The sequence below is a fragment of the Sinimarinibacterium thermocellulolyticum genome (genome assembly GCF_040327995.1).
Taxonomy (GTDB): Bacteria; Pseudomonadota; Gammaproteobacteria; order Nevskiales; family Nevskiaceae; genus Solimonas; species Solimonas thermocellulolyticum.
Genome location: NZ_JBEPIJ010000005.1, coordinates 115344 through 171816, shown reverse-complemented (window position 1 = coordinate 171816; position 56473 = coordinate 115344). Strand labels below are relative to the sequence as shown.

Here is a 56473-nt window from a genome sequence, read left to right as displayed (position 1 = left end):
TTCACGCCTGAAGCGTTGTGCCGTTTCCAGTTCCACTCCTGTGTCTTCATCCAGATCCAGCGACACCGACGGGTTGAACCAGTACTCGGCGGCTTCGTCGGCCGCCGAGGCGGTGTGCGGAGTCAATGCAAGAGTGCTCAGAAGTGTGATTGCAGCGCAGATTCTCATGGTCATCCTCGTAGGGCAGTGTGGTGCTGTCGGCTGAGTGGGGAGCCTTGCGCGCGCTGGCGGCCGAGGGCGAAGAAGTCGAGCGCCGGCGCCACCCGCGCAAACAGTCCGAACCGCATCCACGTCGGCGGGGTGCCGATCGTCATCACTCTCTGTTCTCCCGGCAAAGCTCGGGCATCGGTCCCGTTACCTGAAGCGCTGCAATCCGCTCTTCCAGCGGCGGATGGCTCATGAACAGCCGTCGGATGCCGGCACCGGCTCCGCCGGCAATGCCGAATGCCGCCAGACCCCTGGGAAGGGGCTGCTGGGAGACGGCGGCCAGGCGCCGCAACGCCGCAATCATGTTCTGCCGGCCGGCGAGTTCGGCACCTCCCCTATCGGCGCGGAACTCCCGTTGGCGCGAGAACCATAGCACGATCAGCGAGGCGAGCGCGCCCAGCACCAGCTCGGCGGCAATCATCGTCAGCCAGAACGCCGGACCCTGACCGCTCTCGGTTCGGAAGATCACCCGATCCACAAATTGCCCGACCACGCGCGCCAGCACGATCACGAAGGTGTTGATCACGCCCTGGATCAGGGCCAGCGTCACCATGTCGCCGTTGGCGACGTGCGCGACTTCGTGGCCCAGAACCGCCTCGGCCTCCTCGGCGGTCATCTGCTGCAACAGTCCCGTCGAGACCGCCACCAGTGCCTGGTTGCGGTTCATGCCGGTGGCGAAGGCGTTGACCTGTGGCGAGTCATAGACCGCGACCTCCGGTGCATCGATCCCGGCAGCGCGCGCCTGGCGCTGCACGGTCTGCACCAACCACCGCTCGCTGCGGGTCTGCGGATGGGTGATGACGACGGCGCCCACCGCGCGCTTGGCCATCCATTTCGACAGCGCCAGCGACAACAGGGAGCCACCCATGCCGATCACGGCGGCGAAGATCAGCAGCGACTCCAGATTCAGGCCGCTTGCCGTGAGATGTCCAGGCACGCCCAGCGCATTGAGTGCGATGGACAGCACCAGCACGATGGCCAGGTTGGTGCCGAGAAACAGCAGGGTGCGTTTCATCCCGACGCGCCCTCGCGGCGGTAACGGCGCTGCTTCGCCAGCCGCCGCGTCACGGACTGAGCGGCCCGCTCGCTGGCCTGATCGACGGCCGCATACAGATCGTCGCGGGTATCCTCGATGACCACTTCGGGCTGCCGCTCAAGCTGCACGCGGAGCTGGCAGCGCTTGTCGGGGCCGCCGCGTGGGCCGTTCACGTCGGACAGGTGGACGACGACCCGCTTGACCCGCGCGGCGATACGGTTGAAGGCGAAGCGCAGGCGTTGCCTGATGTGCTGACGCAGTCCCTCTGTCAGCGGGAATCCCTTCGATCGGGTTTCGATTTGCATAGTCATGCCCTTCCCGCGTAAGTAAAGCTGCGGACGTCCTCCCGCCGGTCGCTGCGGCGCACCTGGGTATCGGCAGGCAGGCTCAAGGGTTCCGAGACCGGTACCTTGACCGGCCAGGAAGCCCGGCCGGTCCGGATGTCCTCGACGCCGGCCTGAATCGGCCCGCGAAAAGCGGCGGCCCAGACGGCCGCCGCCTGCGCGATCGCGCGGACCATCAGCTCGCGCTCGCGTGGTCGAGCGAAGGCTTGAAGTGCAGCTCGAAATGCTCGATATGGCTGATATAGAAGCCGTCATCCATCGGCACCTTGATGTAGCGATGCATCAGCTCACAGTTGCCGGTGGGCTTGATGTGGTGATGCCGGAATACCCAGCGGCCGCGATCCTGCACGGTGGCGCAGACCACGCGCCTGCCGTCGGCGTCGAACACCACTTCGGAACGCTCGCGGTCGTAGCGGAGTCCTGGCACGGCTACGCGGTGGTGGTCCGAGGTCTCGCTCACCGCGTAGTGAAAATCCACTTCCACCCATGCGCGGCCGAGTTCGGGGTTGATGACGAACTTCTTCGATTTCGACGCCTCTGCGGCCCCCACTGGCGTCTTGAAGATGCGCGTTCCGTCATCCGCCGCCTGGACGGCCGGCAGGACCAGGCCCAGGCCAAGCGCCAGAACGGCGGCTGTCGATAGTCTCGAGATCATCGTAGTGACTCCTTCAAACGGGCGTGGCTTAGAAGCGATAGCCGAGGTTCAGGCTATAGACGATCGGATCGATGTTGACCGTGCCGATGCTCTGCCCATCCACCGTCGCGTCGGAATCGATGTCGATGAAGCGGGCATCGAGACCCACGCGCCACTGCGGGTTGAGCGGCACGTCCACGCCGAGCTGCGCAGCCAGACCGAAGGAGTCGTCCATCTCCAGCTTGTTGCCGCTGCTGAGGCGCTCTTCCATGAAGAAGGTGTAGTTGAGGCCAAGGCCGACGAAGGGCTGAACCTTTGCCTGCGGCAGGAAGTGGTACTGCAGCGTGACCGTCGGTGGCAGATGCTTGGTGCTGCCGGCCTCGGCGCCGTTGATCGAGAAGTCGTGCTTGAAAGGCAGCGCGCCGAGCACGTCCACCGCCCAGTTCGGGCTGAAGTAATAGGCGACGTTGAGGCTGGGGCCGAACTGGCTGTCCACTGCGATGTTGCCGGCACTGAGCTGGCCGTTGTCGGATTTGGGCTCGATCTGACTCAGACCGCCGCGCACCAGCCAGGGGCTGTCGCCGGCGGCTTGCGCCATCGGGGTCTGCAGGGTGGCGGCGGCGCCGAGGACGGCGATGGACAGCGCGAGCGGGGTATGGCGCGTTCGGAGCGCGGGCGCGCAGGTTTTCGGCGTGGTGATGCGAGTGTTCATGATCAGTTTCCGGTAGTTCCCGGCTCGCGGCGCTGCGAGTGCAGCGCCGCGCCGGGCGATTGCTGGGGATGGTTGGGTTCGGGCCTTACTTGGTGACCGGCAGCGAGGAGTGGTGCAGGACGATGCGCAGGGCGCCCTTGTCGTCACGCACATAGCCCCAGGTCTTGTCCACCGTCGTGACCTTGCCGCTCTTGTCGGTGATGCTGACGTTGCCCATCGACAGCGCGGTGTCGCCGTGCAGCTGGATGGCAACGTTGCGGATCTCCACCGAGCGCCAGCCCTTGAGGGCAAAGCCGGTATCGGCGGGATAGCTCTTGTTGTCACCGACGAAGTAGGCCAGCGCGCCTTCCTTGGTGGTGCGGAAGGTCTGCGGCGCCGTGGTCAGGGTCGGCTTGAACAGCACCGGGCCGAACTGGTAGCCGTAGGCCGCGTCGAGCACGGCGTTCGCGGTGGCCTTGGCCTTGGCGATGCCGCCGGTCTCGAAGTCCTTCGAGATTTGCACCAGGGCTTCGCCCCAGGCGCGCTGGGCGGCGAGCACCTCGGCTTCGGTGATGTTGCTGGTCACCACGGGCGCGGGGCTGCCCGTGTGCTTGGCCACGGTGGACTGCGCCAGCGCGGCGCCGGAAAGGCCGAGGCCACCGGCAAGGGCGAGGCCGAGAACCAGATTACGGCGGGTGAGAGTCTGCATCATGAGAGGTCTCCGGAAAGTCGAAGTCCGTTAGTGGACAGCGGCAGTGTTCCCGGACGGCCCTCTCGGTCCATCGGCGATCTGGCATAGCACGTGATATGCCATTTGCCATATCATCGGCGCATGGGAACGATGAATCGCGTGCTCTGGCGCGCAAGCGGGCCTGCGCAACGCTCGGCCGGCCGAGCCGGCTTTCTGCCAGAGCGCGCGGCATGAGGAACAAGTTTCTGGGCACCGGCGAGCCCGGCTACCGTCCACTCCGAAAACTGGCGGTGATTCTCTCGGGCCTGCGTTACGCCGTGCTGCACGACTTCAGCGTGCTGTACAAGGTCGTGCTGTCGGCCGCGATGCTGATCGTCGCGCTGGGGTTGCGCGACTGGGTGGATGCGGCCCTGATCATGCTGGCCACCGGCCTGGTGGTGTCAGCGGAGCTGTTCAACACCGCCATCGAGGCGCTGTGCGACTTCGTCGAGGCCCGTCATAACGACAAGATCGGAATCATCAAGGACATCGCGGCGGCCGCGACGGGCATGGTGATCTTGGCCTGGTGGATCGTGCTTGCGGTCGAGGTGGTCCGACTCTGGCCGCGGTTGGCCGCCCTCCTGTCCGGGGCTTCGCCTTGAGCGCCTCGGCGCGTCCCAAGCCGTCCGTCGATTCGGCGGCCACCTCCGCCCGCGTCCTGCGCGAGCGTTTTCGTAACGCCGAGGGCGATGCCGGACGGCTGCGCTTGCTTGAGGCCACGGCCTTGGCTTTCGCCGAGGAAAGCAGCCTCAAGAGCGCCCTGGCGGCGGCGCTGGCGCAGGGCCTGCGCTTCCTGACCGCGGACTGCGGCCTGGTGCTGGGCCAGGACGGCGGCGCGCTCACCGTGCTGGCTGCGCACGGTGAGGTACTGCCGGTGGGTGCGCGTATCCCGGTCGGCGGCGTGCTCGCCGCGGTTCTGCGCCCATCCGCGCAACCGAGCTTGCGCGAGCACATCGAGAGCCGCCTGCGCGTGGGCCGCAGTCCGGAGGTGGCGTTCGAGTTGCTGTTGCCGCTGCGCCAGGGCGGCAGGGCGCACGGCGTGCTGGCGCTGATGAGCGAGCGGCGGCGACTGGCGCCCACCGCTGAAGACCTGCGCGCGCTTCAGGCGCTGGCGGCGCTGATCGCCACGGCGATCCAGCATCCGGCCGGCCCGCGCCCGCGGCTCGGCAAGCGTGAGGCCAGCGCCACTCTGGCCCAGCTCTCGCCGCGCGAGCAGCAGGTTCTGGCGCTCTTGCCGCGCGGCCTCAGCAATGCCGAGATCGCACAGCAGCTCGGCATCGCCACCGGCACCGCCAAGATCCACGTCGAGCGCATCCTGCACAAGCTGGGCGTCAGCGATCGCACGCAGGCGGCCGTCCGCGCCACCGTGTGGGGGTTCCGGGCATGAGATTCTCGATCCGGCGTTGGCAGGACTGGCCGCTCGCAGCCAAGAGCGCAGCGGCGGTCTCCGTTCCGCTGGCCTTGCTGCTGCTCGCCCTGGTGTTCAGCTACCGCATGCAGCAGCACATCAATGCCGCCGACGCCGAGGTGCGGCGCGCGCTGGCCATCCAGGCTGACATCCAGACGCTGCACAGCCTGATCGCCGAGGCCGCCATGGCGGTACGCGGCTATCTGCTGACGGGACGCGACGATTTCCTGAATCCCTACCGCCACGCGCAGCAGGCCTTGCCCGCCACGCTGGACTCGCTGCGCCGCCACGTCCGCGATCCGGTGGTGATGGCCTCACTCCGGCACATCGATGAACTCTGGCAGCGCAAGCAGGAGAGCCTGGAAGAACTGCGCATTGAGGGCCGCAGCCTGCCACCGGCCGACCTGCAGGCCCATCTCATCGGCAGCAAGGGCGTGCTCGACGAGCTGCGCACCGAGATCCAGATCACCTATGCGCGCGAGACCGAGCTGGTGCGCGAGTATTCCGCCGCGGCGCGACGGGCCTTCCTGCGCAATCTCTGGGTGGACTTCGTCACCAGCGCGCTGGTGCTGGCGAGCGGACTGGGGGCCTTCCTGCTACTGTTCAGCGGCGTCGTCCAGCGCGTGAAGCTGCTGGTGGTCAACGCCGAACGCCTGTCGCGCGGCGAGGCGCTGGAAACCCTGCCCAATGGCCGCGACGAACTGGGCCTGCTCGCAGAGCGCCTGCAGAACGCCAGCGTCCTGCTGGCCCGGCGCGCGGACGAGGCCCGGGCCGCCAGCCTGGCCAAGACCCAGTTCCTGTCCCGCACCAGCCACGAGCTGCGCACACCGCTCAACGCCATTCTTGGCTTCGCGCAACTGCTGGAGACCGACTTGCGCGGCAGCCCTCATTCACCGCAGCTGGAACATATTCTGGTGGCGGGACGACATCTGCTGACGCTGATCGACGAGGTGCTCGACATCGCCCGCATCGAGTCCGGCGATCTCAAGCTGAGCCTGGCCCCCCAGAGTCTGCACGAACTGGCGCAGGAAGCCACGGATCTGGTCACGCCGTTCGCACAGCGTCAGGGCATCGTCCTGCATCTGGTCCCGCCGTTCGCGGACGTGGCCGCGCTGGCCGACCGCCAGCGCCTGCGCCAGGTGCTGATCAACCTGCTGTCCAACGCCATCAAATATAACCGGCCGGGGGGCGAGGTGTTCCTCGGCGTGCGGCTGGAATCCGATCAGGTCTGGATCAGCATCCGCGACACCGGCATCGGCATTCGGCCGGAACTGCTGCCCCGGCTGTTTGCGCCCTTCGAGCGCCTCGACGCCGAACACGCCGGCGTGGAGGGCACCGGGCTGGGCCTGGCGGTGTCGCGGCAACTCATGCGGTGCATGGGTGGTGACATTGAAGTGCAGAGCACGCCCGGTGTCGGCAGCGTGTTCTCGCTGCGGCTGGCTCGCGCCCGGCGCGCCGCCGACGCGCCTCCCGCAGCGACGTCCGCCGCCCCCGCTACGAATACCTCGCAGCCCAACGACATGCGGCCAGTGCTGGTGATCGAGGACAACGCTTCCAACCTGGCCCTGATGCAGGCGCTGATCGCGCGCCGACCGCAGTGGCGCATGGTCGCCGCCCGCGACGGCGAGGCCGGGCTGCGTGAGGCGCGTGCCGAGCCGCCCGCACTGATCCTGCTCGACCTCAACCTGTCCGGACGCAGCGGCGAATCGGTACTGGCCGAACTGCGCGCCGACCCGGCATTCCGGGAAACGCCAGTCGTCGTCGTCAGCGCCGACGCCCTGCCGGAGACCATCGAGCGCCTGCGCGCTGCAGGTGCCAACGACTATCTGACCAAGCCGCTGGAAGTGGCCCGCTTCCTCGCCTTGCTGGACCGGATCGCCGCATGAACGACGACGAACTGCTCGCCTCACGCATCCTGATCGTGGACGATCAGCCCGCCAACCTGCGCCTGCTCGAAGACCTGCTGGGCCGTGAGGGCTTCACCAACGTGGTCAGCACGACCGAGCCGGAGCAGGTGCTTGATCTCTTCACGGCCTTCGATCCGGATCTGGTGCTGCTGGACCTGATGATGCCGGGCCTGTCCGGCTACGCCGTGCTGGAGCAGCTGGAACGGCAGCGACCAGCGGATGACTATCGTCCGGTGCTGGTGCTCACCGCCGACGCCACCAGTCAGGCCAGGCAACGCGCGCTGTCGCTGGGGGCCAAGGACTTCCTCACCAAGCCCTTCGACCCTATTGAAGCAATGCTGCGGGTCTGGAACCTGCTGGAGACCCGGCTTTTGTACAAGCGACTACGACGGCTCGTGCCGCAGTCGTCCCTGCTTCCACAGCGGGCACGGGCGCTCGGACAGGTGCAGGAGGGCGAGGTCGCGAATCAGCATGCGACTTCGCCGCTTCCGGGCGCGACCGGCGCGGCCAGGAAAAAATAACAAAACCCGCCTGTCTGTCGATCAAGCCTATTCATGCTCGCCGGGAGCGCAACAAATTCCGCCTGGTTATCGATCAGCCCCCCTCGTGCGCCTCGGCGATCAGCGACTCGAAACGCGCCATACCGTCGTCGAGTTCGACACCGGTGGTCAGGCGCTGCACCATCCCGGCATCGACCTCACCGTGTACGCGCACGGCGTACTCGCGCGCGATCCCGAAACTCGGGTGCATCAGGCGGCGCGCCAGCTCGCCGTTGTTGGTCAGCAGCAGCAAGCCGGAGGTGTTAACGTCGAGCCGGCCGACGGCGATCCAGCGGCTGGCGTTGAGCTGCGGCAGCTTGCGGAACACCGTGCGCCGACCTTCGGGATCATCGCGTGTGACCACTTCGCCGACCTGCTTTTTGTAGATCAGCACGCGCGTCGGGTCGGGCTTGCGCTGCAAGCCGATTGGCCGACCATCGACGCGGATCTTGTCGTCGTGGTCGACGCGTTGACCGATCTCGGCGGGGCGGCCGTTGACGAGTACGCGCCCCTCGCCGATCAGCCGCTCGATCTCTCGACGCGACGCCACCCCGGCCGCGGCCAGCAGCTTATGGATGCGTTCGGCCATGGGCTTTGCGCTCAATGCACCGTGGGCGGCGACGGCGGCGCGTCGTCCGCGGCGGCTTGTACGCCGACATCGGCTGCAGGCGCCTCGCCCGCCGTCGATGATGCTTCGGACGGCGCATCGGCGACGTGCGAGACCTCGTGCAACTGCTCGCCGAGCTTCTGCAGCGCCGCTTCGAGCTGCTGCGGATCCTTGATCTCCGGCAGGCTCGGTAGCTCGTCGAGCGATTTGAGCGACAGATCGTCGAGCAACTGTTGCGTCGTGCCGAACAGCGACGGCCGCCCCGGTACTTCCTTGACGCCGACCTCGCGAATCCAGTTGCGTTCGAGCAGGGTGCGGATGATGTTCGGCGACAGCGCCACACCGCGCACCTCCTCGATCTCGCCGCGCGTGATCGGCTGGCGGTAGCAGATCAGCGCCAGCGTCTCCAGCAACGCACGCGACAGCCGCGGCGGCTTCTCCTGCCACAGCTTGCTGACCCATTCGGCGTAGTCGGACCGCACCTGGATGCGAAAGCCGCTGGCGACTTCGCGCAGCTCGGCGGCGCGACCGGCGAGCGCCGCAGCGAGGCGCCCGAGACCGGCGCGCAGATCCTTCTTGGTCACCCCCAGCTCGTTGCCGAGCAGGCGGTGCAACTGCTCGATCGACAAGGGCTGGTCCGAGGCGAGCAGCAGCGCCTCTAGCACGCGTTCGAGCAAGCGAGCGCGCTCCTCATCGAGCTGCGCTGGCGACTCCTCGGGGGTCATGTCTTCACTCATTCACGGCTTCCTCCGGCGCCGGCGGCGCTTGAGGCGGCGCCAGCAGCAGGGGTTCGAACGGCGCATCCTGCCGTACGGCGATCAGCGACGACTTGGCCAGTTCGAGCACGGCGAGAAAGCAGACCACGACGCCGATGCGTCCCTCCTCGGGATCGATCAGATCGACGAAGCGCGCCGGCCCTTTGGCAACACGCGAGAGGATGCGCGACATGCGTTCGCGCACCGACAGCGGCTCGCGCGCGATCTGGTGGTGGGCGAACAGGGCGCTGCGCGCCATCACGTCGCGGAACGCCAGCACCAGCTCGCGCAGCGTCGGGATCGGCAGGCTCGCGGCCTGCGGAACGACCTCCGGCCGCGCCTGCGCGACGAACACATCACGACCGACGCGCGGCAGCCTCTCGATCGCCTCGCCGGCGGTCTTGAAGCGCTCGTACTCCTGCAGGCGGCGCACCAGATCCATGCGCGGATCGCCCTGCTCCGCCGCTTCTTCCGGCGGCGGCCGCGGCAGCAGGATGCTCGACTTGATCTCGGCGAGCAGCGCCGCCATCACCAGATACTCGGCCGCGAGCTCGAGCTTGAGCTCGCGCATCAGCTCGATGTACTGGATGTACTGTTGCGTGATCTTGTGGACCGGGATGTCGAGGATGTTGAGGTTCTGCCGGCGAATCAAGTACAGCAACAGATCAAGCGGCCCTTCGAAGGCTTCGAGGAAGACCTCCAGCGCATCCGGCGGGATGTACAGATCCTCCGGCAGCTTGTCGATGGGCTGGCCGTGGACCTTGGGCGCACGCGGCTGTGCCGTCGTGCCCGGTTCGAGGCCCGGCACAGCGGCGGCGGCTTGCGCGTTCATGCGGGAATGAAGCCGAGCGCCTCGTGTACGCGCGCGAGCGTCGCATCGGCGCGCGCCGACGCGCGTTCGGCGCCGTCGCGCAGCACACGGCGCAGGCCTTGGATGTCGTCGCGCACGTCGCGATAGCGCGCCTGCACCGGTTCGAGCGTCGCGACCACGGCATCGGCGACCGCCTGTTTGAACTTGCCGTAGCCCTGGCCGTCGTACTCCGCGGCGATCGACTCCAGCGAGCGCCCGCTCGCCGCCGCGAGGATGGACATCAGGTTCGACACCCCGGGTTTTTCGGCGACATCGAAGCGTACCTCGTTGCCGGGGTCGGTCACGGCGCGCTTGATCTTGCGCACGATCGTGTCCGGCGGATCGAGCAGATATAAAACGTTGGTCGGGGCGTCATCCGACTTCGACATCTTCTTGGTTGGCTCTTGCAGGCCCATGATGCGCGCACCCACCGGGGGGATCATCGGCTCGGGCACGGTGAAAATCGGCTTGTCGGGCTCGGCGTGGGCGTTGTTGAAGCGGATCGCGACGTCACGCGTGAGTTCCAGATGCTGCTTCTGGTCGTCACCGACCGGCACCGCATCGGCTTGGTACAGCAGGATGTCGGCCGCCATCAACACCGGGTAGCTGAACAGACCGGCGTTGATGTTGTCGACGTGCTTGCTGCTCTTGTCCTTGAACTGCGTCATGCGCGACAGCTCGCCGAACTGGGTATAGCAGTTGAGCACCCAGGCCAGGCGCGCGTGCGCCGGCACGTGCGACTGCACGAACAGCACGTTGTGGCGCGGATCGAGCCCGCAGGCGATGTACAAGGCCAGAAACTCGTAGCAGCGCTCGCGCAACAGTACAGGATCCTGGCGCACGGTGATCGCGTGCATGTCGACGAGCATGTAGTAGCAGTCGTAACGCTCGTGCAGCGGCAGCCAGTTCTTGATCGCGCCGAGATAGTTGCCGAGAGTCAGATGACCCGAGGGCTGGATGCCGGACAGGACGACGGGTTTGATGGATGCGCTCACGTTGGCGGGTAGGATGTGATGACGGCCCGAGGGCCACGGCGGGTCCGATCGAAGGCCGCAGGACCGTCGCGTCGCAGCCTCGTGAACGGGCCATTATAGCGGCCGACCCCGTACCTACAGACCGATCCGCGCCAGATCGCCCTTGCCGCGACGCAGGACCTCGACCCCCTCGTCACTCAGATCGAGCACGGTGGTCGGATCGACGCCGCAGGGACCGCCATCGACGACGATATCGACGGCGGAATCGAGCTGCTCGCGCCACTCCTCGGGCTCGCCGACGGGCAGCGCCTCCTGCGGAAATTTCAAGGTGCACGACATCAGGGGCTCGCCGAAGGTTTCGAGCAGGGCTTGCGCGATGACGTGCCGCGGCACGCGGATGCCCACGGTCTTGCGCTTGTCGTGGACGATGCGTCGCGGCAACTCCTTGGTGGCGGTCAACACGAAGGTGTAAGGGCCCGGCGTCAGTGACTTGATCAGACGGAACTGGCGGTTGTCGACCTTGGCGTAGGTCGCGATCTCCGACAGATCGCGGCACACCAGTGTGAATCGATGGTGTCGGTCGAAGCCGCGGATGCGTCGCAAGCGCTCGGCCGCCTCGCGATCGTCGAGCTGGCAGCCGAGTGCGTAACAGGAGTCCGTCGGGTACGCGATCACCGCACCCCGGCGCAGCCGCACGGCCACCTGCGCGAGCAGGCGCTGCTGCGGATTCACCGGGTGGATCTGGAACCAGTCGGCCATGGCCGCTGCATTCTACCGGCCGAAGCCGCTTAGAATGTGCCAAGACGCGGATGCAAGGGCATCCTGCCCGATCAGGACAACGGCGCAGACCGCTGCAGCCGGTGATGACGCAAACCCCATGAATGCCATACTCGATTTCGCTCCGGCGCTGCTGTTTTTCGGCGTCTACTACCTCGCCGGCATCTACGTCGCCACCGGCGTGCTGATCGTCTCGCTGTTTTTGCTGGTCGGCGTCTACTGGCTGCGCGAGCGGCGCATCCACAAGACCCACCTGATCACCGCCATCGTCGCCGGCCTGCTCGGCGGCCTGACGCTGTGGATTCGCGATCCGGCCTTCATCCAGTACAAGCCGACCGCGGTCTACGCCGTGTTCGCGCTGGCACTGCTCATCAGCCATGTCGTCGGCGACAAGGTGCTGCTCGCACGCATCCCGCAGAAGACCTTCGTGCTGCCGGATGCGGTCTGGCGCAAGGTCAATCTCGCCTGGGCCGGCTTTTTTGCGTTCTGTGCGGTGCTCAACATCTACGTCGCGCAACGGTTCTCCGAAGAAACCTGGGTGCAGTTCAAGACCTTCGGCTTCACGATCCTGATGTTCGTGTTCTTCATCGCCCACGTGCCGTTTCTGCGTCAGTACCTGCCGGAGGAGTGATGCGGTACACGAGGCTCGATGAGGACGCACCGGGCTCGCTGCCAATCCACAGTGCGATAGCGCAGGGGTATCCCGAGGTGCTGCCATGAACCGCGTCGAGCGCATTCGCGCCACACTGCAACAGGCGTTCACACCCGACCATCTCGCCGTGCACGACGACAGCCATCGACACGCCGGCCACGCCGGCGCGGCCAGCGGCAAAGGGCATTTTCGTGTCGAGATCGTCAGTGCGGCATTCGCCGGTCTGCGCCCGCTACAAAGACACCGCGCGGTCTACGCCGCGCTCGACGCCCTGATGCAGACGGACATCCACGCACTGTCGATCAGCGCGCACACGCCCGAGGAACGCGCCGCGCAACGCACTTGAGCGCGACGCCTTCAGGGCCTTGCCGCAAGCAAGGCCTTGAGGCCGTCGAGATCGATCACCGGTATGCCGAGCTGCTCGGCCTTGGCGAGCTTGGCTCCGGCCGATTCGCCCGCGACGACGTAGTCCGTCTTCTTCGACACCGAGCCGGCCAGCTTGCCGCCGGCCGCCTCGATCAGCGCGCGCGCCTCGTCACGGGTCATTCCCGGCAGCGAGCCGGTGAGCACCAAGGTCTTGCCGGACAGCGGCCCCTCGCGCGCCGCCTGCGCCTCGGGCCAATGCACGCCGGCATCGCGCAGCGCGGCGATCACCTCGAGGTTGCGCGGCTCGACGAAGAAGTGGCTGATGTGCGCGGCGACCACCGGCCCGACATCCGGCACCGCGCGAAGGCGTGGGCAACGCGCCTTGTCCCTGTCGGCGTGGGCGGTCGGCGCATCCGCCTGCGCCGCCGCGATCAGCGCCTCGAGCGTGCCGAAGTGGCGTACCAGATCGCGCGCCGTGGCCTCGCCGACGTCGCGTATGCCGAGTGCATACAAAAAACGTTCGAGCGTGGTCTGCTTGCTGCGCTCGATCGCATCGACCAGGTTCTGCGCCGACTTCTCGCCCATGCGTTCCAGCTCGGCGAGACGCTCGACGTTCAAACGATAGATGTCCGCCGGTGTGTGCACCCACTCTCGCTCGATCAGCTGGGCGAGCAGCTTCTCGCCCAGGCCCTCGATGTCCATCGCCCGCCGCGAGACGAAGTGCAGCAAAGCCGCGTGCAACTGCGCTCGGCACGACAGACCGTTGGTGCAGCGCGCGATGACCTCGCCTTGATCCTTCTCCACGCGACCGCCGCAAACCGGGCAACAGGGCGGCAGCTCGACCGCACGCGCACCCGGCGGACGCCGGGCGAGCACCACCGCCTTGACCTCGGGAATCACGTCGCCGGCGCGGCGCACGATCACGGTATCGCCGATGCGCACGTCCTTGCGCAGGATCTCGTCCATGTTGTGCAGCGTCGCGTTCGATACCGTCGCACCGCCGACGAACACCGGCTGCAGCCGCGCGACCGGCGTCAGCGCGCCGGTGCGGCCGACCTGGAACTCGACGTTCTCCAGCACCGTCTGCGCTTCCTCGGCCGGGAACTTGTGCGCGATCGCCCAGCGCGGCGCGCGCGCAACGAAACCCAGTTCTTCGCGGCCGGCGAGATCGTCGAGCTTGTAGACCACGCCGTCGATGTCGAAGGCGAGCTCGGCGCGCCGCTGCTGCATCCGCGCGTAGTAGGCCAGGCAGCCATCCACACCGCTCACGACCTCGATCAGCGGCGACACCGGGAAGCCCCAGTCACGCAGTTGCGCCAGCACCTCGTGGTGATGGCGCGGCATGGTCCACTGCTCGACGTGACCCAGGCCGTAGGCGTACAGCGACAGCGGCCGCGTCGCCGTCACGGCCGGATCGAGCTGGCGCAGCGAGCCGGCCGCCGCATTGCGCGGATTGACGTAGAGCTTGTCGCCGCGCGCCGTCGCCTCCTCGTTCATACGGCGAAAGCCGGCGTGCGGTAGAAAGACCTCGCCGCGCACCTCGAGCAGCGGCGGTGGCGCGCCGCGCAGCCGCAGCGGCAGCGCGCGGATGGTGCGCAGATTGGCGGTAACGTCCTCGCCGGTCTCGCCGTCGCCGCGCGTCGCGCCCTGGACGAAGCGACCGTCGCGGTACAGCAGCGACACGGCAAGGCCGTCGAGCTTGGGTTCGGCGACATAGTCGACGCGCGCACATCCGAGGGTTTCGCGCACACGTCGGTCGAACTCCGCGAGTTCGGCCTCGCTGAAGCAGTTGTTCAGCGACAGCATCGGTACGCGATGCCGCACCGTCGCGAACGCGGCGGACGGCGCGCCGCCGACGCGCTGCGTCGGCGAATCCGGCGTCAGCAGCTCCGGATGTGCGGCCTCCAGCGCCTGCAACTCGCGCAGCAGCGCGTCGTACTCCGCATCCGAGATGCTCGGGTCGTCGAGCACGTAGTAGCGGTGATCGTGCTCGCGCAGCTCGCGGCGAAGCTGCTCGGCCCGCCGTACGGCCGCGTCCGGCGCCCCCAAGGCCCTGCGCCCCTAGAGCCCGTGCCGCTGCGCCCAGGCCTTGACGTCGGCGACGATCGCGCTTTCCGCCGCGGCGGTCAGCAGCTCGCGGTTGCTGTCGTAGACGTCGGCATTGAGCTCCCGCGCGAGCGCGCGCGCGGTCAGGAACATGTCGGCGATGGCTTCTTCGGGCGCCGTCGGCCCCGGCAACACCATGAACACCGACAGCCCCGGCGTCGAAAACTCGCGACGCTGCGCCGGGTCGAGATACCCGGGCTTGATCAGGCTGGCGACCGAAAACACGGGCACGCCACGGGCGAAGCGGTGATAGATCTTGCGCTCGCCGAACTGCAGACCCTGCGCCTGCAACGCGGCGTGGATACGCTCGCCGAAGATTGCCGTGCCCTCGCGTTCGGCGATCAGCAGGGCGACGATCTTCTCCTGCGGCTGCGCCGCTGCGGCCACCGCGCTCTGCCCGCCAGCCGCCGGCGCACCGCTGCCCAGGTCCGGGGATACGCGCTTGCGCGGCTTGCCGACACCGAATTCGTCGAACTCGCCGAAGCGCGAGAACATGTCCATCTGGTCGCTGCCGCCGCCGGACGCCGAGCCCGGCAGCTTGAGCGCCTTCACCGGCGCCTCGCTGCGGCGGCGCGAAGCGGGCCGTTCGCGACGACTGAACCAATAGATCGCGACGACGGCGACCGCGCCCACGATCAGAAGCGCCCACTGCGTCGGACTCATTCCTTCGTTCCCTGCTCGGTCGCCAGCTCGACGGCCTGCTCGATGTCCACGCTGACCAGGCGCGAGACGCCCGGCTCCTGCATGGTCACTCCGTGCAACTGACGCGCCAGCTCCATGGTGATCTTGTTGTGCGTGATGATAATGAACTGCACGTTCTGCGACATTTCGCGGACCACCTCGCAGAAGCGGCCGACATTGGCGTCGTCGAGCGGCGCGTCGACCTCGTCCATCAGGCAGAACGGCGCTGGATTGAGCTGGAACAGGGCCAGCAGCAGCGCCACCGCGGTCATCGCCTTCTCGCCGCCGGACAGCAGGTGGATGGTGGAATTGCGCTTGCCCGGCGGACGCGCCATCACGCGCACGCCGGTATCGAGCAAATCCTCGCCGGTCAGTTCCAGATAGGCCTCGCCGCCGCCGAACAGCTTAGGGAAGCGATCGCGGAACATCGCATCGACCTTGTCGAAGGTCTGGCGGAACAGCTCCTTGGTCTCGGTGTCGATTCTGCGAATCGCCTCTTCGAGCGTCTCCAGCGCGCTGTGCAGGTCGGCGTGCTGCTCGGCGAGATAAGCCTCGCGCGCGCGCGCCTCCTCCAGCTCCTCGATCGCAGCCAGATTGATCGCGCCGAGCCGCTCGATACGCCGCAGCACGACGCCGAGCCGGTCCTCCCAGTTCGCCAGCGTCGCGTCCTCGGCGAGCCCGGCGAACAGCGCCTCACGCTCGAAGCCGGTTTCGGCGATCTGCTCGTTCAGACTGTCGCGGTGCGCACGCAGGTTCTCAAACTCCAGTCTGGCCTGCTGCAACCGCTCCATGGCCGCGTCCTTCTCGGCATCGGCCGCGCGCGCCGCCTCCGTGGCTTGTAGCAACGTCCGCTCGGCCGCTTCGACCTGCTCGCGGACGCCGCGCAGACCGGCGCGCGCCGTCTCGACCGCTGCACGCGCCTGCTCGACGTCGCCGGCCTGGTTCTGCAGCGGCGCATCGAGTTCGGCGGCGTGGCGTTCCTCTTCGAGCCGCCGTGCCAGAAGCGCTTCCCGCGCAGCCTCGACGTCGGTGATCGCCTGCGCCAGCGCCGCCAGCGCACTGCGCGCACCGGCGAGCTGCACCTGCAGGCCGTTGCGCGCCTGCTGCGCCTGCAGTGCCTGATGGCGTGCACGCGCCACGGCATCACGTGCGCGCTGCAGGCTCTGCTGCATCGTCGCGCGCTTGTCGCGCAGCTCCTGCGCGATCTGCTCGAGCGACGACAGGCGCGTACGCGCGGTTTCGAGTTCTTCCGCCTGCTGCTCGCGGGCGCGATCGAGTGACTCGATCTCCTGGCTGAGCGCTTCGAAACGCTGCTGCGCCTGTTCCAGACGCACCGCCTGCGCCTGGCGGAACGCCAGCTTCTGCGCCTGACGGTGGCGCAATTGGTCGAACTTCGACGAGGTGTCGCGCCGCGCCTGTTCGGCCGCGTGGATGCGCGCACGCAGCTCGCCGAGCGCCTGTTCGCGGTCGAGCACCTGTCGCTGCTGGGTCTCGACCTGTACCTTGAGCTGCTTGAGCAACTGGCTGCGCGCGATCACGCCGCCCTCGGCACCGCCGCGGCGCGGATAACGGCGGAACTGCGCACCGCACCAGATGCCGTCGCGCGTGATCACCGATTCGCCGGCGGCTAGTGTCGGCAGCAGCGCCTCGGCCTGGTCCAGACTCTCGGCGGTGTGAATGCCGTGCAGCAGATCGATCACCGCCTGCGGCCCGCTGACCTGGGCGGCGAGGCCGTGCGTACCGCGCGCGGTGGTGTCGGCGAGGAGCGCGATCCCGGCGTCGGGCGGGTGCAGCGCCCGGACTCGGTTGGCGAAATCGGGCACCACCGGCGCCTGCAGCAGGCCTTCGAGCACCTGCTCGACGGCGTCGTCCCAGCCGTCATCGACCTGCAGCGCGGCCGCCAGGCGCGGACACGCGCCAAGACCGTTGTGTGCCAACCACTGGTTGAGGCTGGCATCGTCTTCGCGCAGCGCTGCTTGCTGCAAGGTTTCGAGCGAGGCGACGCGGCCACGTGCGGCCTGCAGTTGTTGGCGGGCCTCGTGTAGCGCGGCTTCTGCGGCGCTGCGCTCGTCGCGCCACTGCTGTAGTTGCGCGTCCATGTCCCGCAGGCGCTCGTCGGCATCAGCCAGTTCGGCGTTGAGCGCTGCCAGCTCGCGATCGGCCTCGACGAGGCTCTCTCGGATCGGTTCGATGTGGATCTGCGCCAGCTCGGCCTGCAGCCGGCGCAGCCGCTCGTCGTTCTGGAAGCGCGCGCGCTCGAGCTGCTGCACGCGCACACGCTCGGCCTCGGTCTGTGATAGCGGCGTCTCGGCGTCCTGCACGAATGCGTCCCAGCGCCGCTGTTGTTCCTGCGCCTCTTCCTCGGCCGCGAGCACCGCGGACTGCGCCTCCACCTCGATGCGCTCGGCATCGGCGACCCGGCGTTCGAGTTCGGCGAGTTGGCGGCGAGCCTCTTCGAGCCGCTGCTGCTCGCGCCCCCCGCGCGCGTCGAGTTCGGCGAGCTGGCGCGCGATCTGATCGAGCTCGCGGACCTTGAGCTGCTTGAGCTCCAGGGCATGCTGCAAGCTCTGCTCCTGGCGCGCGAGCCGTGCCTCGGCTTCGTAGACTCGGCTCTGCTCTTCGCCCAGACGGTTGGCGAGCGCGCGGCTTTCGATCTCTGCGCGCAGGCGCGCCTCGGCGAGCTCGCCGACTCTGGTCCGCGCCGCGTCGAGCGCGCGTTCCAGCTCGGCGATCGCCGTCTCGTGTCCGCTGCACTGCTCGTCGAACTGACGCATGCGCAGCGCCAGGATCTCGGCGCGCAGCTGGCGTTCCTCGGCCTTGGCGGCCTTGTACTTCTCCGCGTTCGCCGCCTGCTTGGTCAGAACTTCGAGTCTTTGCTGAATTTCTGATCGCAAATCATTGAGACGCGAGAGATTCTCTCGGGTCTGCCTGATTCTCGACTCGGTTTCGCGGCGGCGGTCCTTGTATCTGGAGATGCCGGCTGCCTCTTCGAGCCAGTGGCGCAGCTCCTCGGGCTTGGCCTCGATCATGCGCGAGACCATGCCCTGTTCGATGATCGCGTACTGGTTCTTGCCGCCCAGACCGGTGCCGAGGAACAGGTCGGTGACATCGCGCTTCAGGCACTTGGCACCGTTGAGGTAGTACTGCGACCCGCCCTCACGCGTCAGCTCGCGGCGGACCGAGATTTCGCTGTACGCGGCGTACGGGCCGCCGATGGTGCCGTCGCTGTTGTCGAACAGCAGTTCCACCGACGCGCGGCCCACCGGTTTGCGCGTCTTCGAGCCGTTGAAGATCACGTCCTCGGCGTCCGAGGAGCGCAGATTCTTCATGCTGGTCTCGCCCAACACCCAGCGCACGGCGTCGATGATGTTGGACTTGCCGCAACCGTTGGGGCCGACGATCGCAGTGAGGTTCACCGGCAGCGGCAAGTGCATGGCGTCCACGAAGGATTTGAAGCCGGCGAGCTTGATGCCTGAAAGGCGCATGCGGATCGAATGCTCTTGCGCCTGACGCGGGCGCGGTGTTTTGAGTGGAGAACGGCACGGAAGTGCGCGGGGCGCGTAGTGTAAATTAAGCGGCCAGCCCGTCCACTGGCCTGCCGTCGGTGATGTCGACCCAGCCGAGCAAATCCCTCGAAACCTTTCCGAATCCGGCACCACAGCGCGATTTCGCGATCCGCATGCGCATCCCGGAGTTCACCTGCCTGTGCCCCAAGACCGGCCAGCCGGATTTCGGCACGCTGTACCTCGAATACGTCGCGGATCGGCTGTGCGTCGAGCTCAAGTCGCTCAAGCTCTACATCTGGAGCTTCCGAGACGAAGGTAAGTTTCACGAGGCAGTGACCAACGAGATCCTCGACGACCTGGTCGCCGCGACAAAGCCGCGCTTCATGCGCCTGACCGCGGTGTTCAACGTCCGCGGCGGCATCTACACCCACGTGTCGGTCGAACACCGCCAGCCCGGCTGGAACGGCAGCCTGCCACCACCGGCCTGGCACGTCGATCCAACAGGAGCCGGGAGCACGCCTTGACCACCTTTACCACCCTGCTCGAAGCCCAGTGGGCCGGCTATGCCGAGCGCCATCAGGACCGAGGCAACCTCATCCTGCACATCCTCGCCGTGCCGCTGTTCTGGTGGGGCGCCCTCGATTCTCTCGCCGCGCTGCTGTTCCAAGGCTTGGTCGCCGCCTTCGACGGCGTGCTGCTGATGGTCGTGTCGGTGTTCCTGCAGGGCCTCGGGCATGATCGCGAGGCCGTCCCCCCCGAACCCTGGGCCGGGGTCTGGGTCTTCGTGCAACGCCTCGTTGCCGAGCAGTTCGTGAACTTTCCGCGCTATGTGATCAGCGGTGCGTGGTGGCGCATCGTCGGCGGTGGCGCCAGTTCCCGGGCCTACGGCGGCGGATAGCCGGTGATACGGCGGATGCGCGCATACAGCGGCTGCAGGCGCGCGTACATGCGTCGATAGACCTCGCGGTAAAGGGCGTCGTAGAGCGCTGCGACCTGCGGCTGAGGCTCGAATACCTTGCCCTTGCGGGTCATCGCCGCCACCGCGTCCCGGTGATGGCGATACCAGCCGAGCCCGACCGCGGCGTTGATCGCCGCGCCCAGCGCCGACGTCTCGTAGATCGGCGGCCGCTCGGCCGGCAGGCCGAAGATGTCGGCGGTGATCTGCATCGCCTGGTCCGACTGCGAACCACCGCCCGAAACCAGCAGCCGCCGTATCAGCACGCCGGTGCGACGCTCGATCTCGTCGCGTCCGGCGCGCAGACCATAGACCAGGCCTTCGAGGATCGCGCGGTAGAAGTGCGCGCGGGTGTGCACGTCACCAAAGCCGATGATACCGCCCTTGGCCTCCGGTCCCGGATCGCGCACGCCCGGCGACCAGTACGGCTGCAGCATCAAACCCATCGAGCCCGCGGGCACGCTGGCGACCAACTCGTCGAACAGCGCTTCGACGGCAACGCCACGCTCGGCCGCAAGTGCCTGTTCGCGATGCGCGAACTCGCGCTTGAACCAGGACACCATCCAGAACCCGCGATAGATCTGGATCTCGGTGTTCCAGGCACCCGGTATCGCCGCCGGGTACGCCGGCAGCATGCGTTGCACTTCGATATAGCGCGGCTGCGTGGTGTTGATCGTCGCCGTCGTGCCGAAGCTGAGCTGGGCAGTATCGGGCGTGGTCGCGCCGCTGCCGAGCACCTCGCAGGCCTTGTCAGCGGCAGCGGCGATCAGCGGCAAGCCCGGCGGCACACCCAGGGCTTCGGCGGCCGCCGGCGTCAGCGCGCCCAGTGGCGCGCCGGGCGCCACCAGATCCGGCAACTGATCGCGGCGCAGTGCGATTGCCTGCCATTTGAAATCGCGCGGACCGGCCCAGTCGAGACGCTTGTAATCGAAGGGCACGAAGCCAACCTGGCAGCCGGCCGAATCCACGTACGCGCCGACCAGCCGCTGGGTCAGCCAGCCGGACAGGAACAAAAACTTACTCGTCTGGCGCCACAGCGCCGGTTCGTGCTGCGCCAGCCAGTTGGCGTCGGCCTCGCGCTGCAAGTGCGCGATCAGCGACGTGGCGCCGGCGACGCGGAACGCTGCGCGCCAGAACGCCGACAGCCGCGGCGGCACGGTACAGCGGCGCTGATCGAGCCAGACGATCGCCGGCCGCAACACCCGTCCGGCGGCGTCGACGCAGATCATCGTCGCGCGCTGCGTGGTCAGGGCCAATGCGGCGATGTCGTCCGGCCGCAGGCCGTCGCACCAGAGCTGGCGGCTGCAGGCACACATCGCCGCCCAGTAGCGCTCCGGATCCTGCTCGGCCCAGCCCGGCTGCGGCGAGACGTAGACCGGCTCGAAGGCCTGCTGCGCCTTGCCGAGCAGCTCGCCCCGCGCATCGAACACCAGCGCGCGGGCGCTCTGTGTGCCAACGTCCAGCGCGAGCAGATGCTTTGGCATCACGCCGCCAACGGCGCATGCTGCGCGCGCCAGCACGCGAGATAGCGCTGCTCCTCGCTTGCGCAGCGCTGCGCGTCCCAGCCCAGCTCTTCACGGCAGATGGCGAGCACCTGCGGCAGCAGCGCACGCGCACCTTCTTCGATCACTAGGCCCAGACGCGTGCGTCGCAGCAGCAGGTCGTCCAGATGCACGACCTGCTCGTGGCGCGCCGCCCAGCGCAGCTCGGCCCAGGTCCAGGGCGTCTCGCCGATGGTCCGCAGATCCTCGCCGGGGACTTGTTGCAGCAGCGCGCCGGCCGCGGCGGCGCCCAAACGCCCGTAGAGCCGTCGCTGGCTGGCCACTGGCGTGGCCGATGCGAAGAGCGGCCGCGCCGATTCCGGCGCGAGCCGCGGCCGCTCGGTCGCGGCGGCGCGCAAGACCTCGTGCGCGGTCACGCGAAACGTCGTCAGCTTGCCGCCGGTGATGCCGATGAGTCCGGGTGCGCGCCAGAGCGCCGACTCGCGCGATTCGGCCGAAGGATCGTCCTTGCCGCCGTCGACCACCGGGCGCACGCCGGCGTAGGTGCTGATGACGTCACCGGCACCCAGCTTCAGGCTCGGAAACTGCGCGGCGAGGCCGGCCAGCAGATAGTCGCGTTCCGCCGGCGTCATGCGTGGCGTGTCCAGCGCCTCGCGATGGTCCAGATCGGTCGTGCCACAGATCACCGCGCCTTCCCAGGGATAGGCGAACACCGGCCGCTGGTCCTGGGGGTGTAGCCAGGACACGGCGTGGCGCAGCGCGAAGCGCCGCGGCGAGAACAGCAAGTGACTGCCGCGCAGCGGCCTGAGTTTGGGCGCAGCGGCCGGCGCCCCCGGCAGCGCCGCGGCCCAGGCACCGGTCGCGTTGACGACCATACCGGCCTCGATGTCCCGCTCGCAGCCGCTGACCGCATCGCGCAGGCGCACGCCGCACACCCGTCCGTTCTCGCTGCGCAGGGTCGCCGCGACATAGTTCAGCGCGGTACCGCCGTCGGCGCAGGCATCGAAGATCAGACGCAGTACCAGGCGCGCATCGTCGGTGCGTGCATCCTCGTAGACCATCGCACCGAGCAGTCCATCATCGGCGAGATTGGCTTCGGCGGCGCGTGCTGCCGGCGCGTCGAGCCAGCGCGAGCGGCGCGCACCGGCCATCCAGTCGTAGACGCGCAGGCCGAACTGCATCAGCCAGCGACCCGGCTTGCGTCCAGCATAGATCGGCATCAGGAAGGTCTGCGGCTCGACCAGACCCGGCGCTTCGTCGAGCAGCCGCTCTCGCTCGCGGACCGACTCCAGCGTCAGCCGCCACTGTCCGTTCTTGAGATAGCGCAAACCGCCGTGCACCAGCTTCGACGACCGCGAAGACGTGCCCGATGCGTAATCGCGCGCCTCGACCAGCAGCACGCGCGCACCGCTGCGCGCGGCCTCGCGGAACACGCCGGCGCCGGTGATGCCGCCGCCGACGACGATCAGATCGTAACCCGGGTCGAGCGCCGACAGCTCAATTCGCGCGGTCATCCGCACGCTCGCTCATGTAAACAGCTTGCCCGGATTCATCATGCCGTCGGGATCGACCTCGCGGGCGACGGCACGCAGCAGGTCCATGCCCAGCGCGCCCTTCTCCGCCGGCAGATACGCTGCGTGATCGACACCGACACCGTGTTGATGACTGATCGTGCCGCCGTGCGCGACGATCACCTCGGACACCCGCGTCTTGAGCTTGCGCCAGCGTTCGAGATCGGCATCGGCATCGCCGGCCGAACGGAACACGAAGGTCGAGTAGATGCTGCAACCCTGCCGGTACACGTGCGACAGGTGCGTGAAAGCGTGGATGCGTTCGTCGTCGCCGGCCAGCGCATCGTGCGCCGCCTGTTCGATCGCGCGCATGAGCGCGGTCGCCTTGGGCCAGTTGACGCAGGTCTCGACGGTGTCGGCGCCGTAGCCCAGTGCCCACAGTGCATTGCGCAGCAAGGGCCCACGGAAACGATTGCGTACCCAGGCCTTGCCCATGCCCTTGCCCACATGCACGCCGCGATGGCGCTTGGCGATCGCCAGGGCGTCGCGCCGCGTGCGCCGGCATTCGGCCAGCGTGCCGGTGACGCCGAGCATCAGCATGCACTTGCCTTCGTCGATGCCGCGCATGCCCAGGTAGCGCTGCAACCACAGGATCAACTGTGGATGACCGGCGAGGCGCAACTGCGTTTCGGTTTCGACTTCGTTGGACAGGCGCAGCATCGACAGCGGCAGATCGGCCTGCACCATCGCGCGCACCGCATCGATCGCCGAAGCCCAGTTCGGGAAAAACACGCCGTGGAAACTCTCCTCCTCCGGCAGGCGGCGCAGACGCACGCTCACCTCGGTGAGCAGACCCAGGCGCCCTTCCGAACCGAGCACGACTTCACGCAGATCGGGCCCGGCCGACGAAGCCGGTACCCCGCCGACGCTCCACTGACCACGCGGCGTGGCCAATCGTCCCGACGCGAACATCTGCTCGATACGGCCGTAGCGCAGCGACTGCTGGCCGGACGAGCGCGTGACCACCCAGCCGCCGAGCGTCGAGTACGGATACGACTGCGGAAAATGGCCGAGCATGAAGCCGTGCGCGCGAAGCTGCGCCTCCACCTGCGGCCCCGGCGTACCGGCGCCGAAGGTCCCGAGCCAGGCCTTGTCGTCGACCACCATCAGACGGTTCATGCGCGCCAGCGAGATGTTGACCACCGGGCGGTCGCTCGCCGGGACGTTCAAATGGCCGACGACGCTGGTGCCACCGCCATAGGGCACGACGATCGCCCCGAGCTTGCGCGCGCTGGCCAAGGCCTGCGCCGCCTCGTCGTGACTCGACGGCAGGGCGACGCCGTCGGCACAGGGCCCTATGCGGCCACAGCGCAGCGCGATCCAGTCCGGAAAACTCTGTCCGCGCGCATGCAGCACGCGGATTTTGGCGTCGGTTTCGAAGCCGTGCCCCGACGACGGCAGGCGGCTCGCCCCGACGCGCTCGACGACTTGCTGCAAGCTGGCGTCATGCGGTGCCCGACCCGGTCCGATGCGCGCGGCGAGGAAGGCGCGCGCATCATCGCTCAGCGCGTACTCGTCGCCCTCTTCTCCCCAGCCGTTCCAGCGTCGCATGCGCTCCCCGCCGCGTCGAACCGGGCGCAGTATATCGGCAGCCCGTCGGCAAACGCCTTTACGCGGCCTGAGCCTGCGGTGGATTCGCGTGATCGAGGATCCAGCGCAGCGCGTCGACCGTCACCCACGGCACGCCCGGCAGCGTGCCGCGCAGCACCCGCGCCGGCGCACCGGGTTCGCCGAGACTCGACATCACCAGCGCGGCCGCATCGAAGTCCTGCCCGATGGTGTCGCGATTCACGGTCACGACCGCGGTGACGCCGGCCGCGGTTGCCGCCGCCAGACCCATTTCGGAGTCCTCGAGCGCGATGCAGTCCCGTGCATCCACGCCGAGCCGTTGCATCGCGAGCCAATACAGATCCGGCGCCGGCTTCTTGTGCGCCACTTCCTCTCCGGACGCGATCACGTCGATCTCGGCGGCGAGCTCTGGCCCCATGCAGTACTTGAGCACGGGCTTGAGCGTCTTGAGGCTGGCGTTGGTGACGATGGCCAGGCGCAGACCCTCGCGTCGCGCCTCGCGCATCACCCGCGCGATGCCCGGACGCAGCGGCACCTTGCCCTGGCGCATGCGCCGGCGGAAGTACTTGGATTTAAGCTCATGCACCTTGGCGACCCAGGCATCGATGTCGGCCTCGGCCTCGGCCTGCTCGGCACCCAGATCCGGGTGGTAGCGCTGTACGTAGTACTTGAGCCGCTCGCGCCCACCCGGCAAACGCAGCAGACGTCGGTAGAGTTTGGGCCCCCAGCGCAGCGGCAGGCCAAGCTTACGGAACGCCCGGTTGTACGCCGGACGATGGCCCAGGGCCTCGGTGTCGGCGAGCGTGCCGTCGACGTCGAACAGGACGGCGCGCAGGCTCATGCGTCGGAACCGTGTCGTGCAGGCTCGGGATCTTCAGGGTCCATTCGATGCGGGTTCAGCGGCTTGAGTGATGAAGTTAATGTAGCATGCACGTGTCTTGGGTCTGTGAATCGGGGCACGCGGGCGAGCCGATGATCGAATCCCCGACACACACCGGCGCCGCAGGCAATCCGAAACCCCGCTATCGCGGGCGCTTCGCACCGACGCCGAGCGGACCGCTGCATCTCGGATCCCTGCTGACCGCACTAGCGAGCTGGCTGTGTGCACGCGCAGCCAATGGCAGCTGGCTGTTGCGCATCGACGATCTCGACCGCGAGCGCTGCGATCCTTCCGCGAGCGCGCAGATCCTGCGCCAGCTCGAAGCTCACGGACTGCTGTGGGACGAAGCCCCGCGCTACCAGTCGGCGCAGCTCGATGTCTACGCCGTCGCACTGCGGGCGTTGCGCGACGACGGTAAGTTGTATGCCTGCGATTGCAGCCGCGCGCAATTGCGCGAGCGGGCACGAGCCGGGCGCGACGGGCCGGTCTACGACGGGCGTTGCCGCGGGCGTCGCCTGGATTTCGAGACCGGCGCGTGGCGACTCAAGGTCGCGGCCGGGGAACGGCGCTTCGAAGATGGCTGGCAAGGATCGCAGGGCTGCCGCATGCCCTCCGAGATCGGCGATTTCGTCGTGCGCCGACGCGACGGCATCCCCGCCTACCAGCTCGCCTGCGTCGTCGACGAACAGGCACAGGACATCACCGAGGTGGTGCGCGGCGCCGATCTGCTGGCCTCGACCTTCATGCAACTCGAGGTTTGTAGCGCCCTCGCCCAGACCGCACCTCGGTACCGTCACCTACCGGTGCTGGTCACCGCCGACGGCCGCAAACTGTCCAAGCAGACGCATGCCCCCGCGGTGGACACGGCCGCGGCCGCCCACAATCTGTGGCTGTGCCTGCGCTGGCTGGGCCAGGCGCCGCCGCAGGAGTTGCGTCGGGGCGCGGTGGACGACGTGCTCACCTGGGCGCGCGCGAACTGGGACGCGGCTCGCGTGCCGTCGACAGCCTGCATCAAAGTGGAGCACGCCCTTTGAGTCTGGCATGATGCTATGCAGCAAAAGCGCTGCGGCATCGATCCTTGAGCTCCGTTGACATGAGCGAACCCCGCATCATCAAGAAGTATCCGAACCGGCGTCTGTACGACACCCACATCAGCCGCTACATCACGCTGGAAGAGATCCGCAAGCTGGTCCTGGAACGCGTCGATTTCCGCGTCGAGGACAAGCGCACCGGCGAAGACATCACCCGCAGCATCCTGCTGCAGGTCATTGCCGAGCAGGAGGAAGGCGGCAATCCGATCTTCACCACGGAACTGCTGCAGTCCATCATCCGCTACTACGGCGATCCCATGCAGAACAGCATCGGCCGCTATCTCGAACTGTCGGCGCAACTGTTCCAGGAACAGCAGCAGCAGTTCACCGAACAATTGCGCGGGCTGCTCGGCCAAGCACCCCAGCCGATTCAGCATCTAGTCGATCTCGCCGAACGCCAGATGCCGATCTGGCGTTCGGTACGCGCCGAGTTCCTGCGCAATCTGTCCTCGCGCGCCAAGTCGATCAAGCGTCGCGCCGGCATCGACCATGGCGCCCCCGAAGACCGCTGACCCCACTCGGACCGCGCAGCGCCCGCCACACGCGCTTGCATTGGGCGGCTTGGGCGCCCGCGTCCGGCCCGCTCCCGACCATCGGCAAAACGAGCCACAAGTGACGGATGCGTCACAAATGTTCCGCCTGAACATGGTAAGTCTATGATTAATATCACGTTATTAAAACCGCCTGGCTATTGACTTCGGTGTCAGTCGTCCTTATACTGCACCGCAACATGAAGCGGTAACGAAAAACCCGGCAGGCCGGGTGGCCGTGCCGGGTCAGATGAGTCTCCTCCAGAAAGGCCTTGCGCCTTTCTCGCACCTTGCCCCCTGTTTCCCCAGGGGGCTTCTTTTTTGCCGGTCGCTGCGGGCAGCCCCGATCTCCCCAGAAAGGCTACTCCGGTGCTCGGTGCGGACACCAGAAGAGCGTATGTCCGAATGTGGGGCCGGATTCTGCCGCAGAACCCGGCCCCGTTCAACCATGATTCAGGTCACGGCCACGTCGACCGCTTTCATCGACAGGCGGATCTTGCCGTCGCGACTCACCTCGAGCACCTTGACGCGGACCTCCTGACCTTCCCTGACCACGTCCTCGACCCGCTCGACGCGCTTGTCGGCAAGCTGCGAGATGTGCACCAGGCCGTCCTTGCCCGGCGCAATCGTCACGAACGCGCCGAAATCCATGATCTTGGCCACCTTGCCTTCGTAGATCGCGCCGACCTCGACCTCACGCGTCAGCGCCTGGATGCGCTGGATAGCCGCCTCCGCTGCCTTGCCGTCAACCGCAGCGATCTTCACCGTGCCGTCGTCGCTGATGTCGATCGTCGTACCGGTTTCGCGCGTGATCGCCTGGATCGTCGCCCCGCCCTTGCCGATCACTTCGCGGATCTTGTCCGGATGGATCTTGATCGTCGTGATTCGCGGCGCGTACACCGAGAGATTGCTGCGCGGTGCCGCCAACACCTCGTTCATTTGCTTGAGAATGTGCAAGCGCGCGGCCTTCGCCTGGGTCAGCGCCTGCGCCATGATCTCGGCGCTGATACCGGCGACCTTGATGTCCATCTGTAGTGCGGTGACGCCGCTTTCGGTCCCGGCGACCTTGAAGTCCATGTCCCCGAGATGATCCTCATCGCCGAGGATGTCGGTGAGCACCGCCCAGCGCTCACCCTCGAGGATCAAGCCCATCGCCACACCGGCCACCGGCGCCTTGATCGGCACGCCGGCATCCATCAGCGACAGACAGGCACCGCAGACCGAGGCCATCGACGACGAACCGTTGGATTCGGTGATCTCCGAGACCACGCGCACCACGTAAGGGAACTCCTTTTCCAGATCGGGCATCACCGCAGCGACACCCCGCTTGGCGAGGCGGCCGTGCCCTACCTCGCGACGCTTGGGCATGTTGACGCGACCGGTCTCGCCGACGCAGTACGGCGGGAAGTTGTAATGGAACAGGAAATGATCGTGGGTCTCGCCGTCGATCGCATCGATGATCTGGTAATCCTTGCCGGTGCCCAGCGTCGTGATCGCGATGGCCTGCGTCTCGCCGCGGGTGAACAGCGCCGAGCCGTGCGCGCGTGGCATCACGCCCGTACTGATCGCGAGCGGACGAACCGTTTCACGGTCACGACCGTCGATGCGCGGCGCACCGTCGAGGATGCGGTTGCGCACGATCTTGGCCTTGAGCTCCTCGAGCTCCGCCTTGATCTGGTTTTCGGTAAACGGTGCGTCCGCGGGTCGCGCGGTCTTGGCCTGCTTGGCGATCTCATCGAGCTTGGCGTAGCGCGTCTGCTTGTCGGTATGGCCGTAGGCCTCGGTGATCGCGGTCTCGAACTGGGCGACGAAGGCCTTGACTGCGCTGCGGTCCGGCGGCGTCCACGACCATTTCGGCTTTCCGGCCTCGGCCGCTAACTCGTTGATCGCCTGGATCGCCGCCTGCATCTGTTCGTGGCCGAACAGCACGGCACCGAGCATCACCGGCTCGGGCAGCATCTTGGCTTCGGACTCGACCATCAGCACCGCGTCCTTGGTGCCGGCGACCACGAGCTCGAGCTCCGAGTCGAGCAATTCGCTCTTCGAGGGGTTGAGAATGTAGTTGCCGTTCTTGTAGCCGACCTTGGCAGCGCCGATCGGCCCCATGAACGGCACGCCGGACAATGCCAGCGCCGCCGAGGCCCCGATCATCGCCGGAATGTCGCCGTCGACCTCCGGATTGAGCGACATCACCTGCGCGATGATCTGGATCTCATTGTAGAAACCATCCGGAAACAACGGACGGATCGGCCGATCGATCAAGCGACTGGTCAAGGTCTCTTTCTCGGTCGGACGGCCTTCGCGCTTGAAGAATCCCCCAGGAATGCGGCCGCCGGCGTAGAACTTTTCAAGGTAGTCGACCGTCAGCGGGAAGAAATCCTGATCGGGCTTGGCTTCTTTCTTGGCCACCACGGTGACCAGCACGACGGTCTCGTCGATGTTCACGACGACGGCCGCGGTGGCCTGCCGGGCGATCGCGCCGGTTTCGAGAGTGACGTCACGGTTGCCGTAGCGGAACGTCTTGCGGATGGGCGTAACGGGTGTGGCGGGAACGGCCATGGGTGTTGTTCTCACGGTTGGCGACAGGCCGGTGCGCGCATCGCGCGCTCACGAAGCACTGCCGGATGTTGACTCGAGCCAAAAGGGAGTGCGCCGCAGGCGCATCGCAGCGCCGAAAACCGCCGGGGTGCCAGAAACGCAAAAACCCCCGGTGAAAGCCACAGCCTCACAGCGGGGGTTTCGAGCGGAGTTGCAAGCAACGACGGCAGGCGAATCAGCGGCGCAGGCCCAGTTCGGTGATCAGCTTGGTGTAACGGGACTCGTCCTTGCGCTTGAGATAGTCCAGCATCTGACGACGCTGGTTGACCATCTTGAGCAGACCGCGACGCGAGTGATTGTCCTTCTTGTGCTGCTCGAAATGCGGGCCCAGCGCCTTGATGCGCTCGGTGAGCAGGGCCACTTGCACCTCCGGCGAGCCGGTGTCATTGGCGCTGCGGGCGAACTTCTTGACGAGGTCCGTCTTGCGTTCAGCGGTCACGGTCATTGCTGCAAACTCCAGAATCTCAAAGATGTTAGGTCAATTCGAAAGCCCGGTATTCTAGCTTTTTCCACAGACCCATCACAAGCGGTCTGAGCGTTCGATCCGTAGCCAGCGCCGCGGCTGCAGGCAGCCCGCGACGGTCACTTCGGCCAGTCCCAGTAGTGTCCCCGTGCGGTCGATCACGGCCACGCGGCCTGGTTCGACCGCCGCGCCGAGCGCGAGTGTCTGGCCGCGCGCCAGCCGCTGCGCCTGGACATCGTTCACCGCGACACGCGGCCAATGCGCCAGCGCTGCCGCCGGCGCCAGCAACAGCCGGTCGAGCGCCTCGACGCCCTGCACGGCTGCTGCCTCGAGCTGCGACAGCGTCACCAGCGCACGGCCTTCGAACGGCGCGACCGCGGTGCGCCGCAGCGCGGTCAGATGGGCACAGCTCCCCGCCATGCGCGCGAGATCCTCGATCAGCGTGCGCACATAGGTGCCTTTGGAGCAGCGTACCTGCGCACGGAAGCGGTCCGGCGCCGACGCAGGCTCGATCTGCAGCGCGTGGATCCTGACCCGGCGCGCCGGCCGCTCGATCTCGATCCCCTGACGGGCGAGCGCGTACAAACGCTGTCCATCGTGCTTGAGCGCCGAATACATCGGTGGCACCTGCTCGATCTCGCCGAGCATTCCGGCGGCGGCGCGGGTCAACGATTCGAGAGACGGCACGGCAGCGGTTTCGATGACGTCACCCTCGGCGTCGCCGGTGCTGGTGCGCACCCCAAGCTGCGCCTCCGCGACATAGTGCTTGTCCGCATCGAGCAACACGCCGCAGAGCTTGGTCGCCTCGCCGAGGCAGATCGGCAGCGCACCCGTCGCCAGCGGATCGAGGCTGCCCGTATGGCCGGCCTTGTCGGCCTGGTAGAGACGCCGGACCTGCTGCAGCGCGTCGTTGGAGCTCACGCCGAGCGGCTTGTCGAACAGCAGAATGCCATCGACGTGGCGGTTCACTCGCCGGGGCCTGCCCATGGTCGTCGTGCCTGCCGCGCGATTTCAGTCGTCGCCCGCGGCCTCGTCGGCGTCGCGGCGCGTGACCTTGCGAATCAGCGCGCTGACACGCTCGGCCTGACGCAGCGCACCATCGGCCTCGAAGCGCAACTCAGGCACACGGCGCAGGTGTAAGCGCTTCGACAGCGCGCTGCGCAACCTGCCCGCCGCTCGGTTGAGGCCGGCGACGGCAACGGCGAGGCGCGCATCGTCGCCCAAGACACTGGCCCGCACGCGGGCGCTACGCAGATCGGGCGCGACGTCGACCGAGGTGATCGTGACCCCGGTCACGCGTGGATCCGAGAGCGAATCTCGGATCAGGATCGCGAGCTCCTCACGCAATTGGGTGTTGAGGCGCAGCGTTCGCGGAAACTCGCGCGCAGCCATCGTCACATCTCGCGCTTGAGCGTGAATCAGGCGGCCGCAGCCACCGTGCGGCGGACCTCGATGCGCTGGAAGCACTCGATTTGGTCACCCACCTTGACGTCGTTGTAATCCTTGACGCCGATACCGCACTCCGTGCCCGCTTCAACCTTGTTTACATCGTCCTTGAAGCGACGCAACGATTCGAGCACACCCTCGTAGATCACGGTCTGGTTGCGCAACACGCGAATCGGCAAGTTCCTTTGCACCGAACCCTCGATGACCAAGCAGCCGGCGATCGCACCCAGCTTGGAGCTACGGAATACCTCGCGCACCTGGGCAATGCCGACGATCTGTTCGCGCGTCTCGGTGCCGAGCAAACCGGAGACGGCGTCGCGGACATCGTCGAGGATGTCATAGATGATCGAGTAGTAACGCACGTCGACGCCGGTTTCCTGGATGCGCTTGCGCGCGCCTGCATCGGCGCGCACCGAGAAACCGATGATCGTCGCCTTGGACGCGAGCGCCAAATCGACATCCGACTCGCTGATACCCCCGATGCCGGTCGACAGCACATTGATCTTGACCTCGTCGCTGGGCAGTTTGCGCAGCGCATCGGCGATCGCTTCCGCCGATCCTTGTACGTCGGCCTTGATCATGAGGTTGAGCTGCTTGACCTCACCCTCACCCATCTTGGCGAAGACCTGATCCATGCGCAGGGCACTCGTCTGCGCCAGCTTCTGTTCACGCAGCTTCTGCTCACGCAACTGCGCGAGTTCACGCGCGCTGCGTTCGTCCGCGACCACGACGACGTCGTCGCCGGCATCGGGGGCACCGGACAAACCCAGGATCTGCACCGGGATCGACGGACCGGCCTGCTTCACCGGCTTTCCGTTTTCATCGAACATCGCGCGCACGCGGCCGAAGTGCGGACCCGACAGAACGACATCGCCCTGCTTGAGCGTACCCGCGCGCACGAGCACGGTGGCCACCGGCCCGCGGCCCTTTTCGATGGACGATTCGAGGATGGTGCCGCGCGCCAGCGACTCGATCGGCGCCTTGAGTTCGAGCATTTCGGCCTGGACCAGGATGGCGTCGAGCAGCGCATCGACGCCCTGCCCGGTGAACGCCGAGACGCCGACGCATTGGACATCGCCACCCCAATCCTCGGGGATCACCTCCTCTTTGGCCAGATCGGCCTTGACCCGGTCGAGGTCGGCCTCCGGCTTGTCGATCTTGGTGATCGCCACGACGATGGGCGCGCCGGCTGCCTTGGCGTGCTGGATGGCCTCGCGCGTCTGCGGCATCACCCCGTCATCCGCGGCCACGACCAGCACGACGATGTCGGTGACCTGGGCACCGCGCGCCCGCATACGCGTGAACGCGGCGTGGCCGGGGGTGTCGAGGAAGGTGATGATGCCTTTGTCCGTACGGACATGGTAGGCACCGATGTGTTGAGTGATCCCCCCGGCCTCCCCCGCCGCGACCTTGGTCTTGCGGATGAAATCGAGCAGCGAGGTCTTGCCGTGATCGACGTGCCCCATGATGGTGACCACGGGCGGCCTCGGCTCGGTCGCGACGTCGACCGGTTCACCGGACACCGCTTGTTCGAGCTTCTCCTCGACGTCGCTGGCCTTGACCATGCGCGCCTTGTGACCGAACTCCTCGACCATCAACGCCGCGGTATCCTGATCCAGCGTCTGGTTGATCGTTGCCATGACGCCGTTCTTCATCATCACCTTGATGAGCTCGGTCGCCTTGACGGCCATACGGTTGGCCAGCTCACCGACCGTGATGGCCTCCGGCACCTCGACCTCACGAACGATGGGCGCAACCGGTTTCTCGAAGACGTGCACATTCTCGACGCGCACGCGCCCCGAAGGCTTCTTCGCCTTACGTTCACGACGACCGCTCTTGCCCTCGGCAAGGTGCAGCTCCGAGCGCCCGTGCGGGGCGGCACGCTCGCGTCCACCCGCGCGCTTCGATGGACCCGGCGCCGACGGCGGAGGCATCGCGAGCGCACTCGGGGCAGCGGGCAGATTGCGCGCGGCTTCGGCGGCTCGTCGTACGTTTTCCGCTGCTCGTATCCGCGCCTGCTCGGCTTCCCATTTGGCGCGATAGAGCGGGTCCTCCTGCAACAGGCGGGCATGTTCCTGCTCGGCTCGACGCGCCGCAGCCTCGGCCTCCAGACGCTGGCGCTGAGCTTCCTCCTCCCGCTGCCGCCGCTCGGCCTCTTCCTGCTGCCGCCGCGCCTCGGCCTCGGCCGCCGCGCGCGCTTGGGCCTCGCGCTCGGCTGCGGCTCGCGCCGCAGCCTCATCCGGCTCGGCGGGCGTCTCGGGCGGCTGCAGGATCTCCGGCTCGTCGCGTTTGACGTAGGTGCGCTTTTTTCGCACCTCGATGCTGACCGTCTTGGCCGGGGTGCCGCGCCCGCCGCCGAGGCGCAACTCGGTCGTTTCGCGCCGCTTGAGCGTGATCTTGCGCGGCTCGCCACTGGCGACCCCGCGGGTCTTGGTTTGCAGATAACTGAGCAGTGCGACCTTGTCGTCGGCCGTCACCGCTGCATCGGGCTTGGTCACCGCCACGCCGGCCTCTTTGAACTGCGTGAGCAGTTCTTCGACCGGCCGACCAAGTTCCTTGGCAAAGTCCTGTACGGTTACCGTAGACATAACGTTTCTTCCCGAGCGTGTGCTCTGCCGCGCCGAGTTCAGGCGTAGGCCTTTGCGCGTGCTGCCATGATCAGTGCCGAGGCGCGAGCCTCGCCCAGCTCCGGCAGTAGCTCGACGAGCTCGTCCGTGGCCAGGTCGGCAAGTGCCGTGCAATCACTCACGCCGGACTCGGCAAGCTGGTACGCCGTATCCTCATCCATTCCCTCGACCGCGAGCAGATCCTCCGACGGTTGCGCATGCGCGCGCTGTTCGGCCTTGGCGATGGCCTTGGTCAGCAGAACGTCACGGGCACGGTTGCGCAGCTCCTCGACGATCTCCTCGTCGAACTCCTCGATTTTCAGGAGCTCCTGGGTGGGTACGTAGGCGATCTCTTCGAGCGTGGTGAAGCCTTCTTGCACGAGCACGGTCGCGACTTCCTCGTCGACGTCCAGCGCCTCCATGAAGCTCTGCAAAACGGATTGATTTTCTTCCTCTTTCTTGGCCTCGGCGTCGGCGGTGCTCATCACGTTGAGCACCCAGCCGGTCAACTCGGACGCGAGCCGGACGTTCTGGCCGCCGCGCCCGATCGCCTGTGCCAGCTTTTCCTCGGCCACGCCGATCGTCATCGAATGAGACTCCTCGTCGACGATGATGGTCTCGACCTCGGCAGGCGCCATCGCATTGATGACGAACTGGGCGATGTTCTCGTCCCACGGCACGATGTCGACACGCTCTCCGGCGAGCTCATTGGATACGCTCTGCACGCGCGAACCGCGCATGCCCACACAGGCGCCGACGGGGTCGATACGCTTGTCCTTGGCCTGCACCGCGATCTTTGCGCGCAAGCCCGGATCGCGGGCCGCGCCCTTGAGCTCGATCAGACCTTGTGCGATCTCCGGCACTTCGAGCTTGAACAGCTCCATCAGAAACTGCGGCGAGGTGCGCGACAGGAACAACTGCGGGCCACGCGCCTGCGGACTGACCTCGTAAAGATAACCGCGGATGCGATCACCGGGGCGCACGGACTCGCGCGGGATCAGTTGGTCGCGCAGGATGATCGCTTCTGCATTGCCACCCAGATCGACGATGACATTGCCACGCTCCAGACGCTTGACCTGACCGGTGATCAACTCCCCGACGCGATCGCGGAAGGCCTCGACCACCTGCGCACGCTCAGCCTCGCGCACCTTTTGCACGATCACCTGTTTGGCCTTCTGCGCGCCGATGCGGCCGAAATCCACCGAATCGACCTTACGCTCGATCACGTCCCCGGGCTGCGCATCCGGTTTCTCTTTGCGCGCATACGACAGCTTGATCTGACGCTCCGGATACTCGAACTCTTCGGAATCGTCTTCGAGCACGGTCCAACGCCGAAACGTCTCGTAATCGCCGGTCTCACGGTCGATCGACACGCGCAGATCGGCTTCGTCGCCGTACTGCTCCTTGCCAGCGGACGCCAGCGCCGCTTCCAGTGCCTCGAAGATCAATTCCTTGTCGACGCCCTTCTCATTGGAGACCACGTCCACCATCAACAGGATGTTCTTGTTCATGTGATCACCTACTCTCGATCGTATTCGGGCACCAACCGCGCGCGCTCGATGTCCGCGTAGGCGAGCTCGACGAGCCCGTCCTTGGTCTGCAGCCGCACGCCATCGCAACCGGCGTGACGCAACCAGCCGATGTAGCGACGGCGGCCATCACGCGGTACCAGCAATTGCACCCGTACCTGCTCACCGACGAAACGCTGAAAATGCATCGGCTTGACCAGCGGGCGATCCAGTCCGGGGGAAGACACTTCGAGCCGGTAGCCGCCGCTGATCGGGTCCTCGACGTCCAGCTGTGCGGCCACTTCACGACTCACGCGCTCGCAGTCGTCGATGCTGATGCCCCCCGGCGCGTCGATGTACAGCCGCAGCAACGCACTCTTGGTGCTCGGGCTGAATTCGAGCAACACCAGCTCGTAACCGAGCGCTTCGACGACCGGTTCGAGCATCTGCTGCAATCGCTTCGTGAGTACCGCCATGCGCCTGACTGGCCGCCTCCTGTCACGCTTCGCCAACAAAAAAGGCCCGCGGAGGGGCCTTTCTCAAGCCTTGTATCTGGAGGCGGTCCCGACCCAAGCGTCAGCCGACGCGGCCCATCGGTATCGAGTTCCGCCCCAAGGGGCGCGAATCATAGCGGATCGAAGCCAGCGAATCCAGCCCATACCGCTTGGCCGAATGGTCCGAATGGGCCCGCGGCGCACGACGGCGTCCGTCGAATGTCGAGCGCAAATCAAGCCCTTCGCGGCGCACTCCGGGCCGGCCCATGCCTGGCCGGCCCGAGCGCCAGCAGACACACGAAGCGTCAGCGCACCGAATGCGACTGCTGCAGCGCGGCGATGCGCGCATCGAGGGGCGGATGGCTGGAGAACAGCTGCGCGAACCTGCCGCCCGTGATCCCGAAGGCGGTCATGTTCTCGGGCAGGGTCGACTGGCCGTGCGCCGCCTTGAGCCGTTCCAGCGCGGCGATCATCTTGCGTCGGCCGGCCAGATGCGCGCCGCCGGCGTCGGCGCGGAACTCGCGCTGACGCGAGAACCAGGCGACGATCATCGACGCAAGGATACCGAACACGATCTGCAGCACGATCACGGTGATGTAGTAGCCCGGCCCGATGCCACGCTCGGTGCGGAACACCGCACGGTCGATGATGTAGCCGGCGACCCGCGACAGGAACATCACGAAGGTATTGAGCACGCCCTGGATCAAGGCCAAGGTGACCATGTCGCCATTGGCCACGTGTGCCACTTCGTGACCGAGCACGGCCTCCACTTCGTCCTGGCTCATGCTGCGCAGCAGGCCGGTGGACACGGCGACCAGTGCGTTGTCCTTGTTCATGCCGGTGGCGAAAGCATTCGGCTCCGGCGCGTCGTAGATCGCGACCTCGGGCATACCGATCCCGGCGGCGCGCGCCTGGCGCTCCACCGTCTGTAACAGCCACATCTCGGCCGAGTTCCGCGGCTGGGTGATGACCTGGGCGCCGGTAGCGCGCTTGGCCATCCACTTGGACATCGCCAGCGAGATGAACGACCCGCCCATGCCGAAGATCGCACTGAAGATCAGCAGGGCCTGCAGGCTGAGACCTTCTTGGGTCAGGAAGCGGTCGACGCCAAGCACGCTGGCGACCACCGAGAGCACCACGAGTACCGCGATGTTGGTGAGCAAAAACAATGCGATGCGTTTCATGACGCGAGAACGACTCCACGAAGGTTGGGACAGACGCTCATAGCCGGCATTCCCGGGACCGATGTCCGGCTAATTGCGGGCTATGACCATGAATTCAAGCGCGACGTTCGCGACCGCCTCATGACTGGGGTTTTGCGGCCTCCACCGCGTTCATGCCGTCCACGCGCTGGAAGCCCCGCGGCAGGTGGCTGCCGCGGGTCGCTCGCGAACCGACGTAGTGTTGCAAGTCCGCGGGCTTGAGCGTCAGCGTGCGCTTGCCGCAGACCAGCTCCAGGCTCGCCGTCGGCGACAGCACGGCGGCACCGAGTATGCGGTCTTCGCCCTTGAGGGCGATCAGCTTGTTACCCTTGCCCTTGGCCAGCTCGGGCAACTCGCTCAGGGGGAAGATCAGCAGACGCCCTTCGGCGGTCGCCAGCGCCAGGCGGTCGGTGGCCGGATCGGCCGCGCGCAGCGGTGGTAGCACGCTGCCGTCGCCGGCGTTGACCACGGCCTTGCCGGCGCGCTTGTTGGCTTCTAGATCACCGAGGCGCGCGAGGAAACCATAACCCTCGTCGCTGCCGAGCACGTAGCGCTCGTGTGCATCGCCCATCATCAAGCCGACGATGCGTCCGCCGTCCTGCAGTTCCAGCCATTTGGTCACCGGCTCGCCCTGCGAGCGCGCGCTCGGCAGCTCGCGCGGATTGAGCGTGTAGCAGCGCCCCTTGTGGTCGATCAGCACCAGCAACTGATGGGTCTTGCCACGCACATGGCAGAGGTATTCGTCACCGGCCTTGTAGCTGAGTGCCAGCGGATCGAGTTCGTGTCCCTTGCCGGCACGGATCCAGCCGGCCTTGGACAGCACCACGGTCACCGGCTCAGCCGGCACGATCTCGTTGACTTCGAGCGCCTGCGCCGGCGGCTTGGCGTTGATCGGGCAACGGCGTGCATCACCGTATTTCTTGGCGTCCTCCTTGAGCTCTTCACCGATCAGCTGGCGCAGCTTGTGGTCGTCGCCGAGCAGTTCTTCAAGCCGTGCCCGCTCGGCCGCCAGCTCCTCCTGCTCGCCCTTGATCTTCATCTCCTCAATTTTCTGCAGGTGACGCAGCTTGAGGTCGAGGATGTAGTCGGCCTGCACCTCGGTGAGCGCAAAGGTACGGATCAGGCTCGCCCTGGGGTCATCCTCGTAGCGGATGATGCGGATCACCTCGTCGATGTTCAGATAGGCGATCAGCAGGCCTTCGAGCAAGTGCAGGCGCTCGTTGACCTTGCCGAGACGATGGTTGAGACGGCGCGTGACCGTCGCGAACCGGTACTCCAACCACTCGCCCAGAATCTCCTTGAGGTTCTTGACCCGCGGCCGGCCATCGAGGCCGATCATGTTGAGATTGACCCGGTAGCTCTTTTCGAGATCAGTGGTCGCGAACAGGTGCGCCATCAACTGCTCGGCATCGACGCGATTCGAACGCGGCACGATGACCAACCGCGTCGGGTTCTCATGATCGGACTCATCGCGCAAATCCTCGACCAGCGGCAGCTTCTTCGCGCGCATCTGCTCGGCGATCTGTTCGAGCACTCGCGCCGGCGACACCTGGAACGGCAGATGGGTGATGACGATGTCACCGTCGTCCTCGCGCTCCCAGCGTGCCCGCGCGCGAACCTGGCCCGTACCGGTCTGATAGATCTTGAGCAGGTCGTGCGGCTCGGAGACGATCTCGCAGGCGGTCGGAAAATCCGGCGCCGGCACGAACTCGCAGAGCTTCTCGATGTGTGCGTTCGGATGCTTGAGCAGATGCAGGCAGGCGGCCACCAGCTCGCGGATGTTGTGTGGCGGAATGTCGGTGGCCATGCCGACCGCGATCCCGGTCGTGCCGTTGACGAGGATGTTCGGCAGCCGCGCCGGCAGTAGCTTGGGCTCCTGCAGCGTGCCGTCGAAGTTCGGCACCCAATCGACCGTGCCCTGTTCGAGCTCGGACAGCAGCGTGGCCGCGTATAGTGTCAGCCGCGACTCGGTATAGCGCATCGCGGCAAAGGATTTTGGATCGTCCGGCGAGCCCCAGTTCCCCTGCCCGTCGATCAGCGGGTAGCGGTAGTTGAACGGCTGCGCCATCGCGACCATGGCCTCATAGCAGGCCGAGTCGCCGTGCGGATGGAACTTGCCGATCACGTCGCCGACGGTGCGTGCGGACTTCTTGTGCTTGGCACCCGCCGACAGGCCGAGCTCGCTCATCGCGTAGACGATGCGCCGCTGCACCGGCTTCAAACCGTCGGCGATGTTCGGCAACGCGCGGTCGAGCACGACGTACATCGAATAGTCGAGATAGGCCTTCTCAGCGAAGACGCGCAGCGGCAGTTTTTCGGTGTCGATGGATTGCATGCTTGATGAGTGAGCTTTGCTGTTCAAGCCGGAACAAAGCCGCCAAGCGGCCTGGGATGAGATGGCTTCAGACGACTCGAGTTACGACGCGGACCATCGGTCCGTAGCGATCGAGTTGCCGGTGCGCAGTCAGCAGAATCGGAGGTTCCGCCAGACTCTGTGCAACGAGCATGCGGTCGAAGGGATCCTGGTGATCATCGAAGCGCGGCAGCTTTGCGACCGCCAGTACGTGCGCAGATTCAATACCAAGCCAGTGAAAGCCGTCGCGCTCGACTTGTGCGCTAAAGCGCGCCAAGTCGAGCCGCAACTTGCCGTTGGCGATGTTGATCGCAGGCTCCCACTGGCTCGCACGGCTGACATCGCATTCACCTTCAGGACGGACTAACACCCAGTCTATCGGCTCGCCCCATGTCTTACACCTCGGCGCGATTGCCTTCGCGTTCGAGCCAGTCTTTGCGATCCGCCGCCCGTTTCTTGGCCAGCAGCAGGTCCATGACCGATTCGGCGGGCTGGTCGTCCAAGGACAGTTGCACGAGGCGGCGCGTGTCCGGCGCCATCGTCGTTTCGCGCAGTTGCAGGGGATTCATTTCGCCAAGCCCCTTGAAGCGGGTGACGCTGACCTTGGCCTTGTTGCCTTCGGCGGCGAGCCGATCGAGCACGCCCTGCTTTTCCGACTCGTCGAGCGCGTAGAACACCTGCTTGCCGGCATCGATGCGAAACAGCGGCGGCATCGCGACATAGAGGTGCCCCCGCTCGACCAGGGGCCGGTAGTGTTTCAGAAACAGCGCGCACAACAAGGTGGCGATGTGCAGACCGTCAGAGTCGGCGTCGGCGAGCACGCAGATCTTGCCGTAGCGCAGACCGGAGAGATCCGCGCTGCCCGGATCGACGCCGATGGCGACGCTGATGTTGTGGATTTCATCGGACGCCAAGACCTCGCTGGGATCCACTTCCCAGGTGTTGAGAATCTTGCCGCGCAGCGGCATGACGGCCTGGAACTCGCGATCGCGCGCCTGTTTGGCGCTGCCGCCAGCGGAATCCCCCTCGACCAGGAACAGTTCGGTGCGAGAGACATCGCTCTGCACGCAGTCGGCGAGCTTGCCCGGCAGCGCCGGGCCCGTCGTGACCTTCTTGCGCACGACCTGCTTGGCCAGCTTGAGCCGCGCGTTCGCGCTGGCGATGACGAGCTGCGCGATCTGCTCTCCGGCCTCCGGGTGCTGATTCAGCCACAGGCTGAAGGCGTCATGGACGACGCCGGAGACGAAAGTCGCCGATTCGCGCGACGACAGGCGTTCCTTGGTCTGGCCGGCGAATTGCGGTTCCTGCATCTTCACCGACAGCACGTAGGCACAATCCTGCCAGACGTCCTCGGGTGCGAGTTTGAGGCCACGCGGCAACAGGTTGCGGAACTCACAGAACTCGCGGATCGCCTCGGTCAGACCGGTGCGCAGACCGTTGACGTGGGTACCCCCCTGTGGCGTCGGAATCAGGTTGACATAACTCTCGGCCACCGGCTCGCCGCGCGGGCCTTGCGAGTTGAGCCAGACCAGGGCCCACTCCACTTCTTCGCGCGTGCCCTTGAAGTTGCCGACGAAGGGCTCCGCCGGCAAGGTCTCGGCGCCGCCGAGCGCGTCGCGCAAGTAGTCGCGCAAGCCGTTTTCGTACTGCCAGACGCTGACCTCACCGCTCGCGGCCTCCGTCAACGTGACCTTGAGGTTTGGACACAGCACCGCCTTGGCCCGCAGCACCTGCTTGAGCCGCGACACCGAAAACTTGGGCGAGTCGAAGTATTTCGCGTCCGGCCAGAACCTCACCGCAGTCCCTCGACGGTTCTTCGGTACCGTGCCGACAGGGGTGAGCCCCTCCGCCACCTCACCGCCGGCAAAGGCGATCCGGTACTCGGTGCCGTCGCGAAAGACGCGCACCTCGAGCCGGGTCGAGAGCGCATTGACCACCGAGACGCCGACGCCGTGCAAACCGCCGGAGAACTGGTACTGCTTGTTCGAGAACTTGGCGCCCGAATGCAGCTTGGTCAGGATCAGCTCGACGCCGGTGACCTTGTGCACCGGGTGGACGTCGACCGGCATGCCACGGCCGTCGTCCGCGACCTCCAGCGAGCCGTCGGCGTGCAGCGTGACGGCAATGTTCTTGCAGTAGCCGGCGAGTGCCTCGTCGACGGCGTTGTCGATGACTTCCTGTGCGAGGTGATTGGGGCGTGCGGTATCGGTGTACATACCGGGACGCTTGCGCACGGGCTCCAGCCCTTGCAGCACCTCGATCGCTTCTGCGCTGTAGTTGGAATTGGCCATGATCGGGATGAAAAAAGCGCGCGGACACTAGCCCATGCGCGTCGGACCGGCAACTGACCGCGGGGCCCGAGCTACGCGGCGTTCGCGGGCTGGGTGACCTTCCGTGACGACCTGCCGCAGCGTAAGGTGAGGACGCCGAACCCTCCGGCGCCTTAAGCGCCTCTGCTGCCTGCGCAGACACCGTGAGCGACGCTGGGCTAAACTCGCTGCCAGCCGCGCTGGGGGCACATTTTTCATCACGGATATCCCACAAGTTTAACGACTCATCACAGGCCGTCGCAGCCATGTCCCATGAATCCGACCCCGCGCGCCTGCCAGACGGCGACCCCGTCGGCCGCTTCGAGGAAGCGATGAAGGAGCTCGAAGGCATCGTTCAGAGCCTGGAGCGCGGCGAATTACGGCTCGAAACGTCGTTGCGCTTGTTTCAGCGCGGCATCGAGCTGACGCGCGAATGCCGCAGCGCACTCGACAACGCCGAACTCCAGGTCCGCACGCTCCTGCAGGCCGAGCCGCCGAGCGACGGAGCCCCGTGAGCCCCGAGATCGAGGCCTTGATCGCCGATCGGCGCAACCGGCTGGCGATGGCGCTGGACCGTCACCTGCCGCCGGCCGAGCACTACCCCGCGCGCCTGCATCAAGCGATGCGCTACGCCAGCGAGGGCGGCAAGCGCCTGCGGCCGCTGCTGGTCTACCTCGGTGGGCACGCGCTCGGCACCGATCCGCGGCGGCTCGATGCGGCCGCCTGCGCGGTCGAAATGATCCATGCCTACTCACTGGTACACGACGATCTGCCGGCCATGGACGACGACGCCCTGCGCCGCGGCCGGCCGACGACGCACGTCGCCTACGACGAAGCCACGGCGATCCTGGTCGGCGATGCGCTGCAGGCCCTGGCGTTCCAGACGCTCGCCGAGGACGCAGCCGCGGGACTGTCCGCCGAGCAACGGCTGCGCATGATCGGCGTGCTGGCGACCGCGGCGGGCTCGCGCGGCATGGTCGGCGGTCAGGCGGTCGACCTCGCCAGCGAGCATCGTCAACTCACGCTCGCCGAACTGGAAGCCTTGCACATCCACAAGACCGGCGCGCTGATCCGCGCCTGCCTGCAGATGGCCGGCATCGCTGCCGACGACGCGTCGCCGGCAGCGATCGAGGCGCTGGATTGCTACGGCAAGAGCGTGGGCCTTGCGTTTCAGATCCAGGACGACGTGCTCGACATCGAAGGCAACTCGGCAACCCTTGGCAAGACCGCCGGCAAGGATCACGCGAGTGGCAAGTCGACCTACCCCTCGCTGCTCGGACTCGGCGAGGCACGCCGCCGCGCCGACGCGCTGTTCGCGCGCGCATGCGAGGCGCTGGTACCGCTGGGCGCGCCTGCCGAGCCGCTGCTCGCCTATACGGAATCGATTCGCCGGCGCGCCCACTGACTCGGTCGGCATCGCGCTGCAATCCGCGACATGGCTTCGGCGATAATGATCGGCTGATCGCATCCTCGCCGCGCAAGGCGCATACTTTGACCTCATGACCGACATTCCCGGATACGCCCTGCTCGGACGCGTCAATGCGCCAGAGGACTTGCGCCGATTGCCGGCGAGCGACCTGCCGGCGCTCGCGGTCGAGATACGCCGCTATCTGATCGAAACGCTCGGCCGGATCGGCGGACACTTCGCCGCCAATCTCGGCACCGTCGAGCTGTCGATCGCGCTGCACCGCGCCTTCGACACGCCGCACGACCGCCTGGTCTGGGACGTCGGCCACCAGGCCTACCCGCACAAGATGCTCACCGGGCGGCGCGCGCGGCTCGAAACCATCCGCCGCCTCGGCGGGCTGGCACCGTTCTGCCATCGCGCCGAGAGTGAGTACGACACCTTCGGCGTCGGCCACTCGTCGACGTCGATCTCCGCCGCCGCCGGCATGGCCGCCGCCGCGCGCGTGAAGCACGAGCGACGCCGTGTCGTCGCGGTGATCGGCGACGGCGGCATGACGGCGGGCATGGCCTACGAGGCGCTCAACCACGCCGGTCACCTCAAGCTCGACATGCTCGTGATCTACAACGACAACGACATGTCGATTTCCGAGAACGTGGGCGCGATGCGCGACCATTCCGCGCGCCTGCTGGCAAAGCTCGGCATCGAGGCACCACACCGGCGCCGCCCGGCGGAGCACGATTCCCATCCGGCCCACCTGGACGAACCCGGCGCGATGTTCCGGACGCTGGGCTTCGACTACCACGGCCCGATCGACGGGCACGACCTCGATGCCCTCGGCGCCGCACTGGAGCGCCTCAAGGACGCCAAAGGGCCGCAGTTGCTGCACGTGGTCACGGTCAAGGGCAAGGGCTTCGAGCCGGCCGAACTCGATCCGATCAAATACCACGGCGTCACCCAGTTCGACCCGGTCACCGGCGCCTTCGCGCGCGGCAAGCCAGCGGGCGCGCCGAGCTATACCCAGGTCTTCGGTCAGTGGCTGTGCGAGGCGGCCGCCGCCGATCCCAGGGTCGTCGCCATCACGCCGGCGATGCGCGAGGGCTCGGGACTGGTCGAGTACGCGCAGCGCTTCCCGACGCGGTACTTCGACGTCGGCATCGCCGAGCAGCACGCCGTCACCCTCGCTGCCGGGCTGGCATGCGAAGGCTTGAAGCCGGTGTGTGCGATCTATTCCACGTTCCTGCAGCGCGGCTACGATCAACTGATCCACGACGTCGCGATCCAGAACCTGCCGGTGCTGTTCGCCCTCGACCGCGGCGGGCTGGTCGGCGCCGACGGCGCGACCCACCACGGCGCCTTCGACTTCTCCTTCTTGCGCTGCATCCCGAACATGGTGGTGATGGCGCCGTCCGACGAAAACGAATGCCGGCGTATGCTGGCCACGGGTCTTGCGCTGCAACAGCCCAGCGCCGTGCGTTATCCGCGCGGCCACGGACGCGGCGTCGCCCTCGATGCCGAGGCTCGGCCGCTGCCGCTCGGCAAGGGCCGCATCCTGCGCGAAGCCCATGGCCGCCGTCGGCCGCGCGTCGCGCTTCTCGCCTTCGGCACGATGGTGCAGCCGGCGCTCGAGGCCGCCGAGATCTTCGATGCCGTGGTCGCCGACATGCGCTTCGTCAAGCCGCTCGACGCCGAGCTGATTCTCGAACTCGCCAACGAGAACGATCTGCTGGTCACGCTCGAGGACAATGTGCGCCTGGGCGGCGCCGGCTCGGCGGTCAACGAGGTGCTCGTCGCCCAGCATCACACGGTGCCGGTCCTCAACCTCGGCCTACCCGACCATTTCGTCGAGCACGGGACTCGGGAAGAACTGCTCGCGCAGTGCGGGCTCGACACCGCCGGCATCCAGCGCGCGATCGCCAAGCGCTTGCGTTCGCGCGATCTCGACCGGCCGAGCAGCCAGCACCTGGCCTGATCGCACGGCGCTGCGCCGCGCGCACTGACCCCGCGGCGCCGGCTCCAACGGCGATTGCGGCGTACGGCGCTCGCCCCGCGGGCACGCCTTGCCCGGCGCAGCCGTGCACCGCCGCATCACGGTGCAAAAGGCCGACGGCGTCAGCGCGGGGCGACGTGCGCCGCCTCGACGTGCCAGCGCAGATGACCGCGCAGACGCACGACCTCGCCGACGATCAAGAGGCTCGCGCCTTTGAAGCCGGCCGCCTGGACCCGCTGCGGCAGATCATCCAGCGTGCCGACGACGACGCGCTGGTGGGGCGACGTGCCCTCCTCGACCATCGCGGCCGGCCAGTCTGCCGGCAGCCCATGTTGGATCAGTTCGGCGCATAGCGCCGGCAGCGTGTGCAAGCCCATGTAGACGACCACGGTCTGCCCGCGCCGTGCGAGTTGGTCCCAGTGCAGATCCAGCGTGCCGTCCTTGCGCGCATGGCCGGTGACGAAGATGCACGACTGCGCGTAGTCGCGATGGGTCAGAGGAATGCCAGCGTAGGCGGCACAGCCGCTCGCCGCGGTGATGCCGGGCACGACCTGGAACGGGATGCCGTGCGCCATCAAGGTGTCGATCTCCTCGCCGCCGCGACCGAAGATGAAGGGATCGCCGCCCTTGAGCCGCAGCACGCGCAGGCCCTGCTGCGCAAGGCGCACCAACTCGGCGTTGATCTGCTCCTGCGGTACCGCGTGCTGGCTGCGTGCCTTGCCGACGAACAGCCGCCGCGCGTCGCGCCGCACGAGTTCCAGCACCTGCGGCGCGATCAAACGGTCGTGCAGCACGACATCGCACTGCTGCATCAGACGCAGTGCCTTGAAGGTCAACAGATCCGGATCACCCGGACCAGCGCCCACCAGGTAGACCTCGCCCACCTGCGGGCGCGCGTCGATCAAGGCCCTTAACCCGGCTTCGGCTGCCGCCTCATCGCCCGCCAGGACGCGCTCGGCCGCCGGGCTGTCGAGGAAGCGTTCCCAGATGCCGCGCGGCTCGCCCTGCGCCGTCGCGCCGCGCACCGCATCGCGACGCCGCCGCATGAAATCCGCCAGGCGGCCGTAAGTCGCGGGCAGCCAGGTCTCGATGCGCTCACGCAGACGCCGTGCCAAAACCGGCGCCGCGCCGCCACTGGAGATCGCGACCATCAGCGGAGCGCGATCGACGATCGCCGGCGTGATGAAGCGGCTCAGCTCGGCATCGTCGACGACGTTCACCGGCACGCCGGCGGCCTCGGCAGCGGCGGCGACGCGCGCGTTGAGCGCGCGATCGTCGGTCGCGGCGATGGCCAGGCGGCAGCCGCGTAACTGCGCTTCGTCGAACGCGGCCGCGACATGGACGGCTTTGCCGGTCTCGCAGATCAGGCCGATCTCGGGCGTCAGCGCCGCAGCGACGATTTCGACACGCGCACCGGCACGCTGCAGCAGACGCAGCTTGCGCAAGGCGACTTCGCCGCCGCCGACCAGCAGCACGCGCTGACCCTGGAGCTTGAGAAACAGCGGGTAGTAGGGCCAGACCGGTTCGCTCATCGGCGGATACGGGTGGGATGACGATGCAGCGTTGCGGCTGCGGAGCGGCTATTCTGCCACCGCTCTGCTGCCGCCCCACGACTCGCCGCCATGAAGCTCCGCCAGCTCCGCTACATCTACGAGGTCGCCCAACGCGGTCTGAACGTCACCGCCGCTGCCGAGGCGCTGTTCACCTCCCAGCCCGGCGTCAGCAAACAGATCCGCTTGCTCGAAGAGGAGCTCGGCGTCGACATCTTCGTGCGCAGCGGCAAGCACCTGTCGGAGATCACCCCGGCCGGCCAGCGCATCCTCGAATACACGCGGCGCCTGCTCGGCGAGGTCGAGAACATCGAGCGTATCGCCGAGGAATTCCGCCACAGCGACCGCGGCGATCTTTCGATCGCCACCACCCACACCCAGGCGCGCTACGCGCTGCCACCGGTGATCCATGCCTTTCGCAAGCGGTATCCCAAGGTCACCCTGCACCTGCACCAGGGCTCACCGCCACAGATCGCGAAGATGGCTGCCGACGGCCAGGCCGATTTCGCGATCGCGACCGAAGCGCTGCACCACTTCGATAGTCTGGTGATGCTGCCCTGCTACCGCTGGAACCGCTGCGTGCTGGTCCAGCCGGAGCATCCGCTCGCGCAGATCAAGCGGCTGCAATTGGCTGACATCGCCAAGTATCCGATCATCACTTACACCTTCGGCTTCACCGGGCGCTCGAAGCTCGATCAGGCATTCGCTGCGCATGGCCTCAAGCCCGATGTGGTGCTCACTGCCGTCGACGCCGACGTGATCAAGACCTACGTGCGCCTGGGCCTGGGTATCGGCATCGTCGCCGGGATGGCTTATGACGAACGCGTCGATCGCGACCTGGTGCGCCTGCCGGCCGACCATTTGTTCGAAGCGAGCACCACGCACATCGGCTTTCGTCGCGGCCTGTTCCTGCGCGGCTACATGCACGACTTCATCGAGATCTTCGCGCCGCATCTGACGCGCACACTGATCGAAGAGATCGCCACGGTCGCCGAGGCCGAGGAGCGCCGGCGTCTGGTACGCGAACGCATTCCGCAGGTGCCGGTTTCAGGCTGAGCGGCGTTCGAGCACGACGCAGGCGCAGACCAGGCCGCCGTCGTCGCTGAGCGAGACGTGCACGGCGCCGATCCCCTCGCGATCGAGCCGTGCCTGCATCGCATCGCTGAACACCATCTGCGGGCGCCCGTTGGCGGCGCGCACGACGCCGACATCGCGCCAGCGTATACCGGAAAAGCCCGTGCCCAGCGCCTTGACGAAGGCCTCTTTCGCCGCGAAGCACATCGCCAGCGCACGCGCAGTGTTCCCGCGCCGGCGCACCTCGCGCAACTCGGCCTCGCCGAGCATGCGCGTCAGCAGCCGCTCGCCGTGGCGCGCGAGTGCCTTGTCCATGCGCTCGATGCGCAGGATGTCGACACCGACGCCGTGAATCGCGCTCATGCCAGGCCGAGCCGCGCGCCGATCATCGTGCGTCGCATCTCCGCGACCGCCGCCGGCAGGCCGACGAACAGCGCACGCGCGACGATGCTGTGACCGATGTTGAGCTCGACGATCGGCTCGATGCGCGCCACCGCACCAACGTTGTCCAGATGCAGGCCATGACCGGCATGCACCTCGAGCCCTGCCTGCTGGGCGTCGCGGGCGAAACGCGCGATGCGCGCGAGTTCGGTCTGCTGCCGGCGACCGCGCAGCTCGGCATAGCGACCGGTGTGGATCTCGATATGCGGTGCGCCACTGGCGATCGCGGCGTCGAGCTGCTTCGGATCGGGATCGATGAACAGCGCCGTTTGGATGCCGGCGCGCGCCAGCCGCGCGCAGGCCGCGGTCACCGCACGGCGCTGGCCGGCGACGTCGAGTCCGCCCTCGGTGGTCAGCTCGCGACGCCGCTCCGGCACCAGGCAGGCGTAGCGCGGCTTGATGCGGCAGGCGAACGCGAGCATCTCCTCGGTGATCGCCATCTCCAGATTGATCGGTACCGGGCAGCGCGCCTTGAGCCGACGCACATCGTGTTCCTGGATGTGGCGCCGGTCCTCGCGCAGATGGATGGTGATGCTGTCGGCGCCGGCGGCGGCGGCCAAAAGGCCTGCTTCGACCGGATCGGGGTAGTCGGTGCCGCGCGCCTGGCGCACGGTGGCGACGTGATCGACGTTGACGCCAAGTCTGATTGCGGAAGCGACAGCGGGCGAGGACGGCATCGGCGGGCAGGAGCGAAGCGGCGGGAGCGTGAAGATAGCCGAAGCGCGCACACCGCGGCGTGCGTCACTGCCGGCGGCGCAGCTCACGCAAAAGGCGCGCCGTCGCGAGCTCACGATCGCCCAGATGCACGCGCAGCGCCGCACGCAGCACGCTACGCGCATCGCGCAGTGTTTGCGCAGAGTCGAAGCGCTCCTCGCGCAGGGCGATCAGACTGGAGCCCGCCACACCCACTCGATCCTCGACCGGACCGCTGAGCGCGTCATAGCGATATCGCCCCCCTGCGTCGAGCCAGTCTGGCAGATGAAGCGCATAGCCCAGATCGGCGAGCAGGCGCTTCTCGAACACGCGCAGGGCGATCTCGGCCTCGTCTGCGGCCCCGGCCAGTTGCGGCAGCAGAGTCTCGTAGAGCGCGTAAAGCCGCGGATGCGGGTCGTCGCGCTGCAACAGGCGCAAGAGCAGTTCGTTCAGATACCAGCCGTAGAAGATGCGCTCGCCGGACAAAGGGATCGCAGGGCCACGCGCCTCCGCCGCGCGCAAAGTGCCGAGCTCGCCGGTCGCCTGCCACGACACCAACAGGGGCGTGAAACTCTGCAAGGCGGCGCCGAGGTGCGATCTGCGGGCGCGCACACCGCGCGCCACCAGGCCCACGCGCCCATGGTGTAGTGTCAACATTTCGAGCAAGCGACTGCTGTCGCGATAGGGTCGCTGCGCCAGCACGAACGCCGGTTCGAGTTCGATCGTGCGACGGCTCATCGCCAAACGAAACGCCGCTCAGTCATCTCCGGATAGGCCGAAGCGGCGCAAGGCCTTGGGATCGTCGCTCCAGTTCTCGCGCACCTTGCACCACAGCCGCAGGAACAAGCGGCGGCCGAGGCTGCGCTCCAGCTCGCGCCGCGCTGCAGTACCGACCTTCTTCAGCGTCTCGCCGTTCTCGCCGATGACGATCTTCTTTTGGCCATCGCGTTCGACCCAGACGATGGCGCTGACACGGTCGAGTCCGCCTTCGCGCTCGTAGTGCTCGACCTCGACGGTGAGCGCGTACGGCAGCTCCTGATGCAGCGTGCGGATCAGCTTCTCGCGGATCACTTCGGCGACGGTGAAGGCGTCGTCGTGCGCGACCACCTGACCGGGCGGATACAGCGGGGGGCCCTCGGGCAGCGCCTTGAGAATCTCGTCGCGCAGGGCATCGAGGTTGTCGCGCTTGACCGCGGACACCGGCACGATGAAGCGATAGTCGCGCATCGCCGAGAGTCTCTGCAGCTCCGGCAGCAAGACACTGCGGTCTTTGATGCGGTCGACCTTGTTGACGATCAGGGCGACGGGCACGTCACGCGTCGCCAAGCGATCGAACACGGCCTGATCCTCCGCGGTCCAGCGTCCTGCCTCGATCACGAACAGCACCAGATCGACATCGTGCAGGGCCCCGGCCGCGGCCTCGTTCATCGCGCGGTTCAGCGCGCGCTTTTGCAGACGATGCAGGCCCGGGGTATCGACGAAGACGATTTGATCGTCACCGACGTGCAGCACGCCCTGGATACGATGCCGCGTGGTCTGCGGCTTGTGCGAGACGATGCTGACTTTGCGCCCGACCAGGGCGTTCAGCAGCGACGATTTTCCAACGTTGGGTCGACCCGTGATGGTGACGATACCGCTACGCATGATCGCGCGCCTCCAGCATCGCCAGCACGGTGGCGGCGGCCTGTTGTTCGGCGACGCGGCGACTGCCGGCCTCGGCAATGCAACCGCTACCGTCGTCATCGGGAAGACTGCAGCGCACCGAAAACCGGCGCGCATGCGCAGGTCCATCCTCGGCCAGCACCTCATAGCGCGGCAGCGGCCGCGAACGCGCTTGCAGCCACTCCTGCAGCCGCGTCTTCGGATCTTTCAACGATTCGGCGTCCGGCAACTGCGCCAGAAGCGGTGCGAACAGGCGGCGCACGACGCGCTGCGCGACCTCGAAGCCGCCGTCGAGGTAGACGGCGCCGAGCACGGCCTCGAAGGCATCGGCGAGGATCGACTCGCGCCGAAAGCCGCCGGACTTGAGCTCGCTCTCACCCAGGCGTATCACCGAACCCAGATCGAGATCACGCGCGAGGCGCGCCAGCGAAGCCTCGCGTACCAAGCTCGCGCGCAAGCGTGACAGGGCGCCCTCTTCCGCGGCCGGCCGAATCTCATACAACGCACCGGCGATCACGAAGTTCACCAGCGCATCCCCGAGAAACTCGAGCCGCTCGTTGTTGCGCGTGCCAAGGCTGCGATGGGACAGCGCGCGCTCCAGCAGCGCCACGTCAGCGAAACGGTGGTCGAGTCGCTGTTGTAGATGGTCCAGCGGGTCGATCAAGACTGGATGTTGGACAGCGGTACGTCATCCGCAAACTCGATGACGATCGAGATGTTGTAGAACAGCCGCTCGCGCGCCTCGTAGGCATAGCTCAGAAAGCGGCCGCTCGCAGTGCGCTTGACCTTGATGTCGCGCGGCTCGAGATACTTGATGTCCTCGATGTCCCAGTAGCGCTGCAGATCACGGCGCAGATCGTGCAGTTCGGCGCGACCGTTTTCAGGATCGGCAGCAACCTTGCTGACCGAGCTCGCCACCTTCATCTGGTTCAGGTAGATCGGCAGGCATTTGACCACGACGATCGCGGTGAACGCGATCACGCCGAGCACGAACAGCAGCCCGAACCAACCCAAGCCCCTTTGACGACTCCGCATTCGCATGTTTGCCCTTTGCTGTCAGCGATTACCGGATCGAGGTACCGATACGCGCAAAGCGGATACCCGGATCGGCCGCGTCCCACGACATCCAGATGAAAAAGGCCTTGCCCACCAGGTTGCGCTCCGGCACCGTCCCCCAACGTCGGCTGTCATCGGACCCGTCACGGTTGTCGCCCATCATGAAGTACTCTCCTTGGGGAACGAGGACTTCGAAATCGTCGGCTGGACGGCTCGGATCGATCTTCACGTGATGCTCGACACCGTCGAGATTCTCGCGGAAGCGATAGGCGACCGCAGCCGGCGACCATTCCGGCGCAGTATAAACACCGTCGGGCTCCAGCGGCATCGGCTCGCCATTGATGTAGAGACGCTTGTCGCGATAGACGACGCGGTCCCCCGGCAGGCCGACGACGCGCTTGATGAAGTCTTTGCTCGGATCGAGCGGCCAGCGGAACACGACGATGTCGCCGCGCTGCGGCTCGCCGCCACCGATGAACTTGGTGTGCATCACCGGATCGCGCAGGCCGTAGCTGAACTTGTTGACGAGGATGAAATCGCCGACCAGTAAGGTTGGGATCATCGAGCCTGACGGGATGCGAAACGGCTCGACGATGAACGATCGCACGATCAGCACGATGAAGATCACCGGGAAGAACGAACGGCAGAAATCGACGAAGGCGCCCGGCTTGGGCGCACCGACGATCTGCTCGCGTCGTCGCGCCAAGTACCACTTGTCCAGCGCCCAGACGACGCCGGTGACGATCGTCAGCGCCGTGAGAATGACCGCAAAATCGATGTGAAAGTCCGACACAGGAGGCCCCCGAGCTACTTTTTGCGATCGACGCCGAGCACTGCGAGGAAGGCTTCCTGCGGGATTTCGACATTGCCCACGGCCTTCATACGCTTCTTGCCCTCTTTCTGCTTCTCCAGCAGCTTGCGCTTGCGGCTGACGTCGCCACCGTAACACTTGGCAGTGACGTCTTTGCGCAAGGCTTTGACCGTCGTGCGCGCGATGATCTTCGAGCCGATCGCCGCCTGGATCGCGATGTCGAACATCTGGCGGTGGATCACTTCCTGCATGCGCTCGCACAAATCTCGTCCGCGCGGATAGGCCGCATCGCGATGCACGATCGTCGCCAGCGCATCGACACGATCGCCGTTGACCAGCACGTCGAGCTTGACCAGGTCGCTGGCCTGGAAGCGCACGAACTCGTACTCGAACGAAGCAAAACCGCGCGAGGCGCTCTTGAGTCGGTCGAAGAAGTCGAGCACGACCTCGGCCAGCGGCATCTCGACCTCGAGCTGCACCTGCGATCCCAGATAGCGCAGGTTCTTCTGCACACCGCGCTTTTCCATACACAGCTGCATCACCGGACCAACGTAGTCCGGCGGCATCAGGATGCGGGCATCGATGATCGGCTCGCGGATCTCCTCGATCGAACCCGGATCTGGAAGCTTGGCGGGATTGTCGATCTTGATCACCGCGCCGTCCGTGCGCAGTACTTCGTAGACCACCGACGGCGCCGTGGTGATCAGATTGAGGTGGTATTCACGTTCCAGGCGCTCCTGCACGATGTCCATGTGCAGCATGCCGAGAAAACCGATGCGAAAGCCGAAGCCCAGCGCGGACGAGCTCTCCGGCTCGAACTGCAAGGCCGAGTCGTTCAGGCGCAGCTTCTGCAGCGATTCGCGAAAGTCCTCGAAATCGTCGGCATCCACCGGGAACATGCCGGCGAACACGCGCGGCTGCACCTGACGGAACCCTGGCAGCGGCGCCGCGCAAGGCTTGCTCGCGAGCGTGAGCGTGTCACCGACCGGTGCACCGAAGATGTCCTTGATCCCGGCGACGATGAAACCGACTTCGCCGCATTCGAGGCGGTCTTTGAACACGCGCTTTGGCGTATGGACGCCGAGCATCGTGATCTCGTGGTCGCGCCCCGTCGACATCACGCGGATCTTGTCGCCCTTGGCCAGACCAGGACCGTTGACGATACGCACCAGCGACACCACGCCCAGGTAGTTGTCGAACCAGGAGTCGATGATCAGCGCCTGCAGCCGCGCCTGCGGATCGCCCTTGGGCGGCGGTAGCTTGTGGACCACGGCTTCGAGGACTTCCGGCACATTCAGGCCAGTCTTGGCCGACACGCGCAGTGCATCGGCCGCGGGCACGCCGATGATCTGCTCGATTTCGTCACAGACGCGCTCGGGCTCGGCGTTCTGCAGGTCGATCTTATTGAGCACCGTCAGCACTTCGAGGTTCTGCTCGATCGCCGTGTAGCAGTTCGCCACCGACTGCGCCTCGACGCCCTGCGAGGCGTCGACCACCAGCAGTGCGCCTTCGCAGGCCGCCAGCGAGCGCGACACTTCGTAGGAAAAGTCCACATGCCCCGGCGTGTCGATCAGGTTGAATTGGTAGAGCTCGCCGTTGCGCGCACGGTAGTGCAGCTGCACCGCCTGCGCCTTGATCGTGATGCCGCGCTCGCGCTCGATCGGATTGCTGTCGAGCACCTGATCGGTCATCTCGCGCTGTTCGAGTCCGCCGGTGAGCTGGATGAAACGGTCCGCGAGCGTCGACTTGCCGTGATCGATATGGGCGATGATGCAGAAATTACGGATGTGGTCCTGACGCACGGGGCTGAAGGGTTCTCGAAGGATCTGCGCCCGGAAGAGTTCGTGCGCAACCGGGGCTGAACAAAACCGGCGCAGTATACCGGCTCAGGGGCGCATGCCAGCACTCAGCGCGGCTGGATCGAACACGCCCTCGGCCAGCACTCGGCCGTCCTCGTCGAGCAGCACTGGAATCCGCCGTCCGTAACGCATGCGCCACTCCCCGCGATCATCGACGCAGGCATGATCGACGACGCAGCCGTCGGGGAGCGGACCTTCGCGCAATGCCTGCTCGAAAGCCTCGCACAAGTGGCAGTCCGGACGGCCAAGCAGCAGCAGCCTGCGCATGCGCGAACTCAGAGTCCGTGAAGAAATGCACGTCCTGTGCATTTCTTCTGTCGCAAGTCCGGTACAGGCCCGGACTTGCTCCCATGCATCGAGCCCTTGCGGACCGGATGCGCGTCCGGCCATCCCTGGCCGGCCTGAGAGCCTGAAAGATTCACAGGCTCTTAGTCGCGGGCAGAGACCGGCACGTCCAGTGCCAGAAATAGCGGCGCGCCGCGGCGCTGCACCAGCACGGCGACGGTCTGACCCGGGATCAGGCGCTCGGTGACTTCGGCGAAGCGTTCGAGACTGTCCACCCGCTGACCGCCGATCTGCAGCAGCACGTCCCCGGGGCGCACGCCGGCGCGAGCCGCCGGACCATCGGTCACCGCGACCACCATGAGACCACCGTGCATCACCTGCGCGTCGCGGCGCTCCTCGGCTGTCAGTGCCCGCAGTTCGAGTCCGAGCCGAGTGCGCGCAGCGGGCATCGGGGCCGGCGCCGCAGGACCATCCTGCGCCAATGGTTCGGCGCGCAGGGTACCGACGGCAACATCCACCCGTAATCGCCGACCGCCGCGGATCACTTCGAGCGTCGCAATCTCGCCCGGATCGGTCACGCCGACCAGGTGCGGTAGGCTCGATGAGCTCGGCAGCGGCTCACCGTTGTAGCGCAGGATCACATCGCCCTCACGCAGACCGGCACGTGCAGCCGGACTCTCGGGCAACACGCGTGCGATCAGCGCGCCTTCGGGCTTGTCGATCCCGAACTGCTGGGCCAGGTTGCGGTCGACCTCCTGCACGACCACGCCGAGCCAGCCGCGCGTCACCGTGCCGGTCTCGCGCAACTGCCGAGCAACCTTCGCTGCGACGTCGATCGGAATCGAGAACGAAACACCCTGATAGCCGCCGGACTGAGAATAAATCTGCGAGTTCACGCCGACGACCTCGCCGGCGAGGTTGAACAGCGGCCCGCCGGAGTTGCCGGGGTTGATCGCGACGTCGGTCTGGATGAAGGGCACGTACTGCTCGGTGGCCAGCGCCCGCCCCTTGGCGGAAACGATGCCGGCGGTCACCGAGTAGTCGAAGCCGAAAGGTGAGCCGATGGCCAGCACCCACTGCCCGGGCCGCAAATTCCCGGAGTCCTTGGCCAGACGCGCCACCGGCAGGTCACTGGCATCGATGCGCAACAGCGCCAGATCGCTCGCCTCGTCGCTTCCGATCAACTCGGCCACGAACTGCCGGCGGTCGAGCAGGCGCACGATGACCTCACGCGCCCCGCGGACCACGTGGTAGTTGGTCAGGATGTAGCCGTCCTCGGAGAGGATGAAGCCCGAGCCCAGCGACTGCTGCGGCGGCGGATACGCGTCCGGCGTGTCAGCCTCCGGAGCGAGCGGCTCGGGATGCTGGTCGAAGAAGCGCCGCAGCCACTCGGGGGCATCCTCGAAGGATTCCGGCTGCAGCGGCACCTGCGCACCGTCGGTCGCGGCCGCTTCCGACGCAACCGTGCTGATGTTCACGACGGCCGGGGACACACGCTCGACCAGGTCGGCGAAATCGGGGTAGCCCCCGGGCATGGTGGGGGCGCTGCGCTCGCAGGCGACCAGACCGAGAAGAACCAGTGGGATCGAGCGCCGCGCCAGGCGGACGACACGCTGCATAACCGCTCCAACCGGCACGGCGGAACGCCGGGTGGGGCGAATTTCAATGGATTCGGCGCAGAAATTCAAACCGCTGGCGTCGTGCCTCAGCCGGCTCGCGGACAGTCGGCACGGGCCTCGGGCAAGCGACGCACGAGCACGGGCAGGTAGCGGGACACCGTCTCGGCCCGCCGACCCGCCC

At 66.8% G+C, this 56473-nt stretch carries 56 protein-coding genes (2 of these 56 only partly in view); 14 read left to right on the top strand and 42 right to left on the bottom strand.

The features are described 5' to 3' along the window. The 7 genes from ABSH63_RS06470 to ABSH63_RS06440 all read right to left on the bottom strand — a co-directional run. Positions 1–174 carry the 5' portion of a DUF2490 domain-containing protein gene (locus ABSH63_RS06470; protein WP_352888440.1) on the bottom strand. 489 nt of this gene lie to the left of the window's left edge, so the window shows 174 of its 663 coding nt (coding positions 1–174); its start codon is at positions 172–174; its stop codon lies beyond the left edge, outside the window. Positions 175–313: 139 nt separating this feature from the next. Continuing rightward, complete coding sequence (gene htpX, locus ABSH63_RS06465) at positions 314–1222, bottom strand: protease HtpX (RefSeq protein ID WP_352888438.1); 909 nt, start codon at positions 1220–1222, stop codon at positions 314–316. After that, positions 1219–1548, bottom strand: a complete 330-nt coding sequence (locus ABSH63_RS06460; protein ID WP_352888436.1) for an HPF/RaiA family ribosome-associated protein — start codon at positions 1546–1548, stop codon at positions 1219–1221. The genes htpX (ABSH63_RS06465) and ABSH63_RS06460 overlap by 4 nt, the downstream gene beginning before the upstream one ends. A 2-nt stretch (positions 1549–1550) precedes the next feature. After that, the gene (locus ABSH63_RS06455) at positions 1551–1763 is read right to left on the bottom strand and encodes a hypothetical protein (RefSeq protein WP_352888434.1); all 213 of its coding nucleotides are present in this window, start codon (positions 1761–1763) and stop codon (positions 1551–1553) included. Continuing rightward, complete coding sequence (locus ABSH63_RS06450) at positions 1763–2242, bottom strand: hypothetical protein (RefSeq protein WP_352888433.1); 480 nt, start codon at positions 2240–2242, stop codon at positions 1763–1765. The genes ABSH63_RS06455 and ABSH63_RS06450 overlap by 1 nt, the downstream gene beginning before the upstream one ends. Positions 2243–2270: 28 nt before the next feature. Continuing rightward, positions 2271–2933 (bottom strand): OmpW/AlkL family protein, encoded by a 663-nt coding sequence (locus ABSH63_RS06445; RefSeq protein WP_352888432.1) that lies wholly within the window; start codon positions 2931–2933, stop codon positions 2271–2273. Between the two features lie 85 nt (positions 2934–3018). Continuing rightward, the gene (locus ABSH63_RS06440; protein ID WP_352888430.1) at positions 3019–3624 is read right to left on the bottom strand and encodes a metal-independent carbonic anhydrase family protein; all 606 of its coding nucleotides are present in this window, start codon (positions 3622–3624) and stop codon (positions 3019–3021) included. Positions 3625–3833: 209 nt separating this feature from the next. Here ABSH63_RS06440 and ABSH63_RS06435 point away from each other — a divergent pair, with 209 nt between their 5' ends. From ABSH63_RS06435 to ABSH63_RS06420, 4 genes are all read left to right on the top strand, one after another. Beyond that, positions 3834–4244 carry a diacylglycerol kinase gene (locus ABSH63_RS06435; protein ID WP_352888429.1) on the top strand — a complete coding sequence of 137 codons (411 nt, stop codon included), beginning with the start codon at positions 3834–3836 and terminating at the stop codon, positions 4242–4244. Next, a complete protein-coding gene (locus ABSH63_RS06430) occupies positions 4241–5029 on the top strand; it encodes a helix-turn-helix transcriptional regulator (protein ID WP_352888427.1) in 789 nt (262 codons plus the stop codon). The genes ABSH63_RS06435 and ABSH63_RS06430 overlap by 4 nt, the downstream gene beginning before the upstream one ends. Positions 5030–5169: 140 nt before the next feature. Continuing rightward, the gene (locus tag ABSH63_RS06425) at positions 5170–6936 is read left to right on the top strand and encodes a hybrid sensor histidine kinase/response regulator (RefSeq protein WP_352888426.1); all 1767 of its coding nucleotides are present in this window, start codon (positions 5170–5172) and stop codon (positions 6934–6936) included. Then, positions 6933–7478 carry a response regulator gene (locus ABSH63_RS06420; RefSeq protein ID WP_352888425.1) on the top strand — a complete coding sequence of 182 codons (546 nt, stop codon included), beginning with the start codon at positions 6933–6935 and terminating at the stop codon, positions 7476–7478. The genes ABSH63_RS06425 and ABSH63_RS06420 overlap by 4 nt, the downstream gene beginning before the upstream one ends. 73 nt (positions 7479–7551) lie before the next feature. On the opposite strand, the gene ABSH63_RS06415 is transcribed toward ABSH63_RS06420, so the two are convergent. The 5 genes from ABSH63_RS06415 to ABSH63_RS06395 form a co-directional block, all read right to left on the bottom strand. Beyond that, on the bottom strand, positions 7552–8085 hold the full coding sequence (locus ABSH63_RS06415; RefSeq protein ID WP_352888424.1) for a pseudouridine synthase: 534 nt from the start codon (positions 8083–8085) through the stop codon (positions 7552–7554). Positions 8086–8096: 11 nt separating this feature from the next. Continuing rightward, the gene (scpB, locus tag ABSH63_RS06410; RefSeq protein WP_352888423.1) at positions 8097–8840 is read right to left on the bottom strand and encodes an SMC-Scp complex subunit ScpB; all 744 of its coding nucleotides are present in this window, start codon (positions 8838–8840) and stop codon (positions 8097–8099) included. Next, positions 8833–9690, bottom strand: coding sequence for a segregation and condensation protein A (locus ABSH63_RS06405; RefSeq protein ID WP_352888422.1), 858 nt, complete (start codon positions 9688–9690; stop codon positions 8833–8835). Before ABSH63_RS06405 ends, scpB begins: the two co-directional genes overlap by 8 nt. Beyond that, entirely contained in the window at positions 9687–10703 is a 1017-nt protein-coding gene (trpS, locus tag ABSH63_RS06400) for a tryptophan--tRNA ligase (protein WP_352888421.1), read from the bottom strand. Before trpS ends, ABSH63_RS06405 begins: the two co-directional genes overlap by 4 nt. Positions 10704–10817: 114 nt before the next feature. After that, entirely contained in the window at positions 10818–11441 is a 624-nt protein-coding gene (locus tag ABSH63_RS06395; protein ID WP_352888419.1) for an L-threonylcarbamoyladenylate synthase, read from the bottom strand. 118 nt (positions 11442–11559) lie between these two features. Here ABSH63_RS06395 and ispZ point away from each other — a divergent pair, with 118 nt between their 5' ends. After that, positions 11560–12090: a septation protein IspZ gene (gene ispZ, locus ABSH63_RS06390; protein WP_352888418.1), complete on the top strand. Its 531-nt coding sequence runs from the start codon at positions 11560–11562 to the stop codon at positions 12088–12090. An 85-nt stretch (positions 12091–12175) separates the two neighbouring features. Beyond that, positions 12176–12457, top strand: coding sequence for a BolA family protein (locus ABSH63_RS06385; RefSeq protein WP_352888417.1), 282 nt, complete (start codon positions 12176–12178; stop codon positions 12455–12457). 11 nt (positions 12458–12468) lie between these two features. Here the strand turns inward: ABSH63_RS06385 and ligA are convergent, their stop codons facing one another. Genes ligA through smc form a run of 3 tightly spaced genes read right to left on the bottom strand, consistent with a single transcriptional unit; the run spans position 12469 to position 18749 of the window. Then, complete coding sequence (ligA, locus tag ABSH63_RS06380; protein WP_352888416.1) at positions 12469–14526, bottom strand: NAD-dependent DNA ligase LigA; 2058 nt, start codon at positions 14524–14526, stop codon at positions 12469–12471. A 12-nt stretch (positions 14527–14538) separates the two neighbouring features. Further along, on the bottom strand, positions 14539–15246 hold the full coding sequence (locus ABSH63_RS06375) for a cell division protein ZipA (protein ID WP_352888415.1): 708 nt from the start codon (positions 15244–15246) through the stop codon (positions 14539–14541). After that, on the bottom strand, positions 15243–18749 hold the full coding sequence (smc, locus tag ABSH63_RS06370) for a chromosome segregation protein SMC (RefSeq protein ID WP_352888414.1): 3507 nt from the start codon (positions 18747–18749) through the stop codon (positions 15243–15245). Before smc ends, ABSH63_RS06375 begins: the two co-directional genes overlap by 4 nt. A 122-nt stretch (positions 18750–18871) precedes the next feature. On the opposite strand from smc, the gene queF reads away from it, so the two are divergent. Together queF and ABSH63_RS06360 are read left to right on the top strand one after the other, a co-directional pair. Further along, entirely contained in the window at positions 18872–19294 is a 423-nt protein-coding gene (queF, locus tag ABSH63_RS06365; RefSeq protein WP_352888500.1) for a preQ(1) synthase, read from the top strand. Beyond that, positions 19291–19668, top strand: a complete 378-nt coding sequence (locus ABSH63_RS06360; RefSeq protein ID WP_352888412.1) for a terminase — start codon at positions 19291–19293, stop codon at positions 19666–19668. Before queF ends, ABSH63_RS06360 begins: the two co-directional genes overlap by 4 nt. On the opposite strand, the gene ABSH63_RS06355 is transcribed toward ABSH63_RS06360, so the two are convergent. Genes ABSH63_RS06355 through ABSH63_RS06340 form a run of 4 tightly spaced genes read right to left on the bottom strand, consistent with a single transcriptional unit; the run spans position 19653 to position 25208 of the window. Then, positions 19653–21209 (bottom strand): FGGY-family carbohydrate kinase, encoded by a 1557-nt coding sequence (locus ABSH63_RS06355; protein WP_352888410.1) that lies wholly within the window; start codon positions 21207–21209, stop codon positions 19653–19655. The genes ABSH63_RS06360 and ABSH63_RS06355 overlap by 16 nt on opposite strands. Continuing rightward, positions 21209–22741, bottom strand: a complete 1533-nt coding sequence (locus tag ABSH63_RS06350) for a glycerol-3-phosphate dehydrogenase/oxidase (RefSeq protein WP_352888408.1) — start codon at positions 22739–22741, stop codon at positions 21209–21211. Before ABSH63_RS06350 ends, ABSH63_RS06355 begins: the two co-directional genes overlap by 1 nt. A 12-nt stretch (positions 22742–22753) precedes the next feature. Continuing rightward, on the bottom strand, positions 22754–24349 hold the full coding sequence (locus ABSH63_RS06345) for an FAD-binding oxidoreductase (protein WP_352888407.1): 1596 nt from the start codon (positions 24347–24349) through the stop codon (positions 22754–22756). A 58-nt stretch (positions 24350–24407) separates the two neighbouring features. Then, positions 24408–25208, bottom strand: a complete 801-nt coding sequence (locus ABSH63_RS06340) for an HAD-IA family hydrolase (RefSeq protein ID WP_352888405.1) — start codon at positions 25206–25208, stop codon at positions 24408–24410. 131 nt (positions 25209–25339) lie between these two features. Between ABSH63_RS06340 and gluQRS the strand changes: the two genes are divergently transcribed. Both gluQRS and phaR read left to right on the top strand, forming a co-directional pair. Next, on the top strand, positions 25340–26281 hold the full coding sequence (gene gluQRS / locus ABSH63_RS06335) for a tRNA glutamyl-Q(34) synthetase GluQRS (protein WP_352888403.1): 942 nt from the start codon (positions 25340–25342) through the stop codon (positions 26279–26281). A gap of 59 nt (positions 26282–26340) precedes the next feature. Continuing rightward, entirely contained in the window at positions 26341–26850 is a 510-nt protein-coding gene (phaR, locus tag ABSH63_RS06330) for a polyhydroxyalkanoate synthesis repressor PhaR (RefSeq protein WP_352888402.1), read from the top strand. A gap of 471 nt (positions 26851–27321) precedes the next feature. On the opposite strand, the gene pnp is transcribed toward phaR, so the two are convergent. The 11 genes from pnp to parE all read right to left on the bottom strand — a co-directional run bounded on the left by pnp (position 27322) and on the right by parE (position 41829). Continuing rightward, positions 27322–29427: a polyribonucleotide nucleotidyltransferase gene (gene pnp / locus ABSH63_RS06325; protein WP_352888401.1), complete on the bottom strand. Its 2106-nt coding sequence runs from the start codon at positions 29425–29427 to the stop codon at positions 27322–27324. Positions 29428–29641: 214 nt separating this feature from the next. Next, complete coding sequence (gene rpsO, locus ABSH63_RS06320) at positions 29642–29911, bottom strand: 30S ribosomal protein S15 (protein ID WP_352888400.1); 270 nt, start codon at positions 29909–29911, stop codon at positions 29642–29644. Positions 29912–29986: 75 nt separating this feature from the next. After that, the gene (gene truB, locus ABSH63_RS06315; protein ID WP_352888399.1) at positions 29987–30916 is read right to left on the bottom strand and encodes a tRNA pseudouridine(55) synthase TruB; all 930 of its coding nucleotides are present in this window, start codon (positions 30914–30916) and stop codon (positions 29987–29989) included. A 24-nt stretch (positions 30917–30940) separates the two neighbouring features. Continuing rightward, complete coding sequence (gene rbfA, locus ABSH63_RS06310; RefSeq protein ID WP_352888398.1) at positions 30941–31321, bottom strand: 30S ribosome-binding factor RbfA; 381 nt, start codon at positions 31319–31321, stop codon at positions 30941–30943. 26 nt (positions 31322–31347) lie between these two features. Beyond that, the gene (gene infB, locus ABSH63_RS06305; RefSeq protein WP_352888396.1) at positions 31348–33963 is read right to left on the bottom strand and encodes a translation initiation factor IF-2; all 2616 of its coding nucleotides are present in this window, start codon (positions 33961–33963) and stop codon (positions 31348–31350) included. A gap of 38 nt (positions 33964–34001) precedes the next feature. Next, a complete protein-coding gene (nusA, locus tag ABSH63_RS06300; RefSeq protein WP_352888394.1) occupies positions 34002–35492 on the bottom strand; it encodes a transcription termination factor NusA in 1491 nt (496 codons plus the stop codon). 8 nt (positions 35493–35500) lie between these two features. Continuing rightward, positions 35501–35965: a ribosome maturation factor RimP gene (rimP, locus tag ABSH63_RS06295; protein ID WP_352888392.1), complete on the bottom strand. Its 465-nt coding sequence runs from the start codon at positions 35963–35965 to the stop codon at positions 35501–35503. Between the two features lie 323 nt (positions 35966–36288). Beyond that, positions 36289–37167, bottom strand: a complete 879-nt coding sequence (gene htpX, locus ABSH63_RS06290; RefSeq protein WP_352888391.1) for a protease HtpX — start codon at positions 37165–37167, stop codon at positions 36289–36291. Between the two features lie 118 nt (positions 37168–37285). Further along, positions 37286–39520 (bottom strand): DNA topoisomerase IV subunit A, encoded by a 2235-nt coding sequence (parC, locus tag ABSH63_RS06285; protein ID WP_352888389.1) that lies wholly within the window; start codon positions 39518–39520, stop codon positions 37286–37288. A gap of 67 nt (positions 39521–39587) precedes the next feature. Further along, positions 39588–39908 (bottom strand): type II toxin-antitoxin system VapC family toxin, encoded by a 321-nt coding sequence (locus ABSH63_RS06280; RefSeq protein ID WP_352888388.1) that lies wholly within the window; start codon positions 39906–39908, stop codon positions 39588–39590. A 25-nt stretch (positions 39909–39933) separates the two neighbouring features. After that, positions 39934–41829 carry a DNA topoisomerase IV subunit B gene (parE, locus tag ABSH63_RS06275; protein ID WP_352888386.1) on the bottom strand — a complete coding sequence of 632 codons (1896 nt, stop codon included), beginning with the start codon at positions 41827–41829 and terminating at the stop codon, positions 39934–39936. Positions 41830–42113: 284 nt separating this feature from the next. Between parE and ABSH63_RS06270 the strand changes: the two genes are divergently transcribed. From ABSH63_RS06270 to dxs, 3 genes are all read left to right on the top strand, one after another. Next, positions 42114–42362 carry an exodeoxyribonuclease VII small subunit gene (locus ABSH63_RS06270; RefSeq protein ID WP_352888384.1) on the top strand — a complete coding sequence of 83 codons (249 nt, stop codon included), beginning with the start codon at positions 42114–42116 and terminating at the stop codon, positions 42360–42362. After that, complete coding sequence (locus ABSH63_RS06265) at positions 42359–43252, top strand: polyprenyl synthetase family protein (RefSeq protein ID WP_352888382.1); 894 nt, start codon at positions 42359–42361, stop codon at positions 43250–43252. The genes ABSH63_RS06270 and ABSH63_RS06265 overlap by 4 nt, the downstream gene beginning before the upstream one ends. A gap of 94 nt (positions 43253–43346) precedes the next feature. Beyond that, complete coding sequence (dxs, locus tag ABSH63_RS06260; RefSeq protein ID WP_352888381.1) at positions 43347–45224, top strand: 1-deoxy-D-xylulose-5-phosphate synthase; 1878 nt, start codon at positions 43347–43349, stop codon at positions 45222–45224. Positions 45225–45364: 140 nt separating this feature from the next. On the opposite strand, the gene cysG is transcribed toward dxs, so the two are convergent. Continuing rightward, a complete protein-coding gene (gene cysG, locus ABSH63_RS06255; protein ID WP_352888379.1) occupies positions 45365–46774 on the bottom strand; it encodes a siroheme synthase CysG in 1410 nt (469 codons plus the stop codon). A 90-nt stretch (positions 46775–46864) separates the two neighbouring features. On the opposite strand from cysG, the gene cysB reads away from it, so the two are divergent. Continuing rightward, a complete protein-coding gene (gene cysB / locus ABSH63_RS06250; protein WP_352888377.1) occupies positions 46865–47848 on the top strand; it encodes an HTH-type transcriptional regulator CysB in 984 nt (327 codons plus the stop codon). Here the strand turns inward: cysB and acpS are convergent. The 11 genes from acpS to ABSH63_RS06195 form a co-directional block, all read right to left on the bottom strand. Continuing rightward, the gene (acpS, locus tag ABSH63_RS06245; RefSeq protein WP_352888375.1) at positions 47840–48229 is read right to left on the bottom strand and encodes a holo-ACP synthase; all 390 of its coding nucleotides are present in this window, start codon (positions 48227–48229) and stop codon (positions 47840–47842) included. The two genes, cysB and acpS, sit on opposite strands and share 9 nt — an antisense overlap. Then, on the bottom strand, positions 48226–48984 hold the full coding sequence (gene pdxJ, locus ABSH63_RS06240; RefSeq protein ID WP_352888373.1) for a pyridoxine 5'-phosphate synthase: 759 nt from the start codon (positions 48982–48984) through the stop codon (positions 48226–48228). Before pdxJ ends, acpS begins: the two co-directional genes overlap by 4 nt. Before the next feature lie 64 nt (positions 48985–49048). Beyond that, positions 49049–49738, bottom strand: coding sequence for a DNA repair protein RecO (gene recO, locus ABSH63_RS06235; protein WP_352888372.1), 690 nt, complete (start codon positions 49736–49738; stop codon positions 49049–49051). An 18-nt stretch (positions 49739–49756) separates the two neighbouring features. Continuing rightward, positions 49757–50644, bottom strand: a complete 888-nt coding sequence (gene era, locus ABSH63_RS06230) for a GTPase Era (RefSeq protein ID WP_352888371.1) — start codon at positions 50642–50644, stop codon at positions 49757–49759. Then, on the bottom strand, positions 50637–51326 hold the full coding sequence (rnc, locus tag ABSH63_RS06225; RefSeq protein ID WP_352888370.1) for a ribonuclease III: 690 nt from the start codon (positions 51324–51326) through the stop codon (positions 50637–50639). The genes era and rnc overlap by 8 nt, the downstream gene beginning before the upstream one ends. Next, on the bottom strand, positions 51323–51676 hold the full coding sequence (locus ABSH63_RS06220) for a DUF4845 domain-containing protein (RefSeq protein ID WP_352888369.1): 354 nt from the start codon (positions 51674–51676) through the stop codon (positions 51323–51325). The genes rnc and ABSH63_RS06220 overlap by 4 nt, the downstream gene beginning before the upstream one ends. Positions 51677–51725: 49 nt before the next feature. Further along, a complete protein-coding gene (gene lepB / locus ABSH63_RS06215; RefSeq protein WP_352888368.1) occupies positions 51726–52511 on the bottom strand; it encodes a signal peptidase I in 786 nt (261 codons plus the stop codon). Positions 52512–52525: 14 nt separating this feature from the next. Beyond that, positions 52526–54331, bottom strand: a complete 1806-nt coding sequence (gene lepA, locus ABSH63_RS06210) for a translation elongation factor 4 (protein ID WP_352888367.1) — start codon at positions 54329–54331, stop codon at positions 52526–52528. Positions 54332–54415: 84 nt separating this feature from the next. After that, entirely contained in the window at positions 54416–54655 is a 240-nt protein-coding gene (locus ABSH63_RS06205) for a glutaredoxin family protein (protein WP_352888365.1), read from the bottom strand. 161 nt (positions 54656–54816) lie between these two features. Beyond that, the gene (locus ABSH63_RS06200; RefSeq protein ID WP_352888364.1) at positions 54817–56292 is read right to left on the bottom strand and encodes a Do family serine endopeptidase; all 1476 of its coding nucleotides are present in this window, start codon (positions 56290–56292) and stop codon (positions 54817–54819) included. A gap of 86 nt (positions 56293–56378) precedes the next feature. Then, positions 56379–56473, bottom strand: partial view of a SoxR reducing system RseC family protein gene (locus ABSH63_RS06195; RefSeq protein ID WP_352888363.1) — the 3' portion only. Its footprint extends 376 nt past the window's final position; the window shows 95 of its 471 coding nt (coding positions 377–471); the start codon falls outside the window, past its right edge — the gene reads right to left on this strand; it ends in the stop codon at positions 56379–56381.

Excerpts from the sequence above, each read along its gene's own strand:
- htpX (WP_352888438.1), bottom strand. The coding sequence starts at position 1,222 with ATGAAACGCACCCTGCTGTTTCTCGGCACCAACCTGGCCATCGTGCTG.
- ABSH63_RS06460 (WP_352888436.1), bottom strand. The coding sequence starts at position 1,548 with ATGCAAATCGAAACCCGATCGAAGGGATTCCCGCTGACAGAGGGACTG.
- ABSH63_RS06455 (WP_352888434.1), bottom strand. The coding sequence starts at position 1,763 with ATGGTCCGCGCGATCGCGCAGGCGGCGGCCGTCTGGGCCGCCGCTTTT.
- ABSH63_RS06450 (WP_352888433.1), bottom strand. The coding sequence starts at position 2,242 with ATGATCTCGAGACTATCGACAGCCGCCGTTCTGGCGCTTGGCCTGGGC.
- ABSH63_RS06445 (WP_352888432.1), bottom strand. The coding sequence starts at position 2,933 with ATGAACACTCGCATCACCACGCCGAAAACCTGCGCGCCCGCGCTCCGA.
- ABSH63_RS06440 (WP_352888430.1), bottom strand. The coding sequence starts at position 3,624 with ATGATGCAGACTCTCACCCGCCGTAATCTGGTTCTCGGCCTCGCCCTT.
- ABSH63_RS06435 (WP_352888429.1), top strand. The coding sequence starts at position 3,834 with ATGAGGAACAAGTTTCTGGGCACCGGCGAGCCCGGCTACCGTCCACTC.
- ABSH63_RS06420 (WP_352888425.1), top strand. The coding sequence starts at position 6,933 with ATGAACGACGACGAACTGCTCGCCTCACGCATCCTGATCGTGGACGAT.
- ABSH63_RS06415 (WP_352888424.1), bottom strand. The coding sequence starts at position 8,085 with ATGGCCGAACGCATCCATAAGCTGCTGGCCGCGGCCGGGGTGGCGTCG.
- scpB (WP_352888423.1), bottom strand. The coding sequence starts at position 8,840 with ATGAGTGAAGACATGACCCCCGAGGAGTCGCCAGCGCAGCTCGATGAG.
- ABSH63_RS06405 (WP_352888422.1), bottom strand. The coding sequence starts at position 9,690 with ATGAACGCGCAAGCCGCCGCCGCTGTGCCGGGCCTCGAACCGGGCACG.
- ABSH63_RS06395 (WP_352888419.1), bottom strand. The coding sequence starts at position 11,441 with ATGGCCGACTGGTTCCAGATCCACCCGGTGAATCCGCAGCAGCGCCTG.
- ispZ (WP_352888418.1), top strand. The coding sequence starts at position 11,560 with ATGAATGCCATACTCGATTTCGCTCCGGCGCTGCTGTTTTTCGGCGTC.
- ABSH63_RS06385 (WP_352888417.1), top strand. The coding sequence starts at position 12,176 with ATGAACCGCGTCGAGCGCATTCGCGCCACACTGCAACAGGCGTTCACA.
- ABSH63_RS06375 (WP_352888415.1), bottom strand. The coding sequence starts at position 15,246 with ATGAGTCCGACGCAGTGGGCGCTTCTGATCGTGGGCGCGGTCGCCGTC.
- smc (WP_352888414.1), bottom strand. The coding sequence starts at position 18,749 with ATGCGCCTTTCAGGCATCAAGCTCGCCGGCTTCAAATCCTTCGTGGAC.
- queF (WP_352888500.1), top strand. The coding sequence starts at position 18,872 with ATGTCGACCCAGCCGAGCAAATCCCTCGAAACCTTTCCGAATCCGGCA.
- ABSH63_RS06355 (WP_352888410.1), bottom strand. The coding sequence starts at position 21,209 with ATGCCAAAGCATCTGCTCGCGCTGGACGTTGGCACACAGAGCGCCCGC.
- ABSH63_RS06350 (WP_352888408.1), bottom strand. The coding sequence starts at position 22,741 with ATGACCGCGCGAATTGAGCTGTCGGCGCTCGACCCGGGTTACGATCTG.
- ABSH63_RS06345 (WP_352888407.1), bottom strand. The coding sequence starts at position 24,349 with ATGCGACGCTGGAACGGCTGGGGAGAAGAGGGCGACGAGTACGCGCTG.
- ABSH63_RS06340 (WP_352888405.1), bottom strand. The coding sequence starts at position 25,208 with ATGAGCCTGCGCGCCGTCCTGTTCGACGTCGACGGCACGCTCGCCGAC.
- gluQRS (WP_352888403.1), top strand. The coding sequence starts at position 25,340 with ATGATCGAATCCCCGACACACACCGGCGCCGCAGGCAATCCGAAACCC.
- phaR (WP_352888402.1), top strand. The coding sequence starts at position 26,341 with ATGAGCGAACCCCGCATCATCAAGAAGTATCCGAACCGGCGTCTGTAC.
- pnp (WP_352888401.1), bottom strand. The coding sequence starts at position 29,427 with ATGGCCGTTCCCGCCACACCCGTTACGCCCATCCGCAAGACGTTCCGC.
- rpsO (WP_352888400.1), bottom strand. The coding sequence starts at position 29,911 with ATGACCGTGACCGCTGAACGCAAGACGGACCTCGTCAAGAAGTTCGCC.
- truB (WP_352888399.1), bottom strand. The coding sequence starts at position 30,916 with ATGGGCAGGCCCCGGCGAGTGAACCGCCACGTCGATGGCATTCTGCTG.
- rbfA (WP_352888398.1), bottom strand. The coding sequence starts at position 31,321 with ATGGCTGCGCGCGAGTTTCCGCGAACGCTGCGCCTCAACACCCAATTG.
- infB (WP_352888396.1), bottom strand. The coding sequence starts at position 33,963 with ATGTCTACGGTAACCGTACAGGACTTTGCCAAGGAACTTGGTCGGCCG.
- nusA (WP_352888394.1), bottom strand. The coding sequence starts at position 35,492 with ATGAACAAGAACATCCTGTTGATGGTGGACGTGGTCTCCAATGAGAAG.
- rimP (WP_352888392.1), bottom strand. The coding sequence starts at position 35,965 with ATGGCGGTACTCACGAAGCGATTGCAGCAGATGCTCGAACCGGTCGTC.
- htpX (WP_352888391.1), bottom strand. The coding sequence starts at position 37,167 with ATGAAACGCATCGCATTGTTTTTGCTCACCAACATCGCGGTACTCGTG.
- parC (WP_352888389.1), bottom strand. The coding sequence starts at position 39,520 with ATGCAATCCATCGACACCGAAAAACTGCCGCTGCGCGTCTTCGCTGAG.
- parE (WP_352888386.1), bottom strand. The coding sequence starts at position 41,829 with ATGGCCAATTCCAACTACAGCGCAGAAGCGATCGAGGTGCTGCAAGGG.
- ABSH63_RS06270 (WP_352888384.1), top strand. The coding sequence starts at position 42,114 with ATGTCCCATGAATCCGACCCCGCGCGCCTGCCAGACGGCGACCCCGTC.
- dxs (WP_352888381.1), top strand. The coding sequence starts at position 43,347 with ATGACCGACATTCCCGGATACGCCCTGCTCGGACGCGTCAATGCGCCA.
- cysG (WP_352888379.1), bottom strand. The coding sequence starts at position 46,774 with ATGAGCGAACCGGTCTGGCCCTACTACCCGCTGTTTCTCAAGCTCCAG.
- cysB (WP_352888377.1), top strand. The coding sequence starts at position 46,865 with ATGAAGCTCCGCCAGCTCCGCTACATCTACGAGGTCGCCCAACGCGGT.
- acpS (WP_352888375.1), bottom strand. The coding sequence starts at position 48,229 with ATGAGCGCGATTCACGGCGTCGGTGTCGACATCCTGCGCATCGAGCGC.
- pdxJ (WP_352888373.1), bottom strand. The coding sequence starts at position 48,984 with ATGCCGTCCTCGCCCGCTGTCGCTTCCGCAATCAGACTTGGCGTCAAC.
- recO (WP_352888372.1), bottom strand. The coding sequence starts at position 49,738 with ATGAGCCGTCGCACGATCGAACTCGAACCGGCGTTCGTGCTGGCGCAG.
- era (WP_352888371.1), bottom strand. The coding sequence starts at position 50,644 with ATGCGTAGCGGTATCGTCACCATCACGGGTCGACCCAACGTTGGAAAA.
- ABSH63_RS06205 (WP_352888365.1), bottom strand. The coding sequence starts at position 54,655 with ATGCGCAGGCTGCTGCTGCTTGGCCGTCCGGACTGCCACTTGTGCGAG.
- ABSH63_RS06200 (WP_352888364.1), bottom strand. The coding sequence starts at position 56,292 with ATGCAGCGTGTCGTCCGCCTGGCGCGGCGCTCGATCCCACTGGTTCTT.